The organism is Mesorhizobium sp. WSM4306 (assembly GCF_007003975.1).
Lineage (GTDB): Bacteria > Pseudomonadota > Alphaproteobacteria > Rhizobiales > Rhizobiaceae > Mesorhizobium.
The window spans coordinates 1-56,848 of sequence record NZ_VFTC01000016.1; the positions used below are offsets into that span (position 1 = coordinate 1).

Genomic DNA, 56,848 nt, shown 5'->3' on the forward strand with positions numbered 1-56,848 from the left:
CCTGTTCGAGCCAGCCGAATGCAGAAACTTCTTCAAGGCTGCCGGATATGAGGCCAATTAATAGCGACACGCTTTAGTATCCCAGGGCCTCGCCGGATGCGGCGCGGCTGTCGATGGCGCCGTTATAGCGGGCGCCGCCGCCTTTCTCGATATCCGCTAGGCTCTTGCCGCCGACAAGAATGCCCGCAGCCTGACCCCAGGTCGAATCAGCGAGATCGAGGTGGTAGCCCATGCCGGCCAGCAGCTTTTCGGTGTCGGGCGACAGGCCAAACGGTTCGATATAGATCCTATCGGGCAGCCACTGATGATGGATACGCGGCGCGTCGATCGCCTCCTGGATGTTCATGCCGTGGTCGATGACGTTGACGATGGCTTCCAGCGTGATGGTGATGATGCGCGAGCCGCCGGGGCTGCCGATGACCATGAACGGCTTGCCGTCCTTGGCCACGACGGTCGGGCTCATCGATGACAGCGGCGTCTTCCTCGGCTGGATCGCATTGGCCTCGCCCTGGACCAGGCCGTAGAGGTTGGGCACGCCGGGCTTCTGGGTGAAATCGTCCATCTCATTGTTGAGCAGGATGCCGGTGCCGTCCGCAACGACGCCGGCGCCGAACGAGCCGTTCAGCGTGTAGGTGACCGCGACCGCATTGCCGTCATTGTCGATGATCGAATAATGGGTCGTCTCCTTCGACTCACCAAAGCCCTTCGGCATCAGGTCCTGAGAGACCCCCGCCCGGAACGGGTCGATCTTGTCGCGGATGTCCTTGGCGTAACCTTTGTCGAGCAGCTTCGAGACCGGGTTGTCGACGAAATCGGGATCGCCAAGCGCCGAGTTGCGATCAACATAGGCATGGCGCATCGCCTCGACCATGACATGCACAGTCTCGGCCGAGTCGGCGCCGAGATAGGATAGCGGGTAACCTTCCAATACGTTGAGGATTTCGCAGATGATGACGCCACCGGAGCTCGGCGGCGGCGAGGAAATGATCTCGTAGCCGCGATAGGTGCAGCTCACCGGCTTCAGTTCGCGCACCGCATACTGCTCGAAATCGGCCTTTGCGAGAATGCCGCCCTTGGTGCCGCTCGCCTTGACGATGGCATCGGCGATGGCGCCTTTGTAGAAGGCGTCAGTGCCTTTTTCGGAAATGGCGGCGAGCGAGGCGGCGAGGTCGGGCTGGAGGAGACGCTCGCCGGCGCCATAGGGCTTGCCGTCCGGCTTCAGGAAGATGGCGGCCGCGGCAGGGTCCTTCGCCAGCCTCGCGGCATTGCTTGCGAATGAAGCAGCGTCACCCTGGTCGAGAACGAAGCCATCCTTGGCATAGGCAATTGCCGGCGCCATCAAGTCCTGGCGTGGCAGCGTGCCGTATTTTTCACGCGCCATCTCGAAACCTGCCACGGAACCCGGCACGCCCACCGCCAGATAGCCATCAAGGCTGGCGCCCTTCACCGGCTTGCCATCCGTGTCGAGATACATGGTCTTGGTTGCCGCCAGCGGCGCGCGCTCACGAAAGTCGAGGAAGGTCGATTTGCCGTCCTTGAAGCGTATGGTCATGAACCCGCCGCCGCCGATATTGCCGGCATTAGGGTAGAGGACCGCGAGCGCATAGCCGACGGCGACCGCCGCATCGACGGCGTTGCCGCCCTTCTTCAGCACCTCGACGCCGGCTTCCGACGCGAAATGCTGGGCGGTCACGACCATGCCGTGCTCGCCCTTCGCCGGCTGCGGCGAGGCAGCGAGGACGGCTGCGGATGGCGTCAGCGCTATTGCGAGCGAAAGGGTGACGCCAATCAGCGTCCGGCGGGTCAAGGGCATGGCGGTGCTCCAGGCATTGGGTCCGCCTAGGAAAGACCCTCAAAGCCGCCACGTCCACCGCCAATGGCGCTGGACCAGATCAATTAGGATGTCTGCCTATCATACGATGCCGCCGCTCCCGCCAGCAACGACAGGCCGTTCCGCTGCAACCTTCGCCCTGTATCCTGCCGCACGATATGCGGCGACCGGATCAATGGCGCCACCCGTTTTGAGCCTCGCCATGGCCAGGATCGGCTCGACATCGGTGCGGTAGGCGCTCTTGAGCGTCTGTGTCGCCATCAGCGCATCATTGCCGTCCTGAAAGCCTTCGAGTGCCTTGCGGTCGACCAGCAGCGCCTGTGCGTAGGCGCGCTGCACCTCGACCGCCGACAGCATCAGGCTTTCGATCGGGTCGGTGACGTTGTGGCTCTGGTCGAGCATATGGGCGGGATCAAAGCCGTCGGCGCCGGAGAGCTCGGCATCCACCAGTTCGTTGAAGACGAGGAACAGCCGGTAGGGGTCGATCGAACCGGCGTCGAGATCGTCGTCGCCATATTTGGAATCGTTGAAGTGGAAGCCGCCGAGTTTTTTGAACTGGATCAGCCGCGACACGATCATCTCGATGTTGACGTTGGGCGCATGATGGCCGAGGTCGACCAGGCAGAAGGCCCTGTCGCCGAGCTCTCTGGCGATGAGGTAGTTGGTGCCCCAATCCTGCACGACGGTGGAATAGAAGGCCGGCTCGTACATTTTGTGTTCGGTGAACAGTTTCCAGTCGGCCGGCAGGCCGGCGTAGATCTCCTTCATGGCGTCGAGATAGCGCTCGAAGGCTTTGGCGAAATTCACCTGGCCCGGGAAATTCGAACCGTCGCCGATCCATACCGTCAGCGCCCTGGAACCGAGCGTCTTGCCGATCTCGATGCATTCGAGATTGTGCTCGACGGCCTGACGGCGGGTGCCGGCATCGGCATGCGACAGCGAGCCGAATTTGTAGGAGAGCTTCTGGTCCTTGGCGTCCGAGAAGGTGTTGGAGTTCATGGCGTCGAAGCCGAGGCCGAAGCGGGAGGCCGCCTGCTTCAGCCGGTTCGGATCGGCCTTGTCCCAAGGGATGTGCAGCGAAACGGTCGGCGTCGCCTGCGTCAACTGACTGATGACAGCGCAATCCTCGATCTTGTCGAAGATGTCGCGCGGCTCGCCGGCGCCGGGAAAACGGGCAAAGCGGGTGCCGCCGGTGCCGACGCCCCAGGACGGAATGGCGACGGCGAATTTCTCGACCTTGTCGCGGATCGCATCGATGGCGATGCCGCGACGGTCGAGGCGTTCGCCGAGCGAGGCGTAGTCGCGTTCGAGGTCGGATTTGCGGGCGGCGTTGTGGCTGGCGACGAGGTCGGCGGAGATGATGGTTTCGGACAAGTGCTATTCCTCCCAAATGCGTTCGGTCAGCGCTGCCCCTCATCCGGCCCTTCGGGCCACCTTCTCCCCGTATAGTGACGGGGAGAAGGGAAGCGCTTCGACGTTAGCTCAGCGCGTAAAGCTCTGTGCGTTGCCGGCGTCGACATTGACGATGTTGCCGGTCGATTTGGCCGACATGTCGGAGGCGAAGAAATAGATCGCCTCGGCGATGTCTTCCGGGAAGACCGAGCGCTTCAGCATCGACCGCGAGCGGTAGTGCTCCTCCAGATCGTCGGTCGACATCTTGTAGGCGGCGGCGCGCTGTTCCTTCCACTCGCCGGTCCAGATTTTCGAGCCACGCAGCACGGCATCCGGATTGACGACATTGACCCGGATCTGCGCTTCCGCGCCCTCCAGCGCCAGGCAGCGGGCGAGATGGATCTCGGCGGCCTTGGCGGTGCAATAGGCGGCGGCGTTGGGCGAGGCGGCCAGGCCGTTCTTGGAGGCGACGAAGACGATATTGCCGCCGATCTTCTGGGCGCGGAACAGCCGGAAGGCTTCGCGCGAGACCAGGAAATAGCCGGTCGACAAGATGTCCATATTCTTGTTCCACAGCGCCAGCGTCGTCTCCTCAATCGGCGCCGAGGAGGCGAGGCCCGCATTGGAGACCAAAATGTCGATGCCGCCGAACTCGACCGCCGTTTCGGCAAAGCCGGAAACGACCTGATCCTCAGAGGTGACGTTGATCAGCACCGGCCGCACGAAATCCTTGCCATAGGCTTTGGCCAATTCCTCATTGGCGCTGACGAGCGCCGTCTCGTCGATATCGGCCAGCACCACGCAGGCACCCTCGCGCAGCAGCCGGTTGGCGGTGGCGCGGCCAATGCCGCCGGCGCCGCCGGTGACCAAAGCGATCTGGCCGGCTAACGACTTCGGCTTCGGCATGCGCTGCAGCTTCAGATCCTCGAGCAGCCAGTATTCGATGTCGAAGGCTTCCTGCGCAGGAAGGCCAACATAGGACGAGACGGTCGAAGCGCCGCGCATGACATTGATGGCGTTAACGTAGAATTCACCCGAGATGCGGGCCGTCGCCTTGTCGCCGGCGAAGGTGAACATGCCGACGCCGGGCATCAGGTAGACCACGGCATTGGGATCGCGGATGGCCGGCGAGTCCGGGTGCTTGCAGCTGTCGTAATAGGCCTGGTAGCCCACACGATAAGCGGCAATGTCATCGGCAAGGCGCGCGATGACCGCATCGACATCAGGCTTGGCCGGATCGAACTCGATCACCAGCGGCCGGATTTTTGTTCGCAGGAAGTGATCCGGGCATGAGGTGCCGAGTGCGGCCAGCGGACGTAAATCCCTGGAGTTGACGAATTCGAGCACGGCAGGCTGGTCGTCGAAATGAGCGAGCTTGTGGCTCTTTTCCGAGATCAGGCCGCGGATCCTCGGCATCAGTTTCGCCGCAATGGCGCGGCGCTCAGCGGCGTCGAGCGACTTCACCGCCTCGCCGCCGAAGATGGCGAGGCCCTCGGAGCGGCGCTCGAACCACTCGATTGCCTGGTTGATGACCGAGATCGTCGTTTCGTAGCATTCCTTGGGCGTGTCGCCCCAGGTGAACAGGCCGTGGCTCTCGAGAATGACGCCCTTGGCATCGGGGTGCTCGACGCAGAATTTTTCCAGCCACAGGCCGAGCTCGAAGCCCGGCCGCTTCCACGGCAGCCAGCCGATGGCGTCGCCAAAGATCTCCTTGGTCAGCGCCTTGGAGTCCTTGGCGGCAGCGATGGCGATGATGGCGTCGGGATGCATGTGATCGACGAATGGCTTCGGCACATAGGCATGCAGCGGCGTGTCGATCGAGGCCGCGCGCGGATTGAGGTTGAAGGTGCAGTGGGGGAGGTAGCCCACCATCTCGTCCTCATGCGCGACACCACGATAAAGGCTTTTGAGCGCGCGGAGCTTGTCCATGTAGAGGGTGGCGAAGCCGTCAAGCTTGATCGAGGCGCTGTCGCCGCCCGAGCCCTTGACCCAGAGCACTTCGACATCATCGCCGGTGAGCGGGTCTTTCTGCCAGATTTTCGAGGAGGTGTTGCCGCCGCCATAGTTGGTGACGCGCTTGTCGAAGCCGAGCGTGTTCGAGCGATAGACCAGAAGCTCAGGTTCGCTCAGCCCCTTGGCCTTCGCATCGTCCCAAAGGTTGGCAAGGCGCGAGCCGGAGCGCTTGTCGAGCATAATTATCCTCCCTGGGGCGCAAAATGGCGCGGTCCATTCTGCGGGAAATGTCTACGCAAGCACGCTGCTTGTCAATCACAAACGATCAATATCGATCATATTGCACTGCACAATGAAATTATATGATCGGAAATGATTGACACTGGTTGTTTTCTAGTGCCTCATGAGCGTGCAGGGAGGAACCATGCACGAGAAAGAGCGCCACAGGATCATTCTGTCCGCCGTCCAGGAAAAGCCTGTGGTGACGGTGCAGGAGATGGTCGACCTGACGGACTCGTCCGAGGCGACGATCCGGCGCGATATCGCGGCGCTCCACGTGCAAAAGCGCTTGCGCCGGGTGCGCGGCGGCGCCGAGGCGATCTCGCCGCCGCAGTTCATCGGTCTGGCGGGTCGGCCCTTTTCCGTCAACGAAACGCTCAATGCCTCGCAGAAGCGGGCGATTGCGCGCGAAGCGGTGGAGCTCTGCACGGACGGCGAGCCGATCATCATCAATGGTGGCACCACCACCTTCCAGATGGTGCATTTCCTGACCGGCCGGCGCATGCCGATCTTCACCAATTCGTTTCCGATCGCCGAGCACCTGCTCAAGCACTCCAAGAACACGGTGATGCTGTCGGGCGGCACCATTTACCGCGAGCAGAACATCATCCTGTCGCCCTTCGACAATGACGTGACGCGCAATTTCTATGCGCGCCGCATGTTCATGGGTGCGCAGGGGCTCGGCCCGCTCGGCCTGATGGAAGGCGACCCGCTTTTGATCCAGGCGGAGCAGAAACTGATCGACCAGGCCGACGAGCTGGTGGTGCTGGTCGACTCCTCGAAATTCCGCCAGCGCTCCAGCCTGATCCTGTGCGGGCTGAAGCGCATCGCCACGGTCATCACCGATGACGGCATCGAGGATCGCGAAGCCACCATGCTGGAAACCGCAGGTGTGACGCTGATCGTCGCCCGCAAGTCGGCAAAGGAAGAATCTTCGCTGCAGGCCTGAGACCAGCCGCAGCGGTGATGGAATGCAACAACTCTAGGGAGGAACGTCAGATGAGCTTTTTGAAGAAATTGATGGTGACGGCGGCATTCTCGGCCGCCATGTTCGTGAATGCCGCCTATGCCGAGAACGTCAAGATCGCGCTGGTGGTGAAGTCGCTTGGCAACGGCTTCTTCGACGCCGCCAACAAGGGCGCCGAAGAGGCGGCCAAGGAACTCGGCGATGTCGACATTATCTACACAGGCCCGACCAAGGCGACGGCTGAAGCGCAGATTGAAGTGGTCAATTCGTTGATCGCGCAGAAGGTCAACGCCATCGCCATTTCGGCCAATGATGCCGACGCACTGGTGCCGGTGCTGAAGAAGGCCATGGAGCGCGGCATCACCGTCATCTCATGGGATTCGGGCGTCGCCAAGGAAGGCCGCCAGCTGCATCTCAACCCGTCCGACACCGGCCTGATCGGCGAGACCATCATCAAGCTTGCCGCCGATTATCTGCCGGAAGGCGGCGAGGTCGCCATCCTGTCGGCTTCGTCGACCGCGACCAACCAGAACGCCTGGATCGAAGCGGCCAAGAAGGTGTTGCCGGAGAAATTCCCCAAGATCAAACTCGTCGCCACCGTCTATGGCGATGACGATTCGGCCAAGAGCACCGACGAAGCCAAGGGCCTGTTGAAGTCCTATCCGAACCTCAAGGCGATCATCGCGCCGACCACCGTCGGCGTCGTCGCCGCCGCCCAGGTCGTCACCGACGCGAACCTGATCGGCAAGGTCAACGTCACCGGTCTGGCGCTGCCATCCGAGTTCAAGAAGTTCATCGACAACGGTTCCAGCCAGGCGGTCGCGCTATGGAACCCGATCGACCTCGGCTACTCCGCCGTCTACCTCGCCCATGACCTGGCGGTGAAGAAGGAAGAGGCCAAGCCCGGCGCGACACTGTCGATCGGCCGCGTCGGCAAGGTCACACTCGACGATTCGAATTCGGCTGCGATGGCTCCGCCCTTCCAGTTCGACAAGACCAACATCGAAAAGTTCTCCAAGATCTATTGATCTCGGACGTCTTCGACCTGGCGCGGCGGGACCAAAATCCCGCCGCGACTTTAAACGGACCTTGTTTCAGGGCTTGATACGGATATGGACACGACAGCCCAGCACGGCACGGTGAAGGAGGAGCCTCCGGCTCCTACCCCGCGGCTGACGCTGTCCGGCATCTCCAAAAGCTTTCCGGGCGTGCGGGCGCTGCACAATGTCAGCCTGTCCCTTTACCCCGGCCAGGTGACGGCGCTGATCGGCGAGAACGGCGCCGGCAAGTCGACACTGGTCAAGATCATGACCGGCATCTACCAACCCGACACCGGTACGATCAGCATTGACGGCCAGCCGGTGACCTTGCCCAGCGCACATGCCGCCTTCGGCCACGGCGTCACCGCCATCCATCAGGAAACTGTGCTGTTCGACGATCTGAGCGTCGCTGAAAACATCTTTCTCGGCCATGCGCCGCGCACACGGTTCGGCACCATCGACTGGCGCACGATGCGCAAGAATGCACGCGAAGTGCTCGACACCATGCATGCCGGCCATATCGACGCCGATGCGCGGCTGAAGGACCTCGGCATCGCCAACAAGCATCTCGTTGCCGTGGCGCGCGCCATGTCGATCGACGCGCAGATCGTCATCATGGACGAGCCGACCGCAGCCCTTTCGATGAAGGAGATCGAGGAGCTTTTCCTGCTCATCGAATTCCTCAAGGAGGAAGGCAAGGCGATCCTGTTCATCAGCCACAAGTTCGACGAGATCTATCGGATCGCCGACCGCTACACGGTGTTCCGCGATGGCGAGATGGTCGGCGAAGGGCTGATCAAGGATGCCGGCCAGAGCCAGATCGTCCGCATGATGGTCGGCCGCTCCGTCGATCACATCTTTCCGCAGCGAAAGGCCGAGATCGGCGCGCCGGTGCTGTCGGTCTCCGGCCTGTCGCACCCGACCGAATTCAACGATATCGGCTTCGAACTGCGCAAGGGCGAGATCCTCGGCTTCTATGGCCTTGTCGGCGCCGGGCGCAGCGAGGTGATGCAGGCGATTTCAGGCATCACCCGCGTATCGGGCGGGACGATCACACTGGAAGGCAAGGCGATCGCGCCAAGATCGGCGGCGGATTCGATCGAGGCCGGCATCGTCTACGTGCCGGAGGAACGCGGCAAGCAGGGCGTGGTGATCGGCCTGCCGATCTTCCAGAATGTCTCGCTGCCTTCGCTCAAGCGCACGTCGAAATCCGGCCTGCTGCGGCTGGCGGAGGAGTTTTCGCTCGCCCGCTCCTACACCGAGCGTCTGGACCTCAGGGCGTCCTCGCTCAGCCAGGATGTCGGCACGCTGTCGGGCGGCAACCAGCAGAAGATCGTCATCGCCAAATGGCTGGCGACCGCGCCCAAGGTGATCATCCTGGACGAGCCGACCAAGGGCATCGACATCGGCTCCAAGGCCGCTGTGCACGGCTTCATGGCCGAGCTGGTGGCGCAGGGCCTGTCGGTGATCATGGTGTCGTCGGAACTGCCGGAGATTCTGGGCATGTCCGATCGCGTGGTCGTCATGCGCGAAGGTCTGGTCGCGGCGGTCTACGACAACAAGGGCCTCGATGCCGAGACGCTGGTCCGGACGGCAGCGGGGATAGCGGCATGAAGGCTCTCCTGAAATACCGCGAGATCTGGCTCGCGGCGGCGATCATCGGTCTGATCGGGCTGATCTCGACGCGCTTCCCGGCTTTCGCCTATCCCGGCAATCTCGGCCAGGTGTTCAACGACACCTCGATCCTGATGATCCTGGCGCTGGGACAGGTGGTGGTCATCCTGACGCGCTCGATCGACCTGTCGATGGCCTCCAACCTGTGCTTCACCGGCATGGTAGTGGCGATGCTGAACGCCGCGCATCCGGCGATCCCGATCCCGCTGCTGATCGCTATTGCGCTTGCCGTCGGGCTGGTGCTCGGCGCCATCAACGGTCTGCTGGTGTGGCGGCTGAACATCCCCTCGATCGTGGTGACACTGGGCACGCTGACCATCTATCGCGGCGCCACTTTCGTCTTGTCCGGCGGCGCCTGGGTCAATGCCGACAAGATGAGCCCCGATTTCATCGGCTTCCAGCGGGCAGCCTTCCTCGGCATTCCGGTTCTGTCGTGGATCGCCATCCTGGTCATCGCGCTGTTCTTCGTCGTGATGACACGCACCGCGCTCGGGCGCTCGATCTATGCCATCGGGGTCAATCCGACGGCGTCGGTCTATGCCGGCATCGATGTCGGTCGCACCAAATTCATCGTCTTTTGCATCTCCGGCATGATCGCCGGTCTGTCAGGCTATCTCTGGATTTCGCGCTATGTCATCGCCTCGGTCGAGGTCGCCAATGGCTATGAGCTCAACATCATCGCCGCCTGCGTCATCGGCGGCATCTCGATTGCCGGCGGCATCGGTTCGGTCGGCGGCGCGGTGCTTGGCGCGCTCTTCCTCGGCATCATCTCCAACGCGCTGCCGGTCATCAACATCTCGCCCTTCTGGCAGATGGCGATTTCGGGCAGCGCCATCATTCTGGCCGTCGTGCTCAACGCGCGCGGCGAACGCCAGCAGGGTCGAATCATCCTGCGGAAAGCGGAGGCGGCATGAGCGACGTTCCTGCTCCGCGGCACATCCCCGACCGGCTCGACAAGCCGCTCTCCTCGGCGATCTTTTCCTGGGAAGCGCTGCTGGTCGTGGTGGCCATCGCCATCTTTGCCGTCAACAGTTTCGCCTCGCCCTATTTCCTCGACGCCTATTCGCTGTCGGACCTGACCTTCAATTTCACCGAGAAAGGCCTGATCGCCTTTGCCATGGCGCTGCTCATCATTTCAGGCGAGATCGACCTGTCGGTCGCCGCAATCATTGCGCTCGCCTCGACCATGATGGGCATGGCGGTGCAGGCTGGCGCCGGCACGCCCGTGCTGGTGGCGATCGGTATCGTCGTCGGGCTCGGCTGCGGCGCCTTCAACGGGTTGCTGGTGACAAGGTTGGGACTGCCCTCCATTGTCGTCACCATCGGCACGATGAGCCTGTTTCGCGGCATCGCCTTCATCATCCTCGGAGACCAGGCCTACAAGGGTTACCCCGAGAGCTTCGCTTTCTTCGGCCAGGGCTATGTCTGGTGGGTGGTGTCGTTCGAGTTGGTGCTCTTCCTCATCGCGGCGATGATCTACTGGTTCCTGCTGCATCGAACGAGTTTCGGCCGCCGCGTTATTGCCATCGGCAACAATCCGATCGCGGCACAATTTTCCGGCGTGCGCGTCGGCCGCATCAAATTCATCCTGTTTTGCCTGACTGGGCTGATGGCGGGCATCGCTTCGGTGCTGATCACCTCGCGTCTCGGCTCGACGCGGCCGTCGATCGCGCAGGGGTATGAGCTCGAAGTCATCACCATGGTGGTGCTCGGCGGCGTCAGCATTCTGGGCGGCTCCGGAAGCATTTTAGGCGTCGTGCTCGCTGCCTTCATCATGGGTCTGGTGACCTTCGGTCTCGGCCTGCTCAACGTGCCCGGCATCGTCATGTCGATCTTCATCGGCCTGCTGCTGATCGTCGTCATCGCGCTGCCGATCGTCTGGCGGCGGCTGCGTGGTGTCAGCTGATGCCTGAGAAATACGCCTTCAAGATGCAGCTCAAGCCCGGCATGAAGGCCGAGTACAAGAAGCGCCACGACGAGATTTGGCCGGCATTGGTGGCGCTGCTGAAACAGGCCGGTGTCTTGGATTATTCGATCCATCTCGATGAAGAGACCAACATCCTGTTCGGCGTGCTGTGGCGGCGCGACGATCATGGGATGGCCGACCTGCCGAAACATCCGGTGATGCAGCGCTGGTGGGCCCACATGGCCGACATCATGGAAACGAAGCCCGACAACGAGCCGGTGGCCGTGCAGCTGGAAACAGTGTTCCATATGGCATGAGTGGGCTGCGCCATATCGCCGTCATCGACATCGGCAAGACCAACGCCAAGGTGGCGCTGGTCGATCTCGTCACGCTGAGCGAGGTGGCGCTGCGCCGCATGGCCAATGCACCGCTGCGCCAGCCGCCCTACCCGCATCACGATGTCGAGGCGCTGTGGACGTTCATCCTCAACAGCCTGGCCAGCCTCAACCGCGAACAGCGCATCGACGCCATTTCGATCACCACCCATGGCGCAACAGGCGTGCTGGTCGACGCTTCGGGTGAACTGGTGCTACCGGTGCTCGACTATGAATTCGATGGCCCCGACAGGCTGGCGTCGGAGTATGACGCGATCCGTCCGCCCTTCACTGAAACCGGGACGCCGCGTCTGCCCCTCGGCCTCAATCTGGGTGCGCAATTCTTCTGGCAGCAAAAGCGTTTTCCCTCGGAATTCGCCAAGGCCGCCGCGATGCTGATGTATCCACAATACTGGGCGCTGCGCCTGACCGGCGTCGCCGCCAATGAGGTGACCTCGCTCGGCTGCCACACCGATCTGTGGAACCCGTGGGCAGCGGATTTTTCCTCGATGGTCGACAGCCTGAAATGGCGCAGGCTGATGGCGCCGGTGCGATCGGCCAGGGATCGGCTGGGACCTATCCTGCCGGCGCTTGCCGCGCGAACCGGGCTTGATCCGCAGACGCCTGTCTTTTGCGGCTTGCACGACTCCAATGCCTCGCTGCTGCCGCATCTCCTGTCCGACGCGCCGCCCTTCTCGGTGGTCTCGACCGGCACCTGGGTGGTGGCGATGGCGGTCGGCGGCAGAGAGATTGCGCTCGATGCGGCACGCGACACGTTGGTCAATGTCAGTGCACTTGGTGCTCCCGTACCCTCGGCGAGGTTCATGGGTGGCCGCGAGTTTTCCCTGCTGACCAAGGACAAACCGCAGGATTGCAGCGGCAGCGATGTACTGGCAGTTCTGACAAAAAAGATGCTGCTTCTGCCCTCGACACAGCAGGGATCAGGACCTTTTCCGCACCATACCGCGGGATGGCTGGGTGCCGACGGCATCAGCAAGGGCGAGCGCTTCGCCGCCATCTCGTTCTATCTGGCGCTGATGACGGCGACCTGCCTCGAGCTGATCGGCGCCGGTGGCCCGACCACCGTGGAAGGACCCTTTGCCCGCAACCGCCTCTTTGTCGGCATGCTGGCCGCGGCGACCGCGCGCACCGTCATCGCCTCCGAGGCGGCCACCGGCACCAGCATTGGCGCGGCACTGCTGGCAACGGATCAGGGAACAGCGCATGGCAAAGGCGAGAGAATAGAACCTCAGACCGACCCGATCTGGGCGGCCTATGTCAGCGCATGGCGCGCGGCTGTAAGCGCGCAGGGCTGATCACAGGATCCGCTTGCCGAAGGCCGACATGACGAAGTTGACAGTGTCTGTGCCTATCCTGGGCTCCAGGTCGATTGTTATCCCCGAAACGTCCATCGACAGCAGCCCGCCCGACAGCGCAATCGCCTCCATCGCCTGATGCGTTTCGCGCACCGTCAACCCGCCAGAGCCCGCAGCCCACCCGGCGAATTCGGTGGCCGTTGGCGAATAGCTGACGTGAAAGCCTTGCGTGCCTGACGTCGCGATGCGGATCGCCTCATGCATGAGGTCGCGCATGCCCATGGCGTCGATGTCGGTCATGGTGAAGGCGGAAACGCGCGAATCCTTCAGCACCCGCGCTTCCGCCGGATCGGCGTGGCGCAGGCCGATGATGACGACATTTTCCGGCGACAGCTGCGGTTGCAGCGCGCCGGTCTTGTGATCGAGACCAAGTGTACGCGCCAGCACCGAGGCTTCCGGCATAGCGGTGGCGTCTTCGTCCTCGGGCATCAGCGCGGCGATGGAATCGATCCAGATCAGGCCGAAGGAATGCGTCGCGCGCGCCGTTGCGGTCAGTGCCTTGTGGGCGATACGGCGGTCGGCGCCGGCAGCGAGCCGGATCAACCCTGAGGGTGGCCGTTCGATGTCGGCCAGTTCCACCACGTCGAAATTCATCGCCTCCAGCCGCGCGCCGGTTCCCTCTCGCGCAAGGATGCCGGCGGCTGCCTGTTCGGCCGAGATCGACACCATCTTGCGGCCGGAAAAGTCCGCCACGTCGTGCATCGGCGCCTTCTCGACATATTCGGAGGTCATCGCCAGAAGCATGGCGCCATAATTCATGCGGAAGGCGACGCGGTCACCGACAGCGAGCAGCGGATCGGCGTCCTGTACATCGAGCAGCAGATGGTCACTGGAAGCGCCGAGCACCCTTATCCCCTTGGCGATCGGCGTCAGCCCTTCGACCAGCACGTCCTCGCGGCCGATATTGGCGATGGCGCGCAGCCGGTCGCCTTCGTCGGGGAAAACCGGCTGATTGCCGAAAGCGTCGTAGCCAGATTCACCGATCGGCCGCGACGGCTTGAGCTTGACCTCGATGATATCGCAGGTAAGCCGGCAGGCATCGGGTTCGAGTTCCGGCCACGGCACATCGCGAAAGGTCTCGATGCCGCCTTGCAGGATCGCCTCACCCACCCTGAGATTGTTGATGCCGGCCGGCAGGTTGCCTTCGAGCAGCAGCGTCAGCGATGACGAGGCGCCACCGGAAATGAAGTCGAGGCTTTTGCCGGACAGGCGCTCGGTCTTGTAGGCATGGGCGACCAGCTGGCCGAGATTTTCCGGCGTCGGCATGATGGCGCCGAAACAGCCGAGATTGGTGCCGATGCCGGCAATGCGCACGCCTTTGAATTCCAGAATCTGCTCGACGGTCGGGATCAAATCGCTCGGCCAGATGCCTTCGCGGAGATCGCCGAGATCGATCATCAGCATGATGTCATGGATGCGGCCCATGCGCTCGGCGATGCGCGATATCTCGCGGATGGTGGTCAGCTCCGACTGCAGGCTGATGTCGACGGTGCGCACCACCTCCTCGACGCGCGCCATCGGTGGGCTGCGCAAAAGCATGATCGACGCATTGATGCCGCTGTCGCGCAACCGGCGGATGTTTTCGAAACGCGATTCGGCAATACCGGAAACGCCGCCGCGCAGCATTGCGCGCGCCACTTGCGGCATACCGCAGGTGCCCTTGGTTACGCCGAACACCTTGATGCCTGACAGCGCGCAGCGCTCGACGATGGTGCGGGCGTTGCGCTCGATGCGACCAAGGTCGATGGCGACTTGCGGTCCCGACATCGCTCAGTTCCTGTAAACCAGCCCTTGCGGGTCGATCTCCGGCTTGCGGCCGGCGACGAGGTCAGCCAGGAATTTGCCCGAGCCACAGGCCATGGTCCAGCCGACATGGCCGTGGCCGGTGTCGAGATAAAGGTTCTCGTAGCGCGCCAGACCGATGACCGGCACCGAGTTCGGCATCATTGGCCGCAGGCCAGCCCAGAGTTCGGCCTTCTTCTCGTCGAAGGCGCCGGGAAACAGGTCCTTGCCGGTCCGGAACATGGCCGCGAAGTCGCTTGGACGATGGGTGCGATCGAAGCCGGTGAATTCGGCGGTTGAAGCCAGCCGTAAGCGGTTGCCCAGCCTGGAATAGGCGATCAGTTGGTCCTCGTCGGCGCCGCCCATGGTCGGACCCTTGCTTTCGTCCTCCAGCGGAATGGTCGCGGTGTAGCCCTTCACCGGATAGACCGGCAAGTCGATGCCGTAGCGGCGGCCGAGCAGACCGCTCTCCGGCCCCATGGAGATGACCACGGCATCACCTGCGATGGGACCGGCCGAGGTCATCACTGCACGTACGCGGTCGCCGTCGATATCGAGGCCCTCGACCGTCGTGCCGTAGAGGAATTTTACGCCGAGCTTCTCGGCGGCATAGGCGGCGAGCTTTTCGACGAACAGCCTGGAATCGCCGGTCTGGTCGATCGGCGAATAGACGCCTCCGGCGATCTTTTCCTTCACGCCGGCAAGGCCCGGCTCCAGCTCGATCAGCCGGTCGCGGCCGACGATCTCGATCGGCAGGCCATGTTCGGCGAGATAGCGATAATTGTCGGTGCCGGTGTCGAGGCTGTGCTGCGAGCGGAAGAAATAGAGGATGCCCTTCTTGCGCTCGTCATAGTGGATGCCGGTGTCGGCCGAGATGGCATTGATGCAGTCGCGCGAATAGAGCGCCAGCCGCAATTTGACCCGGCTGTTGGCGTGCAGGCGGGTCACCGTGCATTGGCGCAGGAAGCGCAGGCTCCAGGCGAGGAAATAGGGATCGAAGCGCAGCCTGACCTTGATGCCGAGATCATGATTCCACAGCGCGCGCAGAAAGGTCTTCAACGCCGCCGGCGAGGCCCAGGCGGTGGCGTCGCCGGGCGATACCAGGCCGGCATTGGACTGGCTGGTGCCGCGCGCCGGCGCCGGATGGCGCTCGACCACGGTGACCTCGTGACCATCGGCGGCCAGATAGTAGGCCGCCGCCGTACCGACAACGCCGGCCCCGAGCACCGTTATCCTCATGCCACCCCCAAAACTCTTCGCGGCGCAGCGCCTCCACGCTTTGCTTGCGAATGCCTTCAATAGCGCTTCGCCGCGCGCCTTGCGAGCCCTTGGGGACGCTAGGCTCAGCCCCGGGCGGAGTTCTTGCCGGTCAGGATGCGCTCCCAGGCGAGTGCGTCGGCGACGATCTGGTCGAGATCGTCGCGCTGCGGGGTCCAGCCGAGTTCGGCACGCGCAAGGTCGGAATTGGCGACGATGGCGGCGGCGTCGCCGGGGCGCCGGTCACCCATCTTGACCTCGAAATCGCGGCCGAAGGCGCGGCGCACACTGTCGATGACCTCGAGCACCGAATAGCCATGGCTGTAGCCGCAATTGGCGACGAGGCTGCTGCCGCCGGCGCGCAGCCGCTCCAGCGCAAGGCGATGCGCGGCGGCCAGGTCGCTGACATGGATGTAATCGCGCATGCAGGTGCCGTCCGGCGTCGGATAGTCGGTGCCGAACACCTGCATGAAGGGACGCTTGCCGAGCGCGGTCTCGCAGGCGACCTTGATCAGATGGGTGGCGCCCGGGGTCGACTGGCCGGTGCGGCCCTTGGGATCGGCGCCGGCGACGTTGAAATAGCGCAACGCCGTGTAGCGCAAGGGGTGCGCGAGCGCCGCATCGCGCAGCATCCATTCGCTCATCAGCTTGGACAGGCCGTAGGGCGATTCCGGCGCCAGGCGGGCATCCTCGCGCACCGGTTCCAGCCCGGCGCCGCCATAGACGGCGGCGGTGGAGGAAAAGATGAAGTTCGGCACGCCTTCACGTACCGCGGTTTCGATCAGCGTGCGGGTCTTCGAGGTGTTGTTCTCGTAATAGGTGAGCGGATCGGTAACCGATTCCGGCACCACGATGGAACCTGCGAAATGAATGATCGCGTCGACCTTGTTCTCCCGGATGATCGAGCTGACCAGGTCCCGGTCGGCGACATCGCCGACAACGAGCTTGGCCTCCGGCGCCACCGCCCATTCGAAGCCGGTGGAAAGGCGGTCGAGCACGACGACGCTCTCGCCGGCATCCAGCAGTTCCCAGACCATGTGGCTGCCGATGTAGCCGGCGCCGCCTGTTACCAAAACCGTCATTCCGTATCCTCGCTATTCAAGATTTATCGGAAACTGTCTCAAATGCCGCCTTACTGGAAAGACCGCCGCAGGGCTATACAAGACCGGTATGTTAAGTCCGTAACAGTCTCAGCGGCCCAAGGCATCGTAGTGAAACAAAGTTGATGCACATCAAGGGAATAGGCCACGATCCCGGATCGTTAGGAACAGTGGCGGGGCGTGGCATTTTGACCAAACAGGCCCGGTGGACGACGAATGGGCCAATGATTATGATCCCGCGCAAAACTTGGGAAGGCGACATGAACTATCAGCGGTTCTTCGAGGAAGCGATCGACCAGCTCCATGCGGAGCGGCGCTACCGTGTCTTCGCCGATCTCGAGCGCATTGTCGGCAAGTTTCCGCGCGCCATCTGGCGTTCCAACGGCCGCGCCGAGGAAATCACCGTCTGGTGTTCCAACGACTATCTCGGCATGGGCCAGAATCCCGATGTCATCGCCGCGTTGCAGAACGCGGCCGGCAAGATGGGCTCGGGCGCCGGCGGCACCCGCAACATTTCCGGCACTTCCAACCCGCTGGTCGAACTCGAAGTGGAACTTGCCGACCTGCACGACAAGGAAGCGGCCCTGGTCTTCACCTCCGGCTTCGTCTCCAACGAAGCCTCGATCTCGACCATTGCGCGGCTGTTGCCCAACTGCCTGATCATCTCGGATGAGTTGAACCACGCTTCGATGATCGAGGGCGTGCGGCGCTCGGGCGCCGAAAAGAAGATCTTCCGCCACAATGACGTCGCGCATCTCGAAAGCCTGCTGCAGGCGGCGGGTCGCGAACGCGCCAAGCTGATCGTCTTCGAGAGCGTCTATTCGATGGATGGCGACATTGCGCCGATCAAGCAGATCGTCGAACTGGCCGAACGCTACAATGCCATGACCTATGTCGACGAGGTCCATGCCGTCGGCATGTACGGACCGCGCGGCGGCGGCATCACCGAGCGCGAAGGCCTGGCCGACCGCATCGACATCATCGAGGGAACGCTCGCGAAGGCGTTCGGCACGCTCGGCGGCTATATCGCCGGCAACAGCGCCGTCATCGACGCGGTGCGCTCCTATGCGCCGGGCTTCATCTTCACCACGGCGCTACCGCCGGCGATTGCCGCCGCCGCCACCACCTCCATCCGCCACCTGAAGCGCTCGCAGGCCGAACGCGATGCGCAGCAGCGCCAGGCGTCGCGGACCAAGGAGGTCCTGTCCGCCGCCGGGCTCCCGGTGCTGGAATCGCCCACCCATATCGTGCCGGTGCTGGTCGGTGACCCCGAACTGTGCAAGATGGCCAGCGACCGCCTGCTCGGCGTGCATGGCATCTACATCCAGCCGATCAACTATCCGACCGTGCCGCGCGGCACCGAGCGGCTGCGCATCACCCCGACGCCGTTCCATACCGATGCGCTGATTGCGGGACTGCAAGACGCGCTGGTCGAGACCTGGGATGCGCTCGGCATTCCCTACGGTTCGGCAGGCCGGCCCGCTGTCGCCAAGAGCGACCGGATTGTTCCCCTGCTGGTGCCGAAGTCGGGCGGCTGAAGGCGGGTTCGCGCCTGTAGCGATTTGATCTGAGACGGCAGCGCCGCCCCTCATTGTCCTGCCGGCACCTTCTCCCCGTATAGTGACGGGGAGAAGAAGGCTGGCTGCAACGCCGGCGCCTATCCTGCAATGCTGGCGATTGGCGAAACCATCCGCGACAGCCTCTTTCTCCCCGTCACTATACGGGGAGAAATGTCCGGCAGGACAATGAGGGGCGGCGCCGACCTACAAAGGCAAGCGTTCTCAAACAGTTGTCATCCACTTCGCCAGCCGGTGTGCGGCTTCCTCGAGCTGATCGAGGCGGCGGTGGAAACACAGGCGCAGGAACGCTTCGCCGCCCGGGCCGAAGGCCGTTCCCGGGGCCAGGCCGACATTGGCCTTGTCGACGATGTCGAAAGCGGCCCGGCGCGGGTCAGTGAGGCCGTCGACCGTGAAGAACAGATAAAACGCGCCTTGCGGCACGGTGAACCGCGCCTTGCCGGTGGCGCCGATTATGCCGCAGACCAGATCGCGCGCCGCGTGCGCGCGCTCCACCTGCTCGACGATGAAGGCATCGCCGTGGTCGAGGGCGGCGACCGCGCCGCGCTGCATGAACTGGGCGACACCCGAGGTCGAATACTGGATCAGGTTCTCGAACACCTGCTGCAGGTCGGGATGGGTCTTGATCCAGCCGATGCGCCAGCCGGTCATCGCCCAATTCTTGGAAAAGGAGTTGACGAACAGGATGCGGTCTTCCGCGGTCGAAATGTCGAGGAAGGACGGCGCGCGACCATGGCCGTAATGGAACAGCGAATAGATCTCGTCGGCGATGATCCACAGACCCTTTTCGCGGGCGAGGTCGAGGATCGCCTGCAGCGTTTCCTTGTCGGCGGTCCAGCCGGTCGGGTTGGATGGCGTGTTGACGAACAGCGCCTTGGTGCGCGGCGTCACCGCAGTCGCTATTTTGTCGACATCGCAGGACCAGCCATTGCCGGACTGGTCGAGCGTGACCGCAACCGGGGTAGCGCCGGAAACACCGGCTGCGGCGGCGAAATTCGGCCAGGCCGGCGACAGATAGACAACCTCGTCGCCACTGCCGGCGACGGCGGCAAGCGCCAGCTGGATGGCATGCATGCCGGAGCCGGTGGCGATGAATTCCTCTTCGGCGAAATTCTTGCCGAAATGCCTGGCATAGTAGCGGGAAAGCGCTTGCCTGAGCTCCGGAATGCCCTTCTGCCAGGTGTAGAAGGTCTCGCCATTGGCCAGCCCCCGGGCGGCGGCTTCCGAGATGAAGGCAGGCGTCGGCAAATCGCCTTCACCGGCCCAGAGGGGGATCATGCCCTCGCGCGTACGGCCGTAATTGACGACGGCGACAATGCCGCTTTCGGGTGCGGCCACGGCTTCGGCGCGCAAGCTATCGATCAAGGTCATGGACAGGTCCGTTTTGATATCGAGCGAATGCTCATAGAGCGGTTCATCGTTTGAAGGAAACGCCGAACCGCTCCATGTCTTTGTTTTTACGCAATTCCGGACGGAAAACCGTTTCACACTTTTCCTGGAATTGCTCTTAGCAGATACGAAAACAGAAAACCCCAGCCGCGAACGACCGGGGTTTTGGTCCAGAAATCTGACGTTGGGCTATTTCCTGGCGAGGAGATCGCGAATTTCGGTGAGCAAAGCGACATCGGCCGGCGGTGGAGCAGCCGGGGCGGCGGGCTTCTCGCGCTCAAGCCGCTTGCGCAGGTTGTTCACCGCCTTGACCATCAGGAAGATGATGAAGGCGAGGATGAGGAAGTTCAGCGTCGCGGTGATGAAGCTGCCATAGGCAAGGACCGCGCCCTGCCCCTTTGCCGCATCCAGCGTCGGGGCGTTTACGGCCGAGGAAAGTCCAAGGAAATAGTTGTTGAAATCCAGACCGCCGAAGATCGCGCCGACGATCGGCATGATGACGTCGTCGACCAGCGAAGTGACGATCTTGCCAAAGGCGGCGCCGATGATGACACCGACGGCCAGGTCCATCACATTGCCCTTGGAAATGAATTCCTGGAACTCTTTCAGCATTCGACCCTCCGTCTCATGGCAGGCCCGCTGCCGCCGTCCTCCGGCGCCGGCCCGCCATACCATAACAAAAACCTGAGGTTGCAACAGAAGCAAAAGCGGGAAAAGACCGCTTTCTCCTTACCTCAGGTCACGGGCTCGACAGGGCGGCGCGTCGTGGCAATGCGCCGAAAGCCGCGATGGACTCGACCCCAAAGCTGTGATTGCGTCTGGGTGGCCGAATGGAAAACCGGCCAAGGAGGGATTTTCGGGCCGTGCAGGGCTGGTTCATTGTCATCATTGCCGTCGCCTATGTGACGCTGCTGTTCGTCATCGCCAGCCTTGGTGACCGGCGCTCGGCGGCTTCCGGGCCCGGCCGTGCCCGGCCCTTCATCTACGCGCTCAGCCTCGCCATCTACTGCACGTCCTGGACCTTCTTCGGCTCGGTCGGCCTGTCGTCGGAGCGCGGCCTCGAATTCCTCGGCATCTATACCGGCCCGGTGCTGGTGTTTGTGTTCGGCTTTCCCTTGCTCAACCGCATCGTGCGGCTGGCCAAGAGCGAGAAGATCACCTCGATCGCCGACTTCCTCGGCGCCCGCTATGGCAAGAGTTTTGCCGTCTCGGCGATCGCCACGCTGATCGCCACCATCGGGGCGGTGCCCTACATCGCCCTGCAATTGAAGGCGATTTCCGGTTCGGTCGGCCTGATGGTCGAGCACTATACGGGATCGCCGCCCTCCTTCGACCCGTTCGTCAGCGACATCTCGCTGGTGGTGGCCATGCTTCTGGCACTGTTTGCGGTGCTGTTCGGCACCCGCCATGCCGATGCCACCGAACACCAGGACGGACTGGTGCTGGCGGTGGCGGTCGAAACCGTGGTCAAGCTCGCCGCCTTCCTGGCGATCGGCCTGATGGTCACCTTCCTGATCTTCGGTGGGCCGGGCGACATGATCGACAAACTGGCCGAGAACATCCAGGTGCGGCAAGCCATGGGCTACAACACCTCGCTCGCCACCTGGCTGGTGCTGACCTGTTTGAGCGGCTTTGCCATCATCATGCTGCCGCGCCAGTTCTACGTCACCATCGTCGAGAACCGCGGCGAGGCCGAATTGCGCACCGCGACCTGGGTGTTTCCGCTCTATCTCGTGGCGATCAACCTGTTCGTGCTGCCGATTGCCTTCGCCGGCCTGTCGCTGGTCGGCACCAGGACCAGCAGCGATCTCTATGTGCTGTCGCTGCCGCTGTTCAGCGGCCATGACGTGCTGGCCATGGCGGCCTTCATCGGCGGCCTGTCGGCGGCGACTGCCATGGTCATCGTAGAAAGCGTGGCGCTGTCGATCATGATCTCGAACGATCTCGTCATCCCGCTATTCGTGCGCCGGCTGCTCAAGACCACGACGTCGGAGAACGAGGACTGGTCGACACTGATCCTCAATGTGCGGCGCGGCGCGATCTTCATCCTTCTGTTCATCGCCTTCCTCTACTACCGCGAGAGCACCAACGCGGCGCGGCTGTCGTCGATCGGCCTGATGTCGTTCGCGGCAATCGCCCAGTTTTCGCCGGCGCTGATCGGCGGGCTGATCTGGCGCGGCGCCAACGGCCGTGGCGCTGCACTGGGCATGGTCGCCGGCATCCTCGTCTGGGGTTACACGCTGCTTTTGCCTTCGCTGTCGGCACCCGACGCCGACATCGTCGTGCAAGGGCTGTTCGGCTTCGAGGCGCTTCGGCCGCAGGCCTTGTTCGGCACCGTCGCCGAGCCGTTGAACCACGGCGTGCTCTGGAGCCTGTCCGTCAACACGCTGTTTTTTGTCCTCGGCTCACTGTCGCGCGCGTCGGTGCCGCTGGAGCGCATCCAGGCGTCAATCTTCGTGCCGCGCGAGTCCGGCCCGATGCCCAGCCTGCGCCGCTTCCGCACCGCCATTACCGTCAACCTTCTCAAGGACACCATATCGCGCTATCTCGGCGTCGAGCGCACCGAGCGCTCCTTCCAGTCCTTCGAAAGGAGCACCGGCGTCTCGTTGCACGGCAATGAGCAGGCCAGCATGGATGTCATCCGCTTTTCCGAGCAGCTGCTGGCGAGCGCGGTCGGCTCGTCGTCGGCGCGGCTGATCCTGTCACTTTTGTTTCGCCGCAACGACCGCGAATCCAAGGATGCCTTCCGCCTGCTCGACGACGCCACCGAGGCGCTGCAGCACAATCGCGACCTGCTGCAGATCGCGCTCGACCAGATGGAACAGGGCATTACGGTCTTCGACCGGGATTTCCGCCTGATCTGCTGGAACAGACAATATCGCGCGCTGTTCGACCTGCCCGACGAGATGGGCCAGGTCGGCGTCTCGCTCGACTTTATCCTGCGCCATCTGGCCGAGCGCGGCGACATCCCTGCCGACCAGCGTGTGGCGATGCTCAATCGGCTGACCAGCTTCGTCAGCCCGTGGCAGATGGAATTGAAGACCAGCGGCCGCATCCTGGAACTGCGCTCCAACCCGATGCCGGATGGCGGTATCGTCGCCACCTATGCCGACATTTCGGGACGCGTCGAACAGGATCTGGCGCTGAAGCGGGCCAATGAATCGCTGGAGCAGCGGGTCAAGACGCGCACCATCGAACTGACGCGCGTCAATGAGGAGCTGGCGCAGGCGCAGATGCTGGCCGAGGAGGCCAATCTCGGCAAGACGCGCTTCCTCGCCGCCGCCGGCCACGACATCTTGCAGCCGCTCAACGCCGCCCGGCTCTACTGCTCGTCGCTGATCGAAAAGGCCGGCAAGGGCCCGGCCGGCAAGGCTGCGGTCAACATCGAATCCTCGCTGGAATCGGTCGAGACGATCCTGGGCGCCGTGCTCGACATTTCTCGCCTCGACGCCGGCGCCATGAAGCCGGATAACACCGCCTTCCGCCTGGACGGGCTGCTGCGCCAGATCGGCAACGATTTTCAGCCGCTGGCCGCCGAAAAGAAACTCGACCTGACGATCATGGCCTCGTCGCTCAGCGTCATGACGGACCGCAATCTGCTGCGCCGGCTGATCCAGAACCTGGTCTCCAACGCCATCAAATACACTAGGCATGGCCGCATCCTCGTCGGTGTGCGACGGCGCGGCGACCTCGCCGAAATCCAGGTGATCGACACCGGCATCGGCATTGCCGGCGACAAGTTGAACACGGTCTTCAACGAGTTCACCCGGCTCGACGAAGGCGTGCGCGAGGCCGAAGGCCTCGGCCTTGGCCTCTCCATCGTCGACCGAATCGCGCGGGTGCTGAGGCTCGAGATCCGGATCTTTTCCTACCCGGGCAAGGGCACGCGCTTTTCCGTCATCCTGCCGGTTGCCGCCGTGCAGGCGCCGCGGCGCGAAGTTGAGCCCAAAGCGCCTGCCCGCGTCGCGAACTCGCTGGCGGGGCTGCGCGTCATGTGCATCGACAATGATGCCCGCATCCTCGACGGCATGCGGCTTTTACTCGAAGGCTGGGGCTGCAGCGTCGGCACATTTTCCGGCTCGGAGGATTTCGCCAGGGCTGACATCCATCGTCCCGACATCGTGCTTGCCGACTATCACCTCGACGGCAGGAGCGGTCTCGACGTGATAGCGCGGCTGCGTGACATCCACGGCCGCGACCTAGCGGCCGTACTGGTTACCGCCGACCGCTCCACCGAGGTCCGCGCCGCCGCCGCCGCGCTTGACGTGCCGGTGATCAACAAGCCGCTGAAGCCGGCCGTGCTGCGCTCGATGATGGCAAGGGTCAGGCCGCTGGCTTCGGCGGCGGAATAATCGCATCGGCCCGTCTCAGCGGTGTCCAAGGCTTATGAGGTAGGCGCAGAACATGTCGGCCATCGCATCGGCGTAGGCTTCGATCTCCGCGTCGGTGCGGGGGCTGCCGGAAAAATCCCTTCCCACCGAACTCAGCGCAGCCGTGATCAGGTCGGCGGCAAGGTCCCGGACCGCATCTGAGGCCTCGGGCAGCGCCTCGCGCATGAAGGCCTCGACCGTGCGGTCCGCCATGGCCCTTGCCTCTTGCGTCTCTGGCGCATCCCGGTAGAGGGGCGCAGCGTCGTTCAGCGCCACGCGCAGCCCCGCCTCTTCGCATTCCGAGCGGATGAAGGCGTGGACCAGGATGCGTATCCGTTCGAGCGGCGGCTTTTCGACGTCCTGAAGAATGGCGCACAAAAGGTCGGTCGTCTGCTGCCATTCGTCGCTCTGCAGCCGGAACAGCAGTGCGGCCTTGTTGGGGAAATATTGGTAGAGCGAACCGACGCTGACGCCGGCCCTTTCGGCAACGCGCGTGGTGGTGAAACGCTGCGCGCCTTCGCTCGCCAGAACCTGAACAGCAGCTTCCAAAATCGCCGAGATAAGCTCGACCGCACGCGCCTGCTTGGGCTGTTTTCGCGAGGAAATAGAAAGGCTTGGACGTTCGGCCATGGTGGTGTCCGGCAATGCGAATTGGAAACCTGAAGGATTATTCGTATTTTCAGCCCGACACAAGAACGCAATGATTTTCGACTGGAGACTTTTCATGACCACCCTCACCCCGCTTGCACCCCTGCTCGCCCGTCTGTTCAAGGAGGCGGAAGCCGCAACGAGCCCAGCTGCGGCCAGCTTCTCGGGCGACGAGCGGGAACGCCTGCTGCGCAGCAAGACCGAATATGTCGATTTCTACGGACGGCTGAAGGACCTCTGGCTCGCGGTTTCGCCGGAGACCGGCACGCTGCTCTACATGCTGGCGCGCAGCAGTGGCGCCCGCGTCATCATCGAGTTCGGCACCTCGTTCGGTATCTCGACGCTCTATCTGGCGGCAGCGCTGAGAGACAATGGCGGCGGCCGCCTGATCACCACCGAGTTCGAGCCGTCCAAGGTGATGCGGGCCAAGGCCAACCTGACCGAAGGCGGCCTCATCGACCTGGTGGAAGTCCGCGAGGGCGATGCGCTGCAGACGCTGAGCGCCGATCTCCCCGAAACGATCGATCTCTTGCTGCTCGACGGCGCCAAGGCGATCTACCCGGAGATATTGAGCCTGGTCGAAAGCCGGCTCAGGCCCGGCGCGCTGGTGATCGCCGACAATGCCGATTTCAGCCCCGAATATCTGGAGCGCGTGCGCGATCCGGCATCGGGCTACATGTCGACGCCGTTCGGCGACGACGTCGAACTGTCGGTGAAGTTAAGTTAAGGCCGCCGGCGGACTGCTTGGCTGGGATAGAACAAAGCTGAGCGCTCCGGCGCTCAGCCCACCGGCTGCAGCGGGTCGTTGCCGATCTTGGACAGCTGGATCACCGCCTGGGTGCGGCTGTCGACGCCGAGTTTTTGCAGGATGGCCGAGACATGCGCCTTGACCGTCGCTTCGGAGACGCTGAGCTCATAGGCGATCTGCTTGTTGAGCAGGCCTTCGGCCAGCATGCCGAGCACGCGCGTCTGCTGCGGCGTCAGCGCCTGCAGCCGCTTGATCAGGTCCGATATTTCGGGGTCGCGCTCGACGCCGAGATCGATGCCGACGGGCGCGGCGATATCGCCAGCCAGCACCGTCTGCACAGCGCTGCGGATCTCCTCCATGCTGGCCGATTTCGAGATGAAGCCGGAGGCGCCGAGATCGAGCGCGCGCCGGATGGTCACCGGGTCGTCATGCGCCGACACCACCACCAGCGGCACCGCCGGGTGGATACCGCGCAGCGAGATCAGGCCGGACAGGCCACTGGCGCCCGGCATCGACAGGTCGAGCAACACCAGGTCGACATCCTCATTGGCCACGACCAGCGCCTTGGCGCTCTCGAAATCGCCGGCCTCATGGATGGCGGCGACATCGCCGACGCCGGCAAGCGCCTCTTTCAGCGCGCCGCGGAAAAGCGGATGATCGTCGGCGATGACGAAGGTGTAGCCCGACGGCAAATATTCCTCCCCAAATCCCGTTGTTGATTTATCGGCTTCTACGGGACCGGACGATTATGCGGCGAAGCGTTCTGTTTTCAAGCGGCAATGGCCGGATGCGGCTCAGGTCTTTTGCGAATTGAGCTTGGCGCCGTCGCCATTATCCTTGTCCATCTCCTTGACGATGCCCATGAAGCCACGCATGAAGCGCTCCATGTAGTTCATCGTCTTGTCGAAATCCTCCTCGCTCGGCAATTTCGATTCGAGGCGGGCGGACAGCGAATTCTCCAGCTTGGTGACGCGCTCGTCCATGGCCTTCATCGAGGCCTGCAAACGGTCGACCTCGTCCTGGAAGGCGGCACGTTCGTCGGCGGCCATCTTGCAGACGAGCTGGCCGGACCGTTCCTCGCAGATCGACATGGCGCCGGTCTGCGTGTCCATGCGGACATAGCCGTTGGCCGATTTTTCCAGCCGGTAGCGATCGGTCTCCTCGGACCAGGCCGATGCCGCGACCAGCGAGACCAGTGCGGCGGGGATCAGTATGTGCTGCAGACGCATGTTCCATCCTCCACGAGCCAGTGTATAAGAGCCTATCACAGCTTTGCGCCGTAAATGCGGAAGAGTTGCCCTTCCCCGCATGATCGGTTCGGACTATAGCCCAGCCATGTCACAGATTATCTACAAGATCGCGCCCGCAGCGCTTTGGCGCGAAGCCGAGAAAAACGGCCGCTTCACCGGCGCTCCGATCGATATCGCCGACGGCTTCATCCATTTCTCCACCGCAGACCAGGCCAGGGAGACAGCGGCGAAGCACTTTGTCGGCCAGACCGATCTGCTGCTGGTCGCCATCGACGGCGCCCGGCTGGGCGAGGCGCTGAAATACGAGGTCTCGCGCGGCGGCGCGCTGTTTCCGCATCTCTATGGCGTGCTCGACATGAGCGCCGTGCTGTGGGTGAAACCATTGCCGCTCGGCGCCGACGGCGTGCATCAGTTCCCTGAGATGGAGGGGCAATGAGCGTGCTCGACCGGATCGGCCAGAAACTGCTGTTCACCTTCGATCCGGAGACGGCGCATGGCATGTCGATCGCGGCATTGCGTTGCGGCCTGCCGGTCGGCGCGCGGGCAGTACGCGACGACAGGCTGAAGGTCAGCCTATGTGGCCTCGCCTTTCCCAATCCGCTCGGCATGGCCGCCGGCTATGACAAGAATGCCGAAGTGCCGGACGCGCTGCTTGGCCTCGGCTTCGGCTTTGCCGAGGTTGGCACGATAACGCCGCTGCCGCAGGCCGGCAATCCGAAGCCGCGCATCTTCCGGCTGACCGAGGATGATGCCGTGATCAACCGGCTGGGCTTCAACAATGAGGGCCACGAGGCGGCCGAGAAGCGCCTTGCCGCGCGCAAGGGGCGCGGCGGCATCGTCGGCGTCAACATCGGCGCCAACAAGGACAGCGCCGACCGTGTCAGTGACTATGAATTGGGCGTCTCGCGCTTTGCGAAATACGCCAGCTATCTCACGGTCAATATCTCGTCGCCCAACACGCCGGGCCTGCGCACCATGCAGGCGCGCGAGCAGCTCGGCGAGTTTTTGGCGCGCGTTGTCGCTGCGCGTGCTTCCGCCTCGGCGCACCCGCCTGTTTTCCTCAAGATCGCGCCGGACCTGGTCGAGGCCGAATTGGAGGACATCGCCGCGGAGATCAGTGAGAAACAGATCGACGGCGTCATCGTCTCCAACACGACGCTGGCGCGGACCGGATTGCGCAGTACGACCGGCACAGGCGAAGCCGGTGGTCTCTCGGGAAAACCGCTGTTCAAGCGCTCGACCATCGTGCTAGCCAAGATGCGCAAGCTGCTCGGGCCGGAGCGGGCCATCATCGGCGTCGGCGGCGTCGATTCCGCCGAGACGGCGCTGGAGAAAATCCGCGCCGGCGCCGATCTCGTGCAGCTCTATACCGGCATGATCTATGCCGGGCCGGCCCTGCCGGGCCGCATCCTTGCGGGGATGGTGCGCTTTGCCGACAAGGAAGGGCTGACGTCCATCCGCGAGCTGCGCGACAGCCGCCTCGATGAATGGGCTTCGAAACCCCTCTAATCAACGGCTGCGCCGCGAATTTGATCTGAGCGGTGAAGATGGCCGGTGTGCCCCAGCGTCTCACGCCACAGTTAGAACAAACTAGGCTTGTCGGCTGCCTCGGACCAAAAAAGGGAGGCTGCGATGCCATGGACCGCGACTTTCGTCCTTTCGACCTTGATAGTCCCCTTTGAGAACGGCCAATTGGAACCGTATGTGCAGGAGCTTTGCCAACAGGCCAAGGTGGAGGCCCTGCCGGTGAACGTTCCTTCGTCAATCGCGCTGCAATCTGCCGCTGTCTGTTTGTTCGCCTACTCGGACATGGTCTATGCGGGTCAGCCAGCCAAAAGCTGTGATGCGGTGGTAGCGGCACTGAGACCTGACGACCCGAAGGCAGCGATGGATGTTTGCGAGGCAGCGGGAAAGATAACCCGAGATTCGGCCAGCGGCCGTTTCTGATGGCACCTTATCTCGGAACAGGATGATCGGATTGAGCTAAAACGCCGTGCTCACTCTCAGCCGCAAGATCGCCAGCAGGCTGAAGCCGCGCACCAGCAGGAAGACATGCAGCGCCGCCCACAGGCCGTGATTGCCCAGCGACGGCGCCAAGATGAACAATGCGGCGCTGAAGGCCAGGAAAGACACGAGCATCATGTTGCGCATGTCGCGCGACCAGGTCGCACCGATGAAGACGCCGTCCATCTGGAAGGCCAGCACGCCGCTCAGCGGCGTCAGGGCCGCCCATGGCAGATAGACATCCGCGACGTCGCGAACGTCCTGCGACGTGGTGATCAGGGCGACAAGGCCGGCGCCGCCGAGCCAGAAGATCAGCGTCGCGGTTCCCGCCAGGCCGAAACCCCAGAACACGGTCAGGCGCACCGCCTGACGGAACGAGGTTTCGGCGCGCGCGCCAATGGCGCGTCCCGCCAACTGTTCGGCCGCCGTGGCAAAACCGTCGAGGAAATAGCCGGCGAAAAGGAAGAAGTTCATCAGCACGGCATTGGCCGCCAGCATCAGCGTGCCGAACTGTGCGCCCTGGCGGGTGAACAGCGCGAAGGCAGCGAGCAGCGAGAACGAGCGGATCATGATATCGCGATTGAGCGACAGCATGCGCAGGAAGGCGGCCATGTCGAGCAGGCGATGCCGCGGCAGGCGCGGTGCGGCCCGGAACCGCCAGACGATGATGGCGAGGCCCAACAGCATGGCCAGCAATTCGCCGGTGACGGTCGCCCAGGCGACGCCGGCGACGCCCCAGCCGAGCTTCAGGCCGAGCAGGATGCAGAGCACAATGTTGATGCCGTTGAGCACCGCCTGCAGCATCAGCCCCAGCCCGCCCTCGCCGCGCCCCAGCACATAGCCGAGGATGGCATAGTTGATCAGCGCGAAGGGGGCGGCGAGCATCCTGATCCTGATATAGACGCCCATGGCCTCGCTGACGCGCGGTTCGCCGCCGATGAATTTCTGGCCGGCGATGGCTATCAGCGGCGCAAGGGCGACAAGCGCGATGCCGGCGGCGACCGCGATCAGCACGGCGCGCCAGAACACCGCCTGCTCCTCCGTTTCGTCGCCGCGCCCGAAAGCCTGGGCGACGAGGCCGGTGGTGCCGGAGCGCAGGAAATTGAAGGTGTTGAAGACGACGTCGAAGACCAGCGCGCCAGCCGCCAGGCCGCCGAGCAGGGCGGCGTCGCCGAACTGGCCGACCACCGCCGTGTCGACGATGCCGAGCAGAGGCGTCGTCAGATAGGCGAGCGTCATCGGCACGGCGATGGCAAGCACCGAACGGTTGGTGACGGCGAAAGGTCTCGCGTCGGCTGGGGTTGCACCCGTGTCCAGGGGATAGCTGCCTTGCTGATTGCGGCTTGATCGAACAACCGATGTGCCCCATTTTCCGGCCACCGCGCAATTACCCTTGTCGTTATGGCCAACCGAAATCTTCGGCCTGGCGCGAGCCCGCCGGATCCAGTGCATGCCCCTGCAGATCGTCCACCACCCCGACTACGATGCCGGCTTCGCGGTCAATCATCGCTTTCCGATGAGCAAATATCCGCTGCTGATGCAGGCCTTGCACGCGCGGGGTCTGATCCACGCCGAGGCGCTGTCGATGCCCGAGCCGGCACCGGCCTCCTGGCTGAAGCTTGCGCATGCGGCCGACTATGTCGACCAGGTCATCGCTTGTTCGGTGCCCGAAAAGATCGAGCGCGAGATCGGCTTTCCCGTGAGCCCACGCGTTTCGCTCAGGGCGCAACTCGCCGCCGGCGGCACGGTGCTGGCGGCGCGGCTGGCGCTTGTCAACGGCATTGCCTGCAACACCGCCGGCGGCAGCCACCATGCGCGGCGCGCGCAGGGCGCCGGCTTCTGCACCTTCAACGATGTCGCCGTCGCTTCGCTGGTGCTGCTCGCCGAAGGTGCCGCCGAAAACATCCTGATCGTCGATCTCGACGTGCATCAGGGTGACGGCACCGCGAACATCCTGAAAGACGAACCACGCGCCTTCACCTTCTCCATGCATGGCGAGCGCAATTATCCCGTGCGCAAGATCGCCTCCGATCTCGACGTCGCGCTGCCGGACGGCACCGGCGATGCCGCCTATCTCGAACGGCTAGGCATCCTCCTGCCGGAGCTCTCGGCTAAGGCGCGCTGGGACATCGTCTTCTACAATGCCGGTGTCGACGTCCATGCCGAGGACCGGCTTGGCCGGCTCTCGCTCAGCGATGTTGGCTTGCGCGCCCGCGACGCGATGGTGACCGGCCATTTCCGCGCGCTAGGCATTCCGGTCTGCGGCGTCATCGGCGGCGGCTATTCGACCGATGTTGTGGCGCTGGCAGCGCGTCACGCCATCCTGTTCGAGGTGGCCTCCAGCTTCGCCTGATGAGCGAAAGTCACTTCCGGTAGTTGGCGACCCTGAGCAGGATGAAGACCGGCACGACGATGGCGGCCCCAAGCACGATATAGCCGAGGAATCGATCGATGGCGTGGAAACCGAGATTCCACAGATCGATGAAGAAATTCTGGATGCGGTAGAACACGTCCATCGGCGTCCAGCCGAAGGCGTTCATCACCAGGCCGACCAGAAACGACACAACCAGCAGCTTGATGATCACCCTGATGGGCGAGTCACCGAGAAAGCGCGTCAGTGCGGACAAGGGCCTGCCTCCAGATTACCGGCGCCCGGATTCGGGACACAGACCCACGAATACGCACTTGCTGCGCCCGTATCAAGGCAGGCGGACCGGCGCAGCCGTTAAAGACGGGTAAACAGAAATCCTGCAAATTGCTGAAAATAAATAGAAAAATCTTCACCGCTGCGGTCCGCGCAATGTGCGTGCAATTTTCGCCTGCCAGATAGGACGCGTCTTTAGAGCGAAACGCCGTGCCGACATTTTCAACCCGCAAGGCGACGCCTTGCGGGCACGGATTTCCGTTGCCCGCGAAAGACATTCAAACCGGAGCGTGGCCATCCCAGAGGCCGGCTCCACGGTCAATCCGCGTAGCGGTGTCTCGTTGCGCATGTGTTGGAGTGTTGCAGTGTTTGCTCGAAACAGAATTCTCGTGGCAGCGACAAGTGTCGCCGCCTGTCTTGGTGGGTCGGCGATGGCCGCCGATCTCACGCGTGCCTATAACGACCCGCCGCCAGCCTTCCAGTGGAGGGGCGCCTATGTCGGCGTGCATGGCGGCACCGCCTTCACCAAAATGCCCAACCCGTTCGCCGGCCGCAACGGCTGGAGCGGCGGCGTCCAGGCCGGCTATAACATCCAGACCGGTCCTGCGGTGTTCGGCACCGAGGTCGAAGGCTCTTATCTCGGCGGCGCCGAGCACGGCGTGGAAGGCGGCAAAATTAGGGAAAAATGGCGCGCCGCCGCCAAGGCCAAGGCGGGCCTTGCCTTCGACTAGACGCTGGTCTTCGGCACCGCCGGCGTCGCCGTGACCACATTCGAGAAGGGCGGCGGCTTGCGCGACACCGACAGTCGCAAGCTCGGTTATCTCGTCGGCGGCGGCGTCGAGCAGGCATTCGCCGGCGGCCTCTCCGCCAAGATCGAATACAACTATATCCGCACACCCGATGTGGAGACGAGATCGGCCTTCGGCACAGAGAAGACCGGTATAGGCAGCCAGGAACTGAAGGCCGGTATCAATTACCGGTTCTAATGCATGTCGCCCAGAAGTGTGCAGCGGTTCTGGGATAACGACATGCATCAAAACAAGGGCCTGAAGCGCGTCGCGTGCGACGCGCTTCAGGCCCGGCTGACGAAGAGCAGTTTTCCGTGGCGGCCCCCGCCGATCTCCACCGCGGGAAACTGCTTTTCTCCGTCGACCTAGCGGAGCCGTTCAAGGCCGGCTGCGTAATGTCGAGGCAATTTTCAAGGCCTAGCTGCAGCTCGTCTCTCAGCGCAGGAATCAGACAATGTCCATAATAAACGCAGGCCGGAAATGGGCGCCCAAAGCCTTGGCTGCGGCGGCCCTGCTCTCCATCTCCGCATGCGCTTCCGACATCATGAAGAACTATATCGGGCAGCCGATCGAATCGGTGGTGCTCGACTATGGTCCGCCAACTGCAATCATCGACCTCGGCTCGGGCGAGCGGGCCTTTCAGTGGCGCAAGACGTCGACCAACGTCGTTGCCGGCTCGACCAGCGGCGAGGTCCGCCGCACCAAGCACGGCACCGAATACGAGGAGACCGAGACGCCGGGCTATGTCGAACGCCAGGAGTGTTTCTACACCTTCTACGCCCGCTCATCGGGCGGCCGCTGGTTCATCACCAATTTCCGCCCGCCGAAGTTGGAATGTGAGTGAACGGGATTGCTTGGCTGGCTCTTGTGGCGCGCCGGGGAACGCTTTACCCGGCGATAACGGCCGCTGCTGAAAGCGGCGCTGAAGGACATCGGGCATGCGCATCCTGCTGATCGAGGACGAGCCGGAGATGGCGTCGGTGCTCAAGACCGCGCTGGAGCGCCAAGACCTTGTCGTCGATCACGTTTCGACGCTGGCCGACGCCGAGGCCATGGCAAGGCTGGGGACATTCGACGCCGTCGTGCTCGACCGCCGCCTGCCCGACGGCGACGGCCTCGGCCTCATCCCGCGCCTGCGTGCTTTGCACGTCGATGCGCCGGTGATCGCGCTGACCGCGATGAGCGGCCTCGACGACCGCGTCAGCGGGCTCAATGCCGGCGCCGACGACTATATGGTCAAGCCCTTCGCTATCGAGGAATTGATGGCCCGGCTGCGCGCGCTACACCGGCGTCAGTTCACGGTCCGGGCCGAGCAAGCGGTGGTCGGCCGCCTGACCTATGATTTCCGCCATCGCGAGGCGCTGGTCGAGGACCAGGCGCTGGAGCTGCCGCGGCGCGAACGGCTGGTGCTCGAGACGCTGATCCGCCGGCCGGGCCGGGCGATCATGCGCAGTTCGCTGGAGGAAGCCGTCTATGCGCTCGACGACGAGATCGGCTCCAACGCGCTGGATGCGCATATATCGCGGCTGCGCCGCAAACTCGACGACGTCGCCGCCGGCATCGAGATCAGGGCGATCCGCAACATCGGCTATCTCCTGCGGGCAGCACCTTGAAGGCTCCCCGCTCGCGCTCGCTGCAATGGCTGCTCGTGCGCAGGCTGATCCTGCTGCAGGCGGCGATGCTCGCCATCTTCATCGCGCTCTGCGCCGCAGCGCTGTGGATCGCCAACCCGACGCCGCTGGTCGACAATGAGGCCGCCGTCGCGGCGCTGAAGGGTGCCGTCGACCGCGACGCGAGCGGCCGGCTGATGGTGCGGGAGACGGCAGAACTCGAGCAATTCCGCGAGAGCTTTCCGCATGTCTGGTACATCATCCGTGACAAGACGGGGCAGAGCCTCCGCTCCGGCGCCGTGCCGGATGCCTATGCCGGCACACCCGGCCTTCTGCTCGACTCGGTCGAGCGCGCCACCCTCGACCTCAATCGCGATGATCTGCGGCCCGAAGCCTATGTCGAGAACATCACGACCAAGGCGGGGCCGGTGCAGATCATCACCGCGACGCGCTCGTCGCGGGAACAGACTGACGGGCTGGAAGTGAACATCTCGGCGAACGTGGATGTCGCGCGCAATCCCGACGGCAGCCGCAACTGGCAGCGCGCTTTGCCGGCGCTGTCGCTGATCGTCCTGATCCTGGTCCTGCCCATCATCCTGGTCATGGGGCTGACCACGCTGGTGACGACGCCCGCCGTGGTGCGCAGATCCTTCGCCGGCCTGGTCGACACGGCAGACCAAGCCGCTCGCATCGACATCAACACGCGCGGCATGCAGTTGTCTGTGCAGCGCGTGCCGCAGGAGATCGCGCCGTTGGTGCAGGCCTTCAACCAGACGCTCGCGCGGCTGGCCCAGGGCTATGACCGTCACAACCGCTTCCTCACCGACGCCGCACATGAGCTGCGCACACCGATCGCGATTTTACGCACGCGCGCCGAGCTGCTGACGAAGGAGCCGCAAAGCGCGCGTATGCTCATGGATATCGAGCGCCTGTCGCATCTGGCGCAACAGCTGCTCGACCACCAGATGCTCGAACGCCCTGTAAACGAGCGCCAGATCGTCGATCTCGCCGAACTGGCCAGCCGGGTCGCCGCCGACTTCGCCCCGCTCGCCATCGAGGCCGGCTACGATCTCGCTTTCGAGCCGCCGCCCTGCAAGGTGGAGGTCGAGGCCAACGCGCTGCAGATCGAACGCGCGCTGTCCAACCTGGTGCGCAACGCCATCGACCATGGCGGCGGCGCGGGCATGATCACCATCGCCGCCGATGCAACGGGTGGCCTTGAAGTGCGCGATGAAGGCCCCGGCATTCCACCGGCGGAGCATGAGAACATCTTCGAGCCATTCTACCGCCTGCAGCCACAATCTCGCGGCGCCGGCCTCGGCCTGAATCTCGCCCGGCAGATCGCCGGCCTGCATGACGGGACAATCAGGATTCTGGACGGTTCATGGCGCGGCGCGCGTGTGCGCATGGAGCTGCCTGTGCGGCATTGATGCCGGCAACGAAACGCAGACCTCGTCCACGGTCTCAGGGGAATCGCTTCCTTGCCTTTGCCGTGCCGATCGTTTTGCCAGCGGCATCGAGTGCCTTGACGGTGAACAGGTACGTGTGTGGCGACGGAGGGCACGGCCCCCGGTATGAAAACGCCCCATAAGGCAATGAAGCTCCGGAATAAGCCACCTTGCCGCCGCCATGCGAAAAATCCGGCGCGTCCAGATCAGACATGCGAATGTCCAGTTTGACGGTGCCCGCCGGAACACCGGCAAGCGTCATCGGTGGTGACTTGCTGTCGAAGCACTTCTTCGTTGGCCCCCAGTCGACAGAAACCGACATGCTAGCGTGAGCCGTAGTGACGAAACCGCACACCAAGGCGGCAGCAAGTAATATTCTCATGAAATCCCCCATTTACCAGCCAGATCGGGAGCAGAAATGCCGATGCATTACAACAAGGCACGCGCCGGCCGGTTTTGATGATTGCCCGGACGGCGGCTCGCATGATATCGAGAGGCCGACGCGGGTATGATGTAATGGTAGCTTGTCAGCTTCCCAAGCTGAACGCGAGGGTTCGATTCCCTCTACCCGCTCCAGCAAAAATCAATGATTTAGACTGAGTTTGCCGGCGCCTGCCGCAGGCCTGGGCATTGCGACGCTGTTCATGCCTGCACCTCGGCGCATATGGGAAGGTGCATTGCCACCTCATCGGCTTCCATCCGCACCAGGGTGTGCGACAGGCCGCCATGCTCGTCGATCCACTGCCGCACCCAATCGGGATATTGCGAGAGCAGGTAGTTGGCAGCGACGGTGTTCTCACGAGCGCCGACGCCGTATGGCAGATGGAAGCCGAAGGATGCACGCGGGGTAACGCAAAGCTGCTCGACGGGCAGGGACAGATAGAGCGTGCAGGCGCTGTCGCACGCCCCGTCAAAGTGCACAGGCTCGTCGGCGGCGCGCAGTTTGGCGACGTGCAAAGCGAAGGTCACGATCTGGCCACCGGGATTGCCGCTCACCGTCTCCGCGTTCGCGGGCAGCATCATTAGGGTGGCGGCGAAGAGCCCAATCGCCATGGTCTTCAACGTCCATCCAAGCTTTGCAAGCGGCAGTTCAGTGTGCATCCTGTGGTCTCGCGTTTGTCTCGCGACGCCAACGCTAGCATCAAGATGGTTAACATTAGGCAACGCTCATCAATCTTCCGATCAGTCTGTCACACTGGCGCGAACGAGATCCCCTCCACCCGCTCCAACCTGCGGCGCAGGGCTGGGCGTGTGACACGTTGTCCAATTTTCTTGGGACCGCAAAGGATCACGTTGGCGGGCCACGCCAATGCCGCCATCCGTGTGGCCGCACCAGGTCCGGCTATAGTCCCGTTCCGCGCAAGGATGGAGTTCCCGGCCGTTATCCCACTTCGCGCAGGATGAAGTCGTGCAGCATTTTGGCGGCCGGCGACAGCGCGCGGTTCTTGACCGTGATCAAGCTGTAGGGGCGGACCTCGATGTCGAACTCGGTCTGGACGACGTCGATGGCGCCGGCGAGACCGTCGGGGTTCTGGATGAATTTTGCCACCTGGATCGACACCGGGGCGATGGCATCGGACTGCGCCACCATGACCAGGGTCAGCAGCAGCGAGGAGGTGTTGAGGATGCGATCCGGCAGCGCGATGTTGCGGTTCAAAAAGTTGCTTTCCATCGCCTGGCGCAGCGGCGATCCGCCCGACTGGAAGACCCAGTCATAGGCGGCCGTATCCTCCAGCCGCACGGGATTGCCGTTGCTCAGCGGGTGGCCGCGGCGCACGATCAGGCATGCCTTCTCGACGCCGATGACGCGCGATTCGAACAGCCGCGGATTGAGGTCGTCGGGGATGCGCGCGATGATGAAATCATGGCGCGAGGCAATCAACTCGCGCGCCAGCACGTTCGAGGTCTCGACCTGCATGGTGATCTCGATGCGCGGGTAGATGCGGCGGATTTCTCGGATCGCCGGCACCGCCAGTTCGATCGCCGGCGCCGTCACAGCACCCAGGAACACCGAGCCGCCCTTGCCCGCCTTGAGTTCGGAGATTTCGCGATCGGCCTCGCGCATCTCAAGCAGGATCGAATGCGCGCGCCTGGCCAGTGCCTTGCCGTAAGGGGTGAGCGTGATGCCGCGCGGCAGCCTTTCGCAGAGCTTGACCTCGAGCACGGCTTCCATCTCGGAAATCATGCGCGAGGCCGCCGGCTGCGATATGTTCATCACCTGCGCCGCCGCGCTCACCCGACCGTGATCGTCCAGCGCCGCGATCATACGCATGTGGCGCAGGCTGAGCCCACTGCGCAGAAGTGTTTCGCTATCGCCTGGCAATTCATCGTAACTGCCTGGAATTCCCCGAGGATTTCCCAACGCCGCCATGCTTTTAACCGCTCCCGCCACTGTTTCGATCCACGTCAGTCATATACCGGTTTCGGTATAGCAACCACCGAAGATCGCATTTGACAGTTATGGCAAAGCGACACACCCTTCGCGCGTCCTCAAGACTTGACGGTCGATGACGAGCAATCGTATCGATTGAAATCAGGCGACTGAGGGCCGATTGGGAGGATACCGGAGATCGATATGACGGCGGCGGCGCTTTGGCGCATCCGCCCGACTGCGCGGCCCGCGAAGCCCCGAGGTGTCGCGTCCATCAACCAGGGAGAGTTTTACGTGAAAATCATCAAGACACTGGCCGCCGTCGCGGCCCTTGGCATCGCTGCCATGACCTACTCGGCGCACGCAGCCGACAAAGGCCTTGTCGGCGTGCTGATGCCGACCAAGACCTCGCAGCGCTGGATCAATGACGGCGACGCCGTCAAGTCCCAGCTCGAAGCTCTCGGCTACACGGTCGACCTGCAGTATGCGCAGGACGACATCCCCAACCAGCTCAGCCAGCTGGAAAACGAAATCACCAAGGGCCCGAAGGCGCTGATCATCGCCTCGATCGACGGCACCACACTGTCGGACGCGCTGCAGAAGGCCGCTGACGCCGGCGTCGTCGTCGTCGCCTATGACCGCCTGATCAAGAAGACCGCCAATGTCGACTACTACACCACCTTCGACAATTTCGGCGTCGGCGTGATCCAGGCGAACTCGCTGGTGAAGGGCCTCAAGGAGCGCTTCCCGAACACCAAGCCGTGGAACGTCGAACTGTTCGGCGGCTCGCCGGACGACAACAACGCCTTCTTCTTCTACAACGGCGCCATCTCCGTCCTGCAGCCGCTGATCGATGACGGTTCGATCAAGATCAAGTCCGGCCAGACCGGCATGGACAAGGTCGGCACGCTGCGCTGGCTCGCCGCCACCGCCCAGGCCCGCATGGACAACCTGCTCTCCGCCAACTACTCGGACGGCAGCCGCGTCGATGGCGTTCTGTCGCCCTATGACGGCCTGTCGCGCGGCATCACCGCCTCGCTGCGCGCTGTCGGCTACGGCACCGATGCTCAGCCCTGGCCGATCGTGACCGGTCAGGACGCCGAGACCGCCTCGGTCAAGCTGATCATCTCGGGCGAGCAGTACTCGACCGTGTTCAAGGACACGCGCGAACTGGCCAAGGCCACCGTCGAACTCGTCGACAAGGTGCTCTCGGGCGGCAAGCCGGACGGCCTCGACGAAAAGACCTACAACAACGACGTCAAGGTCGTTCCCTCGATCCTGTTGACGCCGCATGATGTCGACAAGTCCAACTACCAGGCGCTGGTCGTCGACTCCGGCTACATCAAGGCCGACGAGCTGAAGTAAATTCGATCGTAAAATCAGGGGTCCTGCGCAACGCAGGGCCCCTTTTCGTTCACCAACGAGCCCGGTATTGTTTCTGCCGGCCTCGAAGGAGCTTGCCCTGATGACCTCGACGATTTTGGAGATGCGCGACATCACCAAGACGTTCCCCGGCGTGAAGGCGCTGTCGAACGTCAACCTCAGCGTCGAGGAAGGCGAGATCCATGCCGTTGTCGGCGAGAACGGCGCCGGCAAATCGACGCTGATGAAGGTTCTCTCCGGCGTTTATGCATCCGGCACCTATGACGGCGCGATCGTCTACCGTGGCGAGGAATGCCATTTCAAGGGCATTCATGACAGCGAACACAAGGGCATCGTCATCATCCACCAGGAGCTTGCTCTGGTACCGATGCTGTCGATCGCCGAGAACATTTTCCTTGGCAATGAACACGCCAAATTCGGCGTCATCGACTGGAATGCCAACGAGACGCGCACCGCCGCCCTGCTGAAGAAGGTGGGCCTCAAGGAGGACCCCAAGACGCTGATCACCAATATCGGCGTCGGCAAGCAGCAGCTGGTCGAGATCGCGAAGGCGCTCAGCAAGGAAGTCAAGCTGCTGATCCTCGACGAGCCGACGGCGAGCCTGTCCGAAAAAGACAGCCAGGCGCTGCTCGATCTGCTGCTCGAGTTCAAGCGGCAAGGCATGACCTCTATCCTGATCTCGCACAAGCTCAACGAAGTGAACCGGGTCGCCGACAAGGTTACGGTCATCCGCGACGGGCGCACCATCGAAACACTTTCCAAGAAAGACATCTCGGAAGATCGCATCATCACCTCGATGGTCGGGCGCTCGCTCGACGATCGTTATCCGCCACGTGAGCCGAAGATCGGCGAGGTCGTGCTGCAGGTGAAGAACTGGTCGGTCTATCACCCACTCCATGCCGAACGGCAGGTGATCAAGGGCATCGACATCAACGTCCGCAAGGGCGAGGTGGTCGGCATTGCCGGGTTGATGGGTGCCGGACGCACCGAATTCGCGATGAGCCTGTTCGGCCGCTCCTATGGCCGCCGTATCACCGGTGAAGTGCTGCTCAAGGGCAAGCCGATCGACGTCTCCTCGGTCAGCAAGGCGGTTGACCATGGCATTGCCTACGTCACCGAGGACCGCAAGACCTATGGTCTCAACCTGATCGATCATATCAAGCACAACATCACGCTGGCCAATCTTGGCGGCGTGTCGCGCCACGCCGTCATCGACGATTTGCGCGAACTCGCCGTCGCTAACGACTACAAGGCCAAGACCAACATCCGCTCGTCCAGCGTCTATCAGATGACCGGCAATCTGTCGGGCGGCAACCAGCAGAAGGTGGTGCTGTCGAAATGGCTGTTCGCCAATCCGGAAGTGCTGATCCTCGATGAGCCGACGCGCGGCATCGACGTCGGCGCCAAGTACGAAATCTACACCATCATCGCCCGCCTCGCCTCCGAAGGTAAGGCGATCATCGTCATCTCGTCGGAGATGCCTGAACTGCTCGGCATCACCGACCGCATCTACGTCATGAATGAAGGACGCATGGTTGGAGAAATGGCGGCGAGCGACGCCAGCCAGGAAAAGATCATGCGCGCCATCGTTCGGGGAGAAGGAAAACCATCATGACCACCGAAAGCGGTCCCGCGCCGAAAAGCGGCGTCGCCGAAGATGTGCAACAGGGGCCGCGCGTTGCCGTCTCCGCGCTGATCACCAATTTGCGCGAATACGGCCTGATCCTGGCGCTGATCGCCATCATGGTGTTCTTCCAGTTCACCACCTCCGGCACGCTGTTCAAGCCGGTGAACCTGAGCAACCTGGTGCAGCAGAACTCGTTCATCATCGTGATGGCGCTGGGCATGCTTCTGGTCATCGTCTCCGGCCATATCGACCTCAGCGTCGGCTCCGTCGCCGGCTTCATCGGCGCGCTGGCGGCGATGATGATGGTCATCTGGCCACTTGGACCATTCAGCAATCCGCTGGTGGTGTCGATCATCTGCCTCATCATCGGCGGCGGCATCGGTGCGGCACAGGGCTACTGGATTGCCTATCACCGAATACCGAGCTTCATCGTCACGCTGGCGGGAATGCTGATCTTCCGCGGCATCTGCCAGGCACTGCTGGGTGGCGGGTCTTCGGTGGGGCCGCTTCCAGCCGGCTTCAAGGCGCTCAGTTCAGGCTTCATCCCGGATGTCATCGGCCCCCTGACGCTGATCCCACCGACGGTAAATGCGGCCGGCAAGACCATTATAGGTAGCGGCATGACCCTGCACATGACGACGATCGTGCTGGGCCTGGTCGCCGTGCTCGCCTATGCCTATTTCGGGCTCAAGGCACGGCGGACTCGCGAAGCACACGGCTACCAAGCCGAGCCTTTCACGCTGTTCGTCATCAAGACCCTGGTGACCAGCGCGCTGGCGCTGTTCCTGGTCTACCAATTTGCCAGCTACAGGGGCCTGCCGATCGTACTCATGGTGATGGGCGCGCTGATCGCGCTGTTCGTCTTTGTCACAAAACGCATGACGATCGGCCGCCGCATCTACGCCATGGGCGGCAATGCCAAGGCGGCGCAACTGTCGGGCATCAAGACCGAGCGGCTGACCCTGTTGGTGTTCGTCAACATGGGTGTGCTGTCGGCGCTTGGCGGCCTGATCATAGCGGCGCGCCTGGGACAAGCCGTGCCTGCCGCAGGCCTCGGCAGCGAGCTCGACGTCATCGCCGCGGTGTTCATCGGCGGCGCTTCGGCGATGGGCGGCGTTGGCCAAGTGATCGGCGCGGTGGTCGGCGGCTTCATCATGGGTGTGATGAACAACGGCATGTCGATCATGGGCGTCAATGTCGACTGGCAGCAGGTGGTCAAAGGCCTGGTGCTGCTCGGCGCCGTGGTCTTCGACGTCTACAACAAAAACAAAGGTTAGACCGGGAGCGGAACGAGGACGGCATACGGGTCACATCGCGGCGCTGCCGGGCAGTGCAAAGAAGTCCCCTGAAGGACCAGGATCGCGAGCGCAATCCGGACGAAGAGTTTTAACCCGTGGCACGGATAGGTCCGCGCCGCGCCGGTAAGGTTTGTCAAAGCGGCAACCTAGCCAAGACAATTGAGAGAGGGTTCATCATGCTGATCTCCCAGATCCTCGACGACGCCGAGACGATCCGCGTCGTCGCCCGCAATGGCGGTAAGACCCGGATCATCAACGGCGCCCGCAGCGTCTATTCGCTGGCGATGGAAGCCGCGCGCACCGGCACCGGGCTGGCCGCGCTGATCGAGCGCAAGGGATACGGTGAGGCCGTGGACCTCGACGCCGCCTACAAGAAGGGCCGGCTGGTGTCGCCGATCAACCATCCCGATCCCGCGCATCTGCATCTGACCGGCACCGGCCTGACCCATCTCGGCTCGGCGGCGACCCGCGATTCCATGCACAAGAAACTCAGCGACGGCGGCGAGGAGCAGCTCACCGATTCCATGAAGATGTTCCGCATGGGGCTCGAAGGCGGCAAGCCGGCCAAGGGCCAGACCGGCGTGCAGCCGGAATGGTTCTACAAGGGCAACGGCACCATGGCGGTGGCGCCGGGCGCGGCGCTGATGTCGCCGGCCTTCGCGCAGGACGCCGGCGAGGAGCCGGAAATCGCCGGCATCTATGTCATCGGCGATGACGGTGCACCGTTCCGCGTCGGCTTCACACTGTCCAACGAGTTTTCCGACCACGTCACCGAGCGGGTGAACTATCTGTTCCTGGCGCATTCCAAGCTGCGCAATGCCTCGTTCGGGCCGGAAATCCTGATCGGCGACCTGCCGGCCGACATCAGAGGCGCCTCACGCATCCTGCGCGACGGCAATCTTTTGTGGGAAAAGCCGTTCCTGTCGGGCGAGGCGAACATGTCGCATACCATCGCCAATCTCGAGCATCACCACTTCAAATATTCAGCCTTCCGCCAGCCTGGCGACGTGCATGTGCACATGTTCGGCACGGCGACGTTGTCGTTTGCCGACGGCATCAGGACTGAAGCCGGCGACGTCTTCGAGATCGAGGCCGGGGATTTTGGATTGCCGCTGCGCAACCCGCTGGAGATCGAGCAGCCGGTGAAGGTGGCGGTGAAGGCGTTGTAGAAGGGCAATCTCCCCCCTCGTGGGGGAGATGGCCGGCAGGCCAGAGGGGGGCGCTGTCCCGCCAACGTCTCAATCGGATGATTTCATCTGCCGGCATTTCCCGGCTGGTCGCGAGGAGGGATTGGCGATCTTTCACGCCCCCCTCTGCCCTGCCGGGCATCTCCCCCACGAGGGGGGAGATTGGCAGCTTCAACGCCTCAGTAAATATCGAAATCGAAATACTTCGCCTGGATCTTCTTGTAGGTGCCGTCGGCGACGATGGCGTCAATCGCCGCATTGAGCTTGTCGCGGAGCGCCGTGTCTTCCAGGCGCACCGCGATGCCGGCCTGCGTCTCGGTGCCCTTGACGTCGCCGACCAGCTTGCAGCAGCCGTCGCTTGCCTTCTTCAGCCAGTCCATCAGCACGAACTTGTCCGAAATCACGGCATCGAGGCGGCCGTTCTGCAGGTCGGTGATCGCCTCTTCCTGAGTCGGATAGAGTTTTGCCTCCGCACCGGCCTTGCCGTAGGCGTTCTGGGCGTAGTCGGCCTGGGTGGTCGACGCCTGCGCGCCCACCGTCTTGCCGGCAAGGGCGGCCGGTTCGGTGGACGTGAGGTCGCTGTCCTTCGGCGCCACCAGCGCCAGCGGCGTGGTGTAGTATTTGTTGCTGAAGGCGACCTGCTTCTTGCGCTCCTCGGTGATGCTCATCGAGGCGATGATGGCATCGAACTTCTTGGCCTGCAGAGCCGGAATGATGCCGTCCCAGTCCTGAGTGACGATCTCGCACTCGACCTTCATTTGCGCGCACAGCGCATTGGCGATGTCGATGTCGAAGCCTTCGACCTTGCCGTCAGATGTAATGGTGTTGAAGGGCGGATAGGCGCCTTCGGTGCCGATCTTCAATTTCTCCTGCGCCTCAGCCAGCGAGCCCGCCGCTACCATCAGCACGGCAGCCATTGCCGACGAGACGATCCATTTCGGTATCTGCATTTTTCATTCCCCTTAAGCCGTTGTTTTCCGGCAGCAGAGGCAGCCAAGCATGGCGAGCCAACGCAAGCAAGTATTTTGCCTGACGGTGATACTAGGTCAGCCGGCAGTGCGGAAATGCTTGGACAGCTTCAGGCCTTGAGCTTGGTAATTCGAGCCGAGATCGGTGCCGTAGAGCGCCTGCGGCCGCTTCAGCATGTGCTCGTAGACCAGGCGGCCGACGATCTGGCCATGGTCGAGAATGAACGGCACTTCATGGCTGCGCACTTCGAGCACCGCCCGGCTGCCGGTGCCGCCGGCGGCCGAATGGCCGAATCCCGGGTCGAAGAAGCCTGCATAGTGGACGCGGAATTCGCCGACCAGCGGGTCGAACGGCGTCATCTCTGCGGCATAGAGCGGCGGCACATGCACCGCCTCGCGGCTGACCAGTATGTAAAACTCGTCGGGATCGAGTACCAGTTCGCCGGCGCCGCTCTTGTAGAGCGGTTCCCAGAAATCGACGGCATCCTGCGCGGCGCGCTTGTCGACATCGACGAGGCCGGTGTGATGCTTGCCGCGATAGCCGACCAGCCCGTTCTGATCGCCGTCGAGATCGATCGACAGCGCAATGCCGCCGCCGGAAATGTTGGGCGGCTCGGTCGCCACCAGCATCTCGGTGCGGTGAAGTTCCTTGAGTTCACCTTCCGACAACAGCGCATTGCCGGTGCGGAACCTGATCTGCGACAGGCGCGAGCCGGCGCGCACGACGATCGGGAAGGTGCGCGGGCTGACCTCGAGATAGAGCGGCCCGTGATAGCCGGCGGCGATCTTGTCGAACTCGTGGCCGCGATCGGTCATCACCCGGGTGAAGATGTCGAGCCGTCCGGTCGAACTCTTGGGATTGGCCGAGGCGGAAATATTGGCCGGCAGGGCGAGGCTCTCGAGCAGCGGTACGATGTAGACGCAGCCGGTCTCCAGCACCGCGCCTTCGGTCAGGCTGATCTCGTGCAGCTTCAGCCGCTCGAGCTTCTCCGACACCTTGTGGTTGGGGCCGGGCAGGAAGGAGGCGCGGACGCGAAAAGCCTTGTCGCCGAGCCTGAGATCGAGGCTGGCCGGCTGTACCTGGTCGACATCGAGCGCGCGCGGCGACTTCAGCGCGCCGGACTGGAACAGCGCGGAAATATCCTGATCGGGAAGAATGCCTGTCTGCCGCAATGGCTGGCTCCGCTCCAAGGCTGGTCTCTTTGTGGCAGGTTCTTGCCGCAAAACCGCTGGACACTTTTGCGGAACCTGCCTTGGTACAAACCTCTTAATGAAGCCGGCAATTGACGCAAGCATGGCTGAGGTCTAAAGGGTCGTTATCCCGTGGTGATTTGGCCGGTCGGCTTGCAGCCACGTTAAACAAGTCGCTAAAGGACCGTCGGGCCGCAAGGCCGTATGGACCGGTTGCGACTTTCGCGGCCGGTTTTTTTGTGTCTGGAACAAAAGCGATGAGCACCAAGAAGCGTAACTGGAAGCCTCAGACTGCACTCGTGCACGGGGGAACGCTGCGTTCCCAGTTCGGCGAAACGTCGGAAGCGATGTACCTCACCCAGGGCTATGTCTATGAGACGGCGCAGGCCGCCGAAGCCCGTTTCAAGGGCGAGGAGCCGGGCTTCATCTATTCGCGCTACGCCAACCCGACCGTCGACATGTTCGAAAAGCGCATGTGCGCGCTGGAAGGCGCCGAAGACGCGCGTGCCACCGCGTCCGGCATGGCAGCGGTGACGGCGGCGCTGTTGTGCAGCGCCAAGGCCGGCGACCATATCGTTGCGGCGCGCGCGCTGTTCGGTTCCTGCCGCTGGGTGGTCGAGACGCTGGCGCCGAAATACGGCATCGAGGCGACTCTGGTCGACGGCACAGACATCGCCAACTGGGAAAAGGCTGTCAGGCCGAACACAAAACTGTTCTTCCTGGAGAGCCCGACCAACCCGACGTTGGAAGTGGTCGACATCGCCGCTGTCGCATCGCTGGCGACCTCGATCGGCGCCAGGCTGATCGTCGACAACGTCTTTGCCACGCCCTTGCAGCAGAAGCCCTTGCAGCTCGGCGCCCATATCGTCGTTTACTCCGCGACCAAGCACATTGACGGCCAGGGACGCTGTCTCGGCGGCATCATCCTGTCGGACAAGAAGTGGATCGACGAGAATTTGCACGACTATTTCCGCCACACCGGCCCGAGCCTGTCGCCCTTCAACGCCTGGACGCTGCTGAAGGGCCTGGAGACACTGCCGGTGCGCGTGCGCCAGCAGACGGAAAGTGCCGGCAAGATCGCCGATTTCCTGGCCGAGCAGCCGCAGATCGCCCGCGTCATCTATCCCGGCCGCGCCGACCACCCGCAGGCTGACATCGTCAAGAAGCAGATGGCAGGCGGCTCGACGCTGATCTGCCTCGATGTCAAGGGCGGCAAGCAGGCGGCCTTCGCCTTGCAGAACGCGCTCGACATCGTGCTGATCTCCAACAATCTCGGTGACGCCAAGAGCCTGATCACCCATCCGGCAACGACAACACACAAGAACCTCAGTGACGAGGCACGCGCCGAGCTCGGCATCGGGCCGGGAACGCTGAGGTTGTCGGTCGGTCTTGAGGATACGGACGATCTGCTCGAGGACGTTGCACAGGCGCTGAAGGCGGCCAAGTAGCGGTCTGCTTCGGATGCAAGGCAAATGCCCGGGCGCCGATCAGGCGCCCGACGAGGCCTCTTCCAGTTCCGTCATCGCCTTGGTGCGGATGGTCATGGCGTTGCCGCGCCATTCGACCGCGCCGCCGAGCCAGCCGCGCGCCCAGATGGCGGGAAGCATCACATCGCGCACGATCATGGCGGTGACGATGCGCGGCGACAAATACCAGCCCTTAGCCCAGGCGAGCAGGCATTCCGGCACGTAGGCAAAGGCCAGTACACCCAAGGCCGTGGTGGGCAGGCTGACGCCGGCGCTTGCCGCCGCGACCAGCGCCAGCAGCAACGGCACCACCACGCCGGTCAGGATTTCGGGCGTGTAGAACAGCGGGAAGGTGACGCGGCGCAGCCGCGCCCAGCGCGTCTGGCGCGACCAGATCTCGGCAAAGGTGCGCTGGCCGAGCGGCTGTTCGAACGGCGAGGCAACGAGATTGACGCGCAGGCCGAGCCCATTGACCAGCTTGGTCGCGGCAGCATCTTCGGCGATCTCGGCGGCAAGCGCCTCGATGCCACCATTGGCGTCAAGCATCGGCTTGTTCCACAGCATGCTCTTGCCCTGGGCAAAGCCGAGGCCAAGGGCTTCGCCGGCATATTGCCAGCGCGCCTGCAGCGTGTTGAGGAAGGCGCATTCGACCTCGGCCCAAAAACCGTCCGGCCGCGAGCCGATCGGGGTCGAGCAGACAAGCCCGGTGTCCGGCCGCCAGGCCACCATCAGATGCTGGACATAGTCGACAGGCATCAGCACGTTTGAATCGGCCAGGATGACCCAGTTGTGCTGCGCCGCCACCCAACCCTTCACGCAATTGTTGAGCTTGGGGTTGGCGCTGACCCGGTCATCGCCGATCAGCAGTTGCGCCGGCACCTCTGGAAACCGGGCAATCGCCCGGTTTATCAGTTTGACCACCGGATCGTCGGCATGGGCAACGCAGAAGATCAGCTCGTAGCGCGGCCAGTCGAGCGAGAAGGCACGGGCAAGCGTCTCCTCAGTAAACGGTTCGACGCCGCGCGACGGCACCACGATCGACACCGGCGGCGCCTTTCTGGCCGGCGGAGCAATCTGGCGCGGCCGCTTCAGGCTGAGCGAGGCGAGCACAATGCTGGCGAGATTGGAAAGAAGCAGGAGTGTAGAAAGCAGCGCTGCTATGACTGTCAGTTCCATCGAGATCTGGTCACTCCGGGAAAAAGCGGCCACGAAGGACCGTTTTCAACAGTTCGACAGAGCGCTGAGTCGCCCGACACGGTTTGTGCACACCACCATTGTCATGTGTCACTTAAATGACATTGTTGTTCGGCACCTGCGCATGAGACCCTGATCGGGAGTAGAGCAAGAGCGCCGACAGGTCCGTTGGTGTCGTTTGGAGCAGCCTATGTACCGCGCCGTCACGCGCAACATCGAAGTGCAGGTCAGACCGTTCTATCTGGAGGATCGCTCCGATCCCCAGGAGAACCGCTATGTCTGGGGCTACCAGGTGACGATCGACAACCAGTCGGACGAGTTCGTGCAGCTTATGTCGCGCTACTGGCACATCACCGACGGCAGCGGCCGGGTCGAAGAGGTGCGCGGCGCCGGCGTCGTCGGCGACCAGCCCGAGCTCAATCCCGGCGACAGCTATCAATATACATCCGGCTGCCCGCTCTCGACACCGTCGGGCTTCATGGTCGGGCATTACACCATGCGCAACAAAAGGGGCGAGACGTTCGACATCGCCATCCCGGCGTTTTCGCTGGATCTGCCGGGAACGAGGCGGACGGTGAACTAGCGTCTTTCTCCCCGTTTACAGGGAGAAATGCCCGGCAGGGCAGTGAGGGCGCTGGCTCGTGAGATTATCTTCTACGCATGTGACGGACACTAGGCGACTATTCACCAATGGTGGCGCTGCCCCTCATCCGCCCTTCGGGCACCTTCTCCCCGTGAAACGGGGAGAAGGAAGAGGGCCCTATTGAGCCGCGCCAAACTCCGCTGGATCGAAGTCGTACTGCTTCGAGCAGAACTCGCAGGCTACGTGAATGCCGCCATCCTGGGTGCTTTCCTTGATCTCTTCGGCCGAAAAGCCTTCGAGGATGCCGCGGATCTTGTCGCGCGAGCAGGAGCACTGGTCGCCGACCGGCACGCCACCGAAGACCCGAACGCCATGTTCATGGAACAGCCGGTAAAGCAGCCGTTCGGCGCCGATGGTCGGGTCGATCAGTTCCGTCGGCTCGATGGTGCCGAGCAGCGCCACCAGTTCAAGCCATGAATTGTCGGCCGGTTCATGCGTGACGTCGCGCGGATCGCCGTCGCCGCCCGAAATGTCGGGCACGCGCATGCGCTCGGGCGACTGCGGCAGGAACTGCGCCAGGATGCCGCCGGCCCGCCACTGTTCGCGCGCACCGCCAGGGCCCGGCGTCAGAAGCTTGGCCACCGAAAGCTTGAGATCGGTCGGAATCTGCTCCGACTGGCGAAAGTAAGTGCGCGCGGCGTCTTCCAGCGTCTCGCCGTCGAGCTGGACGATCCCCTGATAGCGCTGCGTGTGCGCGCCCTGGTCGATGGTTAGCGCCAGCACGCCGCTGCCCAGCAGCGTCTGCTGCGAGGTCTCGCCTGCGGCCACCAAGGCCTCCAGCCGATCGGCGTCGAAGCGCGCATAGGCGCGCAATGCCGAGGGCGTGGAGAAGTCCGCCACCAGCATGTCGACCGGCCCGTCGGTGCGGGTCTGCAGGATGAACTTGCCTTCGAACTTCAGCGAGGTGCCGAGCAGCACCGTCAGCACGCAGGCTTCCGCAAGCAGGCGGGCGACCGGCTCGGGATAGTCGTGGCGGCCGAGGATGGCGTCGAGCATCGGCCCGAGCTGCACGGTGCGGCCGCGCACGTCGAGCGGGCCGACCTCGAAGGGCACGACGTGATCGTCGCCGGCATAGCCGAACTCGCCGAGTTTGGGGTGATGTTCAGTCACTTGATACGTTTCCAACATGACAAAGCTCCAGGGCGCGGCCATGCGGCCCGGAGGGGCACATGCGTCCAAACGCGCTTGATTTGCGTGATGCGGCGCAAATAGGCATCGCGCCGCCGCAGATCAAGCGCCTGGAGATCAAGCGCCCAAGCACCAGGCCAAAACCGCCTTCTGGGCGTGGAGCCGGTTCTCGGCCTCGTCGAAGACCACCGAATGCGGCCCGTCGATGACCTCGTCGGTGACTTCCTCACCGCGATGCGCTGGCAGGCAGTGCATGAACAGGGCATCGGGCTTGGCTTTCGCCATCAGTGCCGCATTGACCTGATAGGGCGAGAAGACATTGTGGCCGCGGGCGCGGTGTTCCTGGCCCATCGACACCCAGCAATCGGTGACGATGCAATCGGCCTGATCGACGGCTTCCTCGGGCGAGCGGGTGAAATGCAGCTTGCCGCCATTGGTCTTCGACCAGTCGATGTGCTTCTGCGCCGGCTCGCTGCCTTCCGGCACCGCGACATTGAGGTTGAAGCGGAAGCGCGCCGAGGCTTCGAGCAGCGAATGCAGCACATTGTTGCCGTCGCCAGTCCAAGCGATGGTCTTGCCGGCAACTGGACCGCGATGCTCCTCGAAGGTCATGATGTCGGCCATCAGCTGGCAGGGATGGGTGTCGTCGGTCAGCCCGTTGATGACCGGGATGGTGGCGTTCTCGGTCAGCTCCAGCAGCCGCTCATGCGACGTCGTGCGGATCATGATGGCGTCGACATAGCGCGACAGCACCTTGGCGGTGTCGGCAATGGTCTCGGAGCGGCCGAGCTGCATTTCGGTGCCGGTCAGCATGATGGTCTCGCCGCCGAGCTGGCGCATGCCGACGTCGAAGGAGACGCGCGTGCGCGTCGACGGCTTGTCGAAGATCATGGCCAGCACCTTGCCTTCGAGCGGCCTGGTGCGCTCGCCGGCCTTGAGGCGCGCCTTGCGCACGACCGCATCGTCCAGCATGAACCGCAGATCGCCTTCGGAAACGGCGGAAAGATCGGTGAAATGGCGAAGTGACATCAGGAATGGTTCCGGGGTTACTTCGCGGCGGCCGCGGTAATGGCGTCGGCCAGGCCCTTGGCGCCGGCGCGGATGCGGTCGAGCGCCTCTTTGATCTCAGCGTCGGTGACGGTAAGCGGCGGCAACAGGCGAATGACGTTGTCGCCGGCCGGCACCGCCAGCAGATGCTGGTCGCGCAGCGCCATGTTGACCTTGGTGTTGGGCATGACGCATTTCAGGCCGAGCATCAGGCCGGTGCCCCTGATGCCTTCGATGACATCGGGAAATTCGTCGGCGACAGCCGACAGGCCCTGTTTCATCAGCAATGCCTTGCGCTGGACGTCTTCCAGGAAGCCGTCTTCCAGCACCACATCGAGCACGGCGTTGCCGACCGCCATGGCCAGCGGATTGCCGCCGAAGGTGGTGCCATGCACGCCTGCCGTCATGCCGACGACAGCTTCGTCGGTGGCCAGGCACGCGCCCATCGGGAACCCACCGCCAATGCCCTTGGCGATCGCCATGATGTCGGGCGTCACGCCGGTCCATTCATGCGCGAACAGCTTGCCGGTGCGGCCGATGCCGCACTGGACCTCGTCGAAGATCAACAGCAGGCCGTGCTGGTCGCAGAGCTGCCGCAGCCGCTTCAGCGATTGCGTCGGCACCGGGCGGATGCCGCCCTCGCCCTGCACCGGCTCGATCAGGATCGCGGCGGTTTCGGGCGTGATGGCCTTCTCGGCGGCATCGATGTCGTCGAAGCCGACCTGGTCGAAACCTTCGACTTTGGGGCCGAAGCCTTCGAGATACTTGTACTGGCCGCCCGCGGCGATGGTCGCCAGCGTACGGCCATGGAAGGCGCCTTCGAAGGTGATGACGCGGAACCGCTCGGGGTGGCCCTTGACGAACTGGTAGCGCCGCGCAGTCTTGATCGCGCATTCCAAGGCCTCGGCGCCGGAATTGGTGAAGAACACCTTGTCGGCGAAGGTGGCCTCGGCCAGCCGCTCGCCCAGCCGGGTCTGTCCCGGGATCTCGTAGAGATTGGAGACGTGCCAGAGCTTGGCCGCCTGTTCAGTCAGCGCCGAGACCAGATGCGGATGGCTGTGGCCCAACGAATTGACCGCGATGCCGCCAGCAAAATCGAGATATCGCTCGCCCTTGTCGGTAATCAGCCATGTGCCTTCACCGTGGTCGAAGGCCAGGGGTGCGCGAGCAAAGGTCTCGTAAAGCGCCGAACCGCTCATTATATGCGTCTCCGGTACCGGAAAATCAAAAAAGCCGCCAAAGCGGCGGCCTTGTGCGGCTTATCGTGTTTTTCGGCCATGAAGTCAACGAAAACGTCGTGCAAAGGCGCGCGGCAAGCTCCCGACGGGACGCCGGCTCATAAGCGACCGGGCAAGTTGGGGAAAACCGAAAAAACCGATTCGTGTTGCACCTGGGACTCTTGTCACCGAGTCAACACATGAGGTAATTGTAGTCGGGAAATAACTAGATTTCGTGCGGCGGACCTAATCACCTAATATATGTGGTGTCTGCCCCGGCAAAGGTTGCCGGGTCGGGAATGGATTCCGGCTGCCGCACGCTTAGCAGGAGCGCGGTCTCATGAACTGGACTGACGAGCGGGTCGAACTTCTCAGAAAACTGTGGTCGGAGGGCTTGAGCGCAAGCCAGATCGCCGCACAACTCGGCGGGGTCAGCCGCAACGCCGTCATCGGCAAGGTGCATCGGCTGAAGCTATCGGGCCGCGGACGCTCGACCGCAACGCCGGCGCGCCAGAAGAAGACGGCCCAGGGTTCTTCTATTCAGAAGTCAGTGTCGCGCGCTGCAACCACGCAGCGCCATGTCACCACCTCAATCGGCGCGACCGCGTTGCAGACACAGTTCGACGCCGAGCCGGTGGCTCGCCACTACATCCGCCCGGTCGAGAACGTCGTCGTGCCGATCTCGCGGCATCTGCAGCTCACCGACCTCACCGAGCGCACCTGCAAATGGCCGAATGGCGATCCGCTGTCGGACGATTTCAACTTCTGCGGCAACGAAGCCGCCGAAACCGGCCCCTATTGCAAGTATCACGCAAGGGTGGCGTTCCAGCCGGCTTCAGAGCGGCGCAGGAGCAGGTGAGCGAATAGCGAATAGCGAATAGCGAATAGCGAATAGCGAATAGCGAATAGCGAATAGCGAATAGCGAATAGCGAATAGAAACGGCTTGGCTTCCGCGACGAGGGCAAGCCGTTTTTGGCTTTATCTCTCTACTCTCTATTCGCTATTCGCTATTCGCTCTCTTCACAGCCAGCCATTCTTGCGAAACCGCCAGTACAAAAACAAGCAGATGCAGGCGATCGCGGTCAGCACTACCGGGTAGCCGTATTCCATCTTCAGTTCCGGCATGTCATCGAAATTCATGCCGTATATGCCGGCGAACGCCGTCGGCACCGCCAGTATGGCGGCCCATGACGCCAGCTTCTTGGTATTCGCCGTTTCCTGGCTCTGGCCAACCAGCAGACTGGCTTCGAAGGCGAAGGCCAGAACCTCGCGCAGACTGTCGATTTTTTCCTGGACGGTGCGGATGTGGTCGGTCACATCGCGAAACAGCGGGTGCATGGCGCTATGGATCTGCGGCAGGTCGGCGCTGGTCAACCGACGGCAGACCTCGACCAAGGGAAGTGCGGCATTGCGCAGGCGCAACAGGTCGCGGCGCAGCATATAGAGCCGCTCTATGTCGGGACCGGTCATCGGCTTCAGCAGAATCTTGTCCTCGATCGCCTCGACCTCGTCCTCGATCTGCTCGAGCACCGGCATGTAATTGTCGACGATGAAGTCGAGAATGGCGTAGAGGACGAAGTCCTCGCCCTTGGCCAGCGAGTGCGGGCAGCTTTCCCAGTGCTGGCGGACGGCTGCATAGGAGGTCGAAGGACCATGCCGGACGCTGACGATATAGCCTGAGCCGACGAACAGGTGCGTTTCGCCGAAGGTGACGCGGCCGTCGATCAGCTGGGCGGTGCGGGCGACGATGAACAGGGCATCGCCATACTGCTCGATCTTGGGCCGCTGGTGCGGATGCTCGGCGTCCTCGATCGCCAGCTCATGCAGATGGAACTGCGCCTTGACGCGCAGCAACAGCTCGCGGTCGGGTTCGAGCAACCCGATCCAGACGACATGTCCCGATTTCTTCGCCCATTCGCCGGCCTCTTCGATCGGGATGTCGGCTATGCGCTTGCCGGCGGTGTAGACGCTCGACGCGATGATGCCGGACGATGCCGGCGCCGGCTTGAACTCTCGGACATATTCCATCGCAGCCTCCGAACGCAGAACCTTCAATAGGCCTGAGAAGCTTAACGCTGCGATAGTTTAGCGCAATATGATTAAGCGTTCGAGGGGCGCGCGATCACTTCACCGGCAGCGCCGGAAGCGCAACCTTGTCGGTCTTGTCGCCTTTGGGACGCTCGGCCGGCAGCTGGTCGCCGGTGACGATGTAATAGATGGTCTCGGCGATGTTGGTGGCGTGATCGCCGATGCGCTCGATGTTCTTGGCGCAGAACAGCAAATGCGTGCACGGCGTGATGTTGCGCGGATCTTCCATCATGTAGGTCAGGAGCTCGCGAAACAGCGAGGTGTACATGGCGTCGATCTGGTCGTCGCGATCGCGCACGAAGCCTATTCTGTCGACCGAACGCGATGCATAGACGTCGAGCACCTCCTTCAACTGGGTCAGCGCCAGATCGGCCAGCGCCTCAAGGCCGCGAAACAGGCTGGTCGGCTGGCGGCCGTCGATGACGCTCACCACTCGCTTGGCGACATTCTTGCCGAGGTCGCCGATTCGTTCGAGGTCGGCGGAAATACGGATCGCGCCGACAATCTCGCGCAGATCCGTCGCCATCGGCTGGCGTTTGGCGATGATCACTATGGCCTTGTCGTCGATTTCGCGCTGGCCCTCATCAAGGACAATGTCGTCGCGGATGACCTTCTGGGCGAGGCCGGGATCGGCATTGACCAGTGCCTGGATCGCCTGCTCGACCATGCGCTCGGCGTGTCCGCCCATCGCAGCGATGCGTTTCGACAGGTATTTCAGCTCTTCGTCATAGGCGCTGACGATGTGTACGGACTGCATGGATGAAATGCCTTCCTGGAATCCTTGGCCTTTGAGTCGTTTCCTCGAATCCTGTGCTGATACGCTAGCCGGATGACAGAAAGAAGAAACAGGCAGTTAGCAAATAGTACTGCCTCAGCGCGCTGGCAAATGGACCGTGAACGCCGCGCCCTTGCCGACTTCCGACTTGATCGAAAGTCTGGCGTTGTGACGCGTCAGTATGTGCTTGACGATGGACAGGCCGAGGCCGGTCCCTTTCTGGGTGCGGCTGCTCTCGACGTCGATGCGATAGAAGCGCTCGGTGATGCGCGGAATGTGCTCTTCGGGAATGCCTGGACCGTAGTCCCTGATGGTGACGTCGATGCCCGGTTCGGGACCGGCCTCGCCGCGCGCAATCGACACCGTAACACGTCCGCCCGGCTGGCCGTATTTGCAGGCGTTTTCCACCAGATTCTCGAAAACCTGGAACAGCTCATCGCGGTCTCCGGGCACGTCGAGCGGCCCTTCGGCATAGTCGCGCTCGATGACGACGCTGTTCTCCCTGGCGAGCGGCCCTAGCGAGTCGATGACGCTGTCGATGGTCTGGCGCAGATCGACCTCGGTTCCCGGCTTCAGATAGGGCTTCATTTCCAGCCGCGACAACGACAGAAGGTCATCGATCAGGCGCGCCATGCGGCCGGTCTGGTTCTGCATGATCTGCAGGAACTGCTCGCGCGCCGCCGGATCGTTGCGGGCCGGGCCGCGCAACGTCTCGATGAAGCCCGAGATCGAGGCAAGAGGAGTGCGCAACTCATGGCTGGCATTGGCGATGAAGTCGGCGCGCATGCGGTCGATGCGGCGCGTCTCGCTCTGGTCCTTGAACACCAGCACAAAGAGATCGGTGGCGTGGCCGACCGAGGACGCACTGACCCGGTAGGCCCGTTCCACCGGCAGTTTCTCGGTGTAGTCGACGGCATCGGAGGCGACCGTCCCCGACAGCACGCTGTCCAGCAGCGCCTGCATCTCAGGGGCGCGGAATTTCAACGACAACGACATGCCGGGCGCGATCCCGCCAAAGGCGGCGAAGGCGGCGGCGTTGGCATGGACGATGGTGGCGGTGCGGTCGAAAATGATCAGAGGGTCTGCAACTGCGGCCGCAAGATATTCGCCGGAAAGCCGCTGCAGCCCGCTCGCCTCGATCGCGGCATCGCTTTGGATGAACTGGCTTGCGCCGCCGGTCGGCAGCATCGCGGCAGCGATCAGTACTACGCAGGCGACCAGAACGACATAAACGGACATGCCAGCGAAAGCATAGACGGCCGCGATCGCAACGACGCCGGCCGCGAGCAGCCAGCGGCCGTTCCACACCCTGGCCCTTAGCGCCTGCGCCGTGGTTATCCGCTCTGCGCCGGTGTCAGCCATTCGCGCGTCCTGCACCTTGCGCCGGCCGAATGAAACTTCCGCTGGACCGGCTTTAAGGCCCCCCATAGCATGAGTCCGCAAGCTGCAAAGGTTCGTCTCGATGAAAAAAGCCAAGGAAAGTCCTGCCGCGGAGCCGGCAAAGGGTCCGCTGAAGATCAGGATCGACGGCAAGGAGCGGGAGTTCGATATCGAGAATCCCGAGCTTCCGACCTGGATCGAGGACAACAAGCTGACCGCCGGCGGCTATCCCTACGACAAGAAAATGAAGGCCGAGGAGTATGACGAGACGCTAGAGCGGCTGCAGATCGAGCTGGTCAAGGCGCAGGCATGGCTCCAGGCGACCGGCAAGCGGGTGATGTCGCTGTTCGAAGGGCGCGATGCCGCCGGCAAGGGCGGCACCATCTTCGTGCTGCGCCAGTATCTCAATCCTCGGACCGCGCGCAATGTGGCGCTGACCAAGCCGACGCCGACCGAAGTCGGGCAGTGGTACTTCCA

Annotated in this window: 52 protein-coding genes, 1 tRNA gene and 1 riboswitch (1 of these 54 cut by a window edge); of the genes, 28 read left to right on the top strand and 25 right to left on the bottom strand. The window is 63.1% G+C overall.

The genetic code is table 11. From position 1 onward, the window contains the following. Positions 1–73: 73 nt before the first annotated feature. The 3 genes from ggt to FJV77_RS18980 all read right to left on the bottom strand — a co-directional run bounded on the left by ggt (position 74) and on the right by FJV77_RS18980 (position 5,416). Positions 74–1,813 carry a gamma-glutamyltransferase gene (gene ggt / locus FJV77_RS18970; RefSeq protein WP_142868294.1) on the bottom strand — a complete coding sequence of 580 codons (1,740 nt, stop codon included), beginning with the start codon at positions 1,811–1,813 and terminating at the stop codon, positions 74–76. A 99-nt stretch (positions 1,814–1,912) separates the two neighbouring features. Beyond that, complete coding sequence (gene rhaI / locus FJV77_RS18975) at positions 1,913–3,205, bottom strand: L-rhamnose catabolism isomerase (protein WP_142868295.1); 1,293 nt, start codon at positions 3,203–3,205, stop codon at positions 1,913–1,915. 108 nt (positions 3,206–3,313) lie between these two features. Continuing rightward, positions 3,314–5,416: a bifunctional rhamnulose-1-phosphate aldolase/short-chain dehydrogenase gene (locus FJV77_RS18980; RefSeq protein ID WP_142868296.1), complete on the bottom strand. Its 2,103-nt coding sequence runs from the start codon at positions 5,414–5,416 to the stop codon at positions 3,314–3,316. 184 nt (positions 5,417–5,600) lie between these two features. On the opposite strand from FJV77_RS18980, the gene FJV77_RS18985 reads away from it, so the two are divergent. From FJV77_RS18985 to FJV77_RS19015, 7 genes are all read left to right on the top strand, one after another. After that, complete coding sequence (locus tag FJV77_RS18985) at positions 5,601–6,404, top strand: DeoR/GlpR family DNA-binding transcription regulator (protein WP_142868297.1); 804 nt, start codon at positions 5,601–5,603, stop codon at positions 6,402–6,404. A 50-nt stretch (positions 6,405–6,454) separates the two neighbouring features. Further along, complete coding sequence (gene rhaS / locus FJV77_RS18990) at positions 6,455–7,450, top strand: rhamnose ABC transporter substrate-binding protein (RefSeq protein ID WP_142868298.1); 996 nt, start codon at positions 6,455–6,457, stop codon at positions 7,448–7,450. An 84-nt stretch (positions 7,451–7,534) separates the two neighbouring features. Beyond that, positions 7,535–9,076 (top strand): sugar ABC transporter ATP-binding protein, encoded by a 1,542-nt coding sequence (locus tag FJV77_RS18995; protein ID WP_142868299.1) that lies wholly within the window; start codon positions 7,535–7,537, stop codon positions 9,074–9,076. Next, positions 9,073–10,050: an ABC transporter permease gene (locus tag FJV77_RS19000; RefSeq protein ID WP_142868300.1), complete on the top strand. Its 978-nt coding sequence runs from the start codon at positions 9,073–9,075 to the stop codon at positions 10,048–10,050. The genes FJV77_RS18995 and FJV77_RS19000 overlap by 4 nt, the downstream gene beginning before the upstream one ends. Then, positions 10,047–11,042 (top strand): ABC transporter permease, encoded by a 996-nt coding sequence (locus FJV77_RS19005; RefSeq protein WP_142868301.1) that lies wholly within the window; start codon positions 10,047–10,049, stop codon positions 11,040–11,042. The genes FJV77_RS19000 and FJV77_RS19005 overlap by 4 nt, the downstream gene beginning before the upstream one ends. Further along, positions 11,042–11,359 carry an L-rhamnose mutarotase gene (gene rhaM, locus FJV77_RS19010; RefSeq protein WP_142868302.1) on the top strand — a complete coding sequence of 106 codons (318 nt, stop codon included), beginning with the start codon at positions 11,042–11,044 and terminating at the stop codon, positions 11,357–11,359. The genes FJV77_RS19005 and rhaM overlap by 1 nt, the downstream gene beginning before the upstream one ends. Beyond that, positions 11,356–12,732: an FGGY-family carbohydrate kinase gene (locus tag FJV77_RS19015; RefSeq protein ID WP_142868303.1), complete on the top strand. Its 1,377-nt coding sequence runs from the start codon at positions 11,356–11,358 to the stop codon at positions 12,730–12,732. The genes rhaM and FJV77_RS19015 overlap by 4 nt, the downstream gene beginning before the upstream one ends. On the opposite strand, the gene FJV77_RS19020 is transcribed toward FJV77_RS19015, so the two are convergent. The 3 genes from FJV77_RS19020 to galE all read right to left on the bottom strand — a co-directional run bounded on the left by FJV77_RS19020 (position 12,733) and on the right by galE (position 16,913). Then, a complete protein-coding gene (locus FJV77_RS19020) occupies positions 12,733–14,559 on the bottom strand; it encodes an alanine racemase (RefSeq protein ID WP_142868304.1) in 1,827 nt (608 codons plus the stop codon). A 3-nt stretch (positions 14,560–14,562) separates the two neighbouring features. Further along, positions 14,563–15,813, bottom strand: a complete 1,251-nt coding sequence (locus tag FJV77_RS19025) for a D-amino acid dehydrogenase (protein WP_142868305.1) — start codon at positions 15,811–15,813, stop codon at positions 14,563–14,565. 104 nt (positions 15,814–15,917) lie between these two features. Then, positions 15,918–16,913, bottom strand: a complete 996-nt coding sequence (galE, locus tag FJV77_RS19030) for a UDP-glucose 4-epimerase GalE (protein WP_142868306.1) — start codon at positions 16,911–16,913, stop codon at positions 15,918–15,920. A gap of 278 nt (positions 16,914–17,191) precedes the next feature. Here galE and hemA point away from each other — a divergent pair, with 278 nt between their 5' ends. Continuing rightward, entirely contained in the window at positions 17,192–18,469 is a 1,278-nt protein-coding gene (gene hemA / locus FJV77_RS19035) for a 5-aminolevulinate synthase (protein ID WP_142868307.1), read from the top strand. Between the two features lie 243 nt (positions 18,470–18,712). Here hemA and FJV77_RS19045 read toward each other — a convergent pair whose 3' ends face one another. Together FJV77_RS19045 and mscL are read right to left on the bottom strand one after the other, a co-directional pair. After that, positions 18,713–19,879 carry a pyridoxal phosphate-dependent aminotransferase gene (locus FJV77_RS19045; RefSeq protein ID WP_142868308.1) on the bottom strand — a complete coding sequence of 389 codons (1,167 nt, stop codon included), beginning with the start codon at positions 19,877–19,879 and terminating at the stop codon, positions 18,713–18,715. A gap of 207 nt (positions 19,880–20,086) precedes the next feature. Then, positions 20,087–20,509 carry a large conductance mechanosensitive channel protein MscL gene (gene mscL, locus FJV77_RS19050; protein WP_023669649.1) on the bottom strand — a complete coding sequence of 141 codons (423 nt, stop codon included), beginning with the start codon at positions 20,507–20,509 and terminating at the stop codon, positions 20,087–20,089. Positions 20,510–20,760: 251 nt separating this feature from the next. Here mscL and FJV77_RS19055 point away from each other — a divergent pair, with 251 nt between their 5' ends. Beyond that, a complete protein-coding gene (locus FJV77_RS19055) occupies positions 20,761–24,249 on the top strand; it encodes a PAS domain-containing hybrid sensor histidine kinase/response regulator (RefSeq protein ID WP_185970378.1) in 3,489 nt (1,162 codons plus the stop codon). Positions 24,250–24,264: 15 nt separating this feature from the next. On the opposite strand, the gene FJV77_RS19060 is transcribed toward FJV77_RS19055, so the two are convergent. Then, the gene (locus tag FJV77_RS19060; protein WP_142868310.1) at positions 24,265–24,897 is read right to left on the bottom strand and encodes a TetR family transcriptional regulator; all 633 of its coding nucleotides are present in this window, start codon (positions 24,895–24,897) and stop codon (positions 24,265–24,267) included. Between the two features lie 94 nt (positions 24,898–24,991). Here FJV77_RS19060 and FJV77_RS19065 point away from each other — a divergent pair, with 94 nt between their 5' ends. Then, positions 24,992–25,642, top strand: coding sequence for an O-methyltransferase (locus FJV77_RS19065; protein ID WP_142868311.1), 651 nt, complete (start codon positions 24,992–24,994; stop codon positions 25,640–25,642). Between the two features lie 53 nt (positions 25,643–25,695). Here the strand turns inward: FJV77_RS19065 and FJV77_RS19070 are convergent, their stop codons facing one another. Both FJV77_RS19070 and FJV77_RS19075 read right to left on the bottom strand, forming a co-directional pair. Continuing rightward, on the bottom strand, positions 25,696–26,355 hold the full coding sequence (locus FJV77_RS19070; RefSeq protein WP_142868312.1) for a response regulator transcription factor: 660 nt from the start codon (positions 26,353–26,355) through the stop codon (positions 25,696–25,698). A 102-nt stretch (positions 26,356–26,457) separates the two neighbouring features. Beyond that, the gene (locus FJV77_RS19075; RefSeq protein WP_142868313.1) at positions 26,458–26,892 is read right to left on the bottom strand and encodes a hypothetical protein; all 435 of its coding nucleotides are present in this window, start codon (positions 26,890–26,892) and stop codon (positions 26,458–26,460) included. 106 nt (positions 26,893–26,998) lie between these two features. Between FJV77_RS19075 and FJV77_RS19080 the strand changes: the two genes are divergently transcribed. The 3 genes from FJV77_RS19080 (at position 26,999) to FJV77_RS19090 (ending at position 28,860) form a co-directional block, all read left to right on the top strand. Then, positions 26,999–27,349: a DUF952 domain-containing protein gene (locus tag FJV77_RS19080; protein WP_142868314.1), complete on the top strand. Its 351-nt coding sequence runs from the start codon at positions 26,999–27,001 to the stop codon at positions 27,347–27,349. Next, the gene (locus FJV77_RS19085; protein WP_142868315.1) at positions 27,346–28,422 is read left to right on the top strand and encodes a quinone-dependent dihydroorotate dehydrogenase; all 1,077 of its coding nucleotides are present in this window, start codon (positions 27,346–27,348) and stop codon (positions 28,420–28,422) included. The genes FJV77_RS19080 and FJV77_RS19085 overlap by 4 nt, the downstream gene beginning before the upstream one ends. Positions 28,423–28,545: 123 nt before the next feature. Beyond that, positions 28,546–28,860, top strand: coding sequence for a hypothetical protein (locus FJV77_RS19090; protein WP_142868316.1), 315 nt, complete (start codon positions 28,546–28,548; stop codon positions 28,858–28,860). A 36-nt stretch (positions 28,861–28,896) separates the two neighbouring features. On the opposite strand, the gene FJV77_RS19095 is transcribed toward FJV77_RS19090, so the two are convergent. After that, positions 28,897–30,234 (bottom strand): MATE family efflux transporter, encoded by a 1,338-nt coding sequence (locus tag FJV77_RS19095; protein ID WP_246691314.1) that lies wholly within the window; start codon positions 30,232–30,234, stop codon positions 28,897–28,899. A gap of 133 nt (positions 30,235–30,367) precedes the next feature. On the opposite strand from FJV77_RS19095, the gene FJV77_RS19100 reads away from it, so the two are divergent. Further along, positions 30,368–31,270, top strand: a complete 903-nt coding sequence (locus FJV77_RS19100; RefSeq protein WP_142868318.1) for a histone deacetylase — start codon at positions 30,368–30,370, stop codon at positions 31,268–31,270. 10 nt (positions 31,271–31,280) lie between these two features. On the opposite strand, the gene FJV77_RS19105 is transcribed toward FJV77_RS19100, so the two are convergent. Then, entirely contained in the window at positions 31,281–31,544 is a 264-nt protein-coding gene (locus tag FJV77_RS19105) for a DUF6460 domain-containing protein (protein ID WP_142868319.1), read from the bottom strand. 448 nt (positions 31,545–31,992) lie between these two features. On the opposite strand from FJV77_RS19105, the gene FJV77_RS32955 reads away from it, so the two are divergent. The 5 genes from FJV77_RS32955 to FJV77_RS19130 all read left to right on the top strand — a co-directional run bounded on the left by FJV77_RS32955 (position 31,993) and on the right by FJV77_RS19130 (position 35,389). Further along, on the top strand, positions 31,993–32,292 hold the full coding sequence (locus FJV77_RS32955; RefSeq protein WP_246691311.1) for a hypothetical protein: 300 nt from the start codon (positions 31,993–31,995) through the stop codon (positions 32,290–32,292). Between the two features lie 30 nt (positions 32,293–32,322). After that, positions 32,323–32,547 (top strand): hypothetical protein, encoded by a 225-nt coding sequence (locus FJV77_RS32960; RefSeq protein WP_246691312.1) that lies wholly within the window; start codon positions 32,323–32,325, stop codon positions 32,545–32,547. A gap of 256 nt (positions 32,548–32,803) precedes the next feature. Then, positions 32,804–33,193, top strand: a complete 390-nt coding sequence (locus FJV77_RS19120) for a hypothetical protein (RefSeq protein WP_142868320.1) — start codon at positions 32,804–32,806, stop codon at positions 33,191–33,193. Between the two features lie 94 nt (positions 33,194–33,287). Continuing rightward, complete coding sequence (locus FJV77_RS19125) at positions 33,288–33,962, top strand: response regulator transcription factor (RefSeq protein ID WP_142868321.1); 675 nt, start codon at positions 33,288–33,290, stop codon at positions 33,960–33,962. After that, positions 33,959–35,389: a HAMP domain-containing sensor histidine kinase gene (locus FJV77_RS19130; protein ID WP_142868322.1), complete on the top strand. Its 1,431-nt coding sequence runs from the start codon at positions 33,959–33,961 to the stop codon at positions 35,387–35,389. The genes FJV77_RS19125 and FJV77_RS19130 overlap by 4 nt, the downstream gene beginning before the upstream one ends. 34 nt (positions 35,390–35,423) lie before the next feature. Here FJV77_RS19130 and FJV77_RS19135 read toward each other — a convergent pair whose 3' ends face one another. Further along, on the bottom strand, positions 35,424–35,789 hold the full coding sequence (locus FJV77_RS19135) for a phospholipid-binding protein (protein WP_142868323.1): 366 nt from the start codon (positions 35,787–35,789) through the stop codon (positions 35,424–35,426). A gap of 120 nt (positions 35,790–35,909) precedes the next feature. On the opposite strand from FJV77_RS19135, the gene FJV77_RS19140 reads away from it, so the two are divergent. Next, positions 35,910–35,983 (top strand) — tRNA-Gly (locus tag FJV77_RS19140). A gap of 66 nt (positions 35,984–36,049) precedes the next feature. Here the strand turns inward: FJV77_RS19140 and FJV77_RS19145 are convergent. Together FJV77_RS19145 and FJV77_RS19150 are read right to left on the bottom strand one after the other, a co-directional pair. Next, complete coding sequence (locus FJV77_RS19145) at positions 36,050–36,508, bottom strand: hypothetical protein (protein WP_142868324.1); 459 nt, start codon at positions 36,506–36,508, stop codon at positions 36,050–36,052. Between the two features lie 280 nt (positions 36,509–36,788). Then, entirely contained in the window at positions 36,789–37,778 is a 990-nt protein-coding gene (locus FJV77_RS19150) for a LysR family transcriptional regulator (protein ID WP_142868325.1), read from the bottom strand. A gap of 294 nt (positions 37,779–38,072) precedes the next feature. Between FJV77_RS19150 and chvE the strand changes: the two genes are divergently transcribed. The 4 genes from chvE (at position 38,073) to araD1 (ending at position 43,255) form a co-directional block, all read left to right on the top strand. Beyond that, positions 38,073–39,143, top strand: coding sequence for a multiple monosaccharide ABC transporter substrate-binding protein (gene chvE, locus FJV77_RS19155; RefSeq protein ID WP_142868326.1), 1,071 nt, complete (start codon positions 38,073–38,075; stop codon positions 39,141–39,143). Positions 39,144–39,243: 100 nt separating this feature from the next. Then, the gene (gene mmsA, locus FJV77_RS19160) at positions 39,244–40,776 is read left to right on the top strand and encodes a multiple monosaccharide ABC transporter ATP-binding protein (RefSeq protein WP_142868327.1); all 1,533 of its coding nucleotides are present in this window, start codon (positions 39,244–39,246) and stop codon (positions 40,774–40,776) included. Then, the gene (gene mmsB, locus FJV77_RS19165) at positions 40,773–42,065 is read left to right on the top strand and encodes a multiple monosaccharide ABC transporter permease (protein ID WP_142868328.1); all 1,293 of its coding nucleotides are present in this window, start codon (positions 40,773–40,775) and stop codon (positions 42,063–42,065) included. The genes mmsA and mmsB overlap by 4 nt, the downstream gene beginning before the upstream one ends. 197 nt (positions 42,066–42,262) lie before the next feature. After that, positions 42,263–43,255, top strand: coding sequence for an AraD1 family protein (araD1, locus tag FJV77_RS19170; RefSeq protein WP_142868329.1), 993 nt, complete (start codon positions 42,263–42,265; stop codon positions 43,253–43,255). A 197-nt stretch (positions 43,256–43,452) separates the two neighbouring features. Here the strand turns inward: araD1 and FJV77_RS19175 are convergent, their stop codons facing one another. After that, complete coding sequence (locus FJV77_RS19175) at positions 43,453–44,223, bottom strand: ABC transporter substrate-binding protein (protein WP_142868330.1); 771 nt, start codon at positions 44,221–44,223, stop codon at positions 43,453–43,455. 96 nt (positions 44,224–44,319) lie between these two features. Further along, entirely contained in the window at positions 44,320–45,414 is a 1,095-nt protein-coding gene (locus FJV77_RS19180) for a 2'-deoxycytidine 5'-triphosphate deaminase (RefSeq protein WP_142868331.1), read from the bottom strand. A gap of 140 nt (positions 45,415–45,554) precedes the next feature. After that, positions 45,555–45,632: riboswitch (SAM riboswitch) on the top strand. A gap of 57 nt (positions 45,633–45,689) precedes the next feature. Between FJV77_RS19180 and FJV77_RS19185 the strand changes: the two genes are divergently transcribed. Then, positions 45,690–46,880 (top strand): O-succinylhomoserine sulfhydrylase, encoded by a 1,191-nt coding sequence (locus tag FJV77_RS19185; RefSeq protein ID WP_142868332.1) that lies wholly within the window; start codon positions 45,690–45,692, stop codon positions 46,878–46,880. 39 nt (positions 46,881–46,919) lie between these two features. Here FJV77_RS19185 and FJV77_RS19190 read toward each other — a convergent pair whose 3' ends face one another. Further along, positions 46,920–48,074, bottom strand: coding sequence for a ceramide glucosyltransferase (locus tag FJV77_RS19190; protein ID WP_142868333.1), 1,155 nt, complete (start codon positions 48,072–48,074; stop codon positions 46,920–46,922). A gap of 208 nt (positions 48,075–48,282) precedes the next feature. On the opposite strand from FJV77_RS19190, the gene apaG reads away from it, so the two are divergent. Then, positions 48,283–48,675: a Co2+/Mg2+ efflux protein ApaG gene (apaG, locus tag FJV77_RS19195; RefSeq protein WP_142868334.1), complete on the top strand. Its 393-nt coding sequence runs from the start codon at positions 48,283–48,285 to the stop codon at positions 48,673–48,675. A 177-nt stretch (positions 48,676–48,852) separates the two neighbouring features. Here apaG and FJV77_RS19200 read toward each other — a convergent pair whose 3' ends face one another. The 3 genes from FJV77_RS19200 to FJV77_RS19210 form a co-directional block, all read right to left on the bottom strand. Beyond that, a complete protein-coding gene (locus FJV77_RS19200; protein ID WP_142868335.1) occupies positions 48,853–49,887 on the bottom strand; it encodes an Hsp33 family molecular chaperone in 1,035 nt (344 codons plus the stop codon). Positions 49,888–49,980: 93 nt separating this feature from the next. Further along, positions 49,981–50,892 carry an ornithine carbamoyltransferase gene (gene argF, locus FJV77_RS19205; RefSeq protein ID WP_142868336.1) on the bottom strand — a complete coding sequence of 304 codons (912 nt, stop codon included), beginning with the start codon at positions 50,890–50,892 and terminating at the stop codon, positions 49,981–49,983. A gap of 17 nt (positions 50,893–50,909) precedes the next feature. Next, complete coding sequence (locus FJV77_RS19210) at positions 50,910–52,109, bottom strand: aspartate aminotransferase family protein (protein ID WP_142868337.1); 1,200 nt, start codon at positions 52,107–52,109, stop codon at positions 50,910–50,912. Positions 52,110–52,467: 358 nt separating this feature from the next. Between FJV77_RS19210 and FJV77_RS19215 the strand changes: the two genes are divergently transcribed. Continuing rightward, positions 52,468–52,986, top strand: a complete 519-nt coding sequence (locus FJV77_RS19215; protein WP_142868338.1) for a GcrA family cell cycle regulator — start codon at positions 52,468–52,470, stop codon at positions 52,984–52,986. A gap of 162 nt (positions 52,987–53,148) precedes the next feature. On the opposite strand, the gene FJV77_RS19220 is transcribed toward FJV77_RS19215, so the two are convergent. The 3 genes from FJV77_RS19220 to FJV77_RS19230 form a co-directional block, all read right to left on the bottom strand. Beyond that, positions 53,149–54,156, bottom strand: coding sequence for a magnesium and cobalt transport protein CorA (locus FJV77_RS19220; RefSeq protein WP_142868339.1), 1,008 nt, complete (start codon positions 54,154–54,156; stop codon positions 53,149–53,151). A gap of 94 nt (positions 54,157–54,250) precedes the next feature. Continuing rightward, positions 54,251–54,973 (bottom strand): phosphate signaling complex protein PhoU, encoded by a 723-nt coding sequence (phoU, locus tag FJV77_RS19225; RefSeq protein WP_142868340.1) that lies wholly within the window; start codon positions 54,971–54,973, stop codon positions 54,251–54,253. 114 nt (positions 54,974–55,087) lie between these two features. Continuing rightward, positions 55,088–56,353 carry an ATP-binding protein gene (locus FJV77_RS19230; protein ID WP_142868341.1) on the bottom strand — a complete coding sequence of 422 codons (1,266 nt, stop codon included), beginning with the start codon at positions 56,351–56,353 and terminating at the stop codon, positions 55,088–55,090. Positions 56,354–56,453: 100 nt separating this feature from the next. Between FJV77_RS19230 and ppk2 the strand changes: the two genes are divergently transcribed. Next, on the top strand, positions 56,454–56,848 hold the start of the coding sequence (gene ppk2 / locus FJV77_RS19235; RefSeq protein ID WP_142868342.1) for a polyphosphate kinase 2. Its footprint extends 511 nt past the window's final position; only the first 395 of its 906 coding nucleotides appear in the window; it begins with the start codon at positions 56,454–56,456; its stop codon lies off the right edge, out of view.

Bases quoted from the DNA above. Each gene is read 5' to 3' on its own strand.
- FJV77_RS19150 (WP_142868325.1), bottom strand. From the start codon at position 37,778: ATGGCGGCGTTGGGAAATCCTCGGGGAATTCCAGGCAGTTACGATGAA.
- FJV77_RS19135 (WP_142868323.1), bottom strand. From the start codon at position 35,789: ATGAGAATATTACTTGCTGCCGCCTTGGTGTGCGGTTTCGTCACTACG.
- FJV77_RS19210 (WP_142868337.1), bottom strand. From the start codon at position 52,109: ATGAGCGGTTCGGCGCTTTACGAGACCTTTGCTCGCGCACCCCTGGCC.
- galE (WP_142868306.1), bottom strand. From the start codon at position 16,913: ATGACGGTTTTGGTAACAGGCGGCGCCGGCTACATCGGCAGCCACATG.
- FJV77_RS18980 (WP_142868296.1), bottom strand. From the start codon at position 5,416: ATGCTCGACAAGCGCTCCGGCTCGCGCCTTGCCAACCTTTGGGACGAT.
- FJV77_RS19005 (WP_142868301.1), top strand. From the start codon at position 10,047: ATGAGCGACGTTCCTGCTCCGCGGCACATCCCCGACCGGCTCGACAAG.
- FJV77_RS19020 (WP_142868304.1), bottom strand. From the start codon at position 14,559: ATGTCGGGACCGCAAGTCGCCATCGACCTTGGTCGCATCGAGCGCAAC.
- FJV77_RS19075 (WP_142868313.1), bottom strand. From the start codon at position 26,892: ATGCGTCTGCAGCACATACTGATCCCCGCCGCACTGGTCTCGCTGGTC.
- FJV77_RS19175 (WP_142868330.1), bottom strand. From the start codon at position 44,223: ATGCAGATACCGAAATGGATCGTCTCGTCGGCAATGGCTGCCGTGCTG.
- FJV77_RS32955 (WP_246691311.1), top strand. From the start codon at position 31,993: ATGGCCGCCGATCTCACGCGTGCCTATAACGACCCGCCGCCAGCCTTC.
- mmsB (WP_142868328.1), top strand. From the start codon at position 40,773: ATGACCACCGAAAGCGGTCCCGCGCCGAAAAGCGGCGTCGCCGAAGAT.
- FJV77_RS18995 (WP_142868299.1), top strand. From the start codon at position 7,535: ATGGACACGACAGCCCAGCACGGCACGGTGAAGGAGGAGCCTCCGGCT.
- araD1 (WP_142868329.1), top strand. From the start codon at position 42,263: ATGCTGATCTCCCAGATCCTCGACGACGCCGAGACGATCCGCGTCGTC.
- FJV77_RS19025 (WP_142868305.1), bottom strand. From the start codon at position 15,813: ATGAGGATAACGGTGCTCGGGGCCGGCGTTGTCGGTACGGCGGCGGCC.
- rhaS (WP_142868298.1), top strand. From the start codon at position 6,455: ATGAGCTTTTTGAAGAAATTGATGGTGACGGCGGCATTCTCGGCCGCC.
- FJV77_RS19220 (WP_142868339.1), bottom strand. From the start codon at position 54,156: ATGGAATATGTCCGAGAGTTCAAGCCGGCGCCGGCATCGTCCGGCATC.
- FJV77_RS19200 (WP_142868335.1), bottom strand. From the start codon at position 49,887: ATGGCCGCGCCCTGGAGCTTTGTCATGTTGGAAACGTATCAAGTGACT.
- FJV77_RS19125 (WP_142868321.1), top strand. From the start codon at position 33,288: ATGCGCATCCTGCTGATCGAGGACGAGCCGGAGATGGCGTCGGTGCTC.
- argF (WP_142868336.1), bottom strand. From the start codon at position 50,892: ATGTCACTTCGCCATTTCACCGATCTTTCCGCCGTTTCCGAAGGCGAT.
- FJV77_RS19045 (WP_142868308.1), bottom strand. From the start codon at position 19,879: ATGACCTTGATCGATAGCTTGCGCGCCGAAGCCGTGGCCGCACCCGAA.
- FJV77_RS19185 (WP_142868332.1), top strand. From the start codon at position 45,690: ATGAGCACCAAGAAGCGTAACTGGAAGCCTCAGACTGCACTCGTGCAC.
- FJV77_RS19000 (WP_142868300.1), top strand. From the start codon at position 9,073: ATGAAGGCTCTCCTGAAATACCGCGAGATCTGGCTCGCGGCGGCGATC.
- ggt (WP_142868294.1), bottom strand. From the start codon at position 1,813: ATGCCCTTGACCCGCCGGACGCTGATTGGCGTCACCCTTTCGCTCGCA.
- mmsA (WP_142868327.1), top strand. From the start codon at position 39,244: ATGACCTCGACGATTTTGGAGATGCGCGACATCACCAAGACGTTCCCC.
- apaG (WP_142868334.1), top strand. From the start codon at position 48,283: ATGTACCGCGCCGTCACGCGCAACATCGAAGTGCAGGTCAGACCGTTC.
- FJV77_RS19065 (WP_142868311.1), top strand. From the start codon at position 24,992: ATGACCACCCTCACCCCGCTTGCACCCCTGCTCGCCCGTCTGTTCAAG.
- FJV77_RS18985 (WP_142868297.1), top strand. From the start codon at position 5,601: ATGCACGAGAAAGAGCGCCACAGGATCATTCTGTCCGCCGTCCAGGAA.
- FJV77_RS19090 (WP_142868316.1), top strand. From the start codon at position 28,546: ATGCCATGGACCGCGACTTTCGTCCTTTCGACCTTGATAGTCCCCTTT.
- hemA (WP_142868307.1), top strand. From the start codon at position 17,192: ATGAACTATCAGCGGTTCTTCGAGGAAGCGATCGACCAGCTCCATGCG.
- mscL (WP_023669649.1), bottom strand. From the start codon at position 20,509: ATGCTGAAAGAGTTCCAGGAATTCATTTCCAAGGGCAATGTGATGGAC.
- FJV77_RS19120 (WP_142868320.1), top strand. From the start codon at position 32,804: ATGTCCATAATAAACGCAGGCCGGAAATGGGCGCCCAAAGCCTTGGCT.
- FJV77_RS19080 (WP_142868314.1), top strand. From the start codon at position 26,999: ATGTCACAGATTATCTACAAGATCGCGCCCGCAGCGCTTTGGCGCGAA.
- FJV77_RS19190 (WP_142868333.1), bottom strand. From the start codon at position 48,074: ATGGAACTGACAGTCATAGCAGCGCTGCTTTCTACACTCCTGCTTCTT.
- FJV77_RS19215 (WP_142868338.1), top strand. From the start codon at position 52,468: ATGAACTGGACTGACGAGCGGGTCGAACTTCTCAGAAAACTGTGGTCG.
- FJV77_RS19145 (WP_142868324.1), bottom strand. From the start codon at position 36,508: ATGCACACTGAACTGCCGCTTGCAAAGCTTGGATGGACGTTGAAGACC.
- FJV77_RS19015 (WP_142868303.1), top strand. From the start codon at position 11,356: ATGAGTGGGCTGCGCCATATCGCCGTCATCGACATCGGCAAGACCAAC.
- FJV77_RS19085 (WP_142868315.1), top strand. From the start codon at position 27,346: ATGAGCGTGCTCGACCGGATCGGCCAGAAACTGCTGTTCACCTTCGAT.
- FJV77_RS19060 (WP_142868310.1), bottom strand. From the start codon at position 24,897: ATGGCCGAACGTCCAAGCCTTTCTATTTCCTCGCGAAAACAGCCCAAG.
- FJV77_RS19230 (WP_142868341.1), bottom strand. From the start codon at position 56,353: ATGGCTGACACCGGCGCAGAGCGGATAACCACGGCGCAGGCGCTAAGG.
- rhaM (WP_142868302.1), top strand. From the start codon at position 11,042: ATGCCTGAGAAATACGCCTTCAAGATGCAGCTCAAGCCCGGCATGAAG.
- phoU (WP_142868340.1), bottom strand. From the start codon at position 54,973: ATGCAGTCCGTACACATCGTCAGCGCCTATGACGAAGAGCTGAAATAC.
- FJV77_RS19100 (WP_142868318.1), top strand. From the start codon at position 30,368: ATGCCCCTGCAGATCGTCCACCACCCCGACTACGATGCCGGCTTCGCG.